The organism is Limnobacter sp. G6BE5S (assembly GCF_058448965.1).
Window position 1 is genome coordinate 1 of record NZ_JBZFLM010000004.1, and the last position, 56,768, is coordinate 56,768.

Consider the following 56,768-nt stretch of genomic DNA (forward strand, 5'->3'; position numbering starts at 1 on the left):
TCGTCAGCCAAGTTGCGGCATTGGCCGCTTAACCCGCAGTGCTGGATCTTTATTAAAAATCCACAAAAACTGTCCGATTAAACGAAGCCTGCTCTATCAAGCATTACCTCAAACGAGCCTCAAGATGGGCGTAACATTTCACTACTATCATGACTAACAACTGGTCGGGTTCTGAGGTCGAAGCAGCAGTTGCTGACTATTTCTACATGCTTCGTCTTGAGTTGACGGGGAATAAATACAACAAAACCGGGCATCGGCGCGCCTTGATGGAGCAGCTAAATAATCGCTCCAATGGCTCAATTGAATTAAAGCATCAGAACATCAGTGCCGTCTTGATCGAGATGGGTATTCCATACATCGACGGCTACAAGCCCCGGTCCAACTATCAGCGCTCACTGTTGCCTGCGGTGGTGGCTGATTACCTCAAGGCTAATCCAGAGCTTCAGCGCCTGTTTGCTGCAGATTCGGAGGTAACGCCCGCTATTCCAAGCGTGGAAGACTTCTTGGCGGCCTGGGACGAGCCACCCAAACCGGAAGATCGAAAAACACCTACCATTTCAGAGCCGCGAGCCATCTACAACCCCGGTGGTGCTAACTACTTGGAGCGCGAGGCTAGAAACCAATCTCTCGGGGAAGCAGGCGAGCAGTTCGTTCTTAATTTTGAGCGTGCTCGCCTGATCAAGGCCGGTAAGGATTCACTTGCTGACCGTATCGAGCAAATCTCGATCACAGTTGGACCATCTGCTGGTTTTGACATCAAGTCTTTCGAGGAAAACGGCACAGATCGGTACATCGAAGCAAAAACTACGAAGTATGGAAAAAACACGCCATTCTTCGTTACGCCAAATGAACTTCAGTTTTCGCGAGACAATGCATCGAGGTACTACCTGTACCGCTTGTTCAAGTTCCGCAACGGTCCACGCCTCTTTGGATTGAGTGGATATATTGAAGATCGGTGCATACTCGAACCGTCTGAGTTTATTGCGAGGCTGGGGTGGAATTAAACAAGGCGGTAACTGAGACGTTTCCCTTGTGCCCCATTTTTTATTCCCGAGAACAGGTATTCCATAAAACGCTCCTCAGATTACGCGTTGGAACCAGCTATGATTGACGAGGCAAAATTCAATCGCTTTTCTATCGCACTCAGGGATTTTGAGAGGGCAGAGGCGTTTATCAAGGAAGCAAGAAATCATCAGTACGGCGGCCTGGTGCATGAAGCATTGGTGTTATCGGCAATAGTCTGTTACTACCGGCCGTTCACCAATAATGAAAGAAATCCGAACTCCGCCGCTGCGAGCAGGTTAGAGCTATCGGACTTTTCACCCCTATCGCGAGATCAGCTCGACATTCATGAGACATGTAAGGAGCTCAGGAACAAAGCGCTGGCTCATGCTGAAATAACTCATCATCCAACGAAGTTAGATCGAGAGAATGGAGTAATTTCTAGCCCTGTCTTCAGCCTCGTAGGTAAAGCACCTCTACTCGAGGAGATGTCAGAACTGATCGGAAAGTTGATAAGGCAGTGCCATGACAAAAGGGCAGACTATGTGAATTCAGTACGTAACACCCCCTAATAATTTGCTGTAATGAATGGCAATGAGGGGCTCCGCTGAGCTCAAACATTAAAACCAATAGGAAGTAGCTTTTGTCACTAGATGCAGCAAAGAGAGAAATAGAGTCAGCAAAGCGTGCTTTAAGCAATATGAAGACTGCGACATCATTCGAAGTCTTCGATGAGGAGTGGCGTGATTTTTTAAACTGTTTGGAAAAGGCATGGAACAAAACTGAAAGAGGGTGTCAGCCCGTAAGGAACGAGTTTCAACCATGGCAAGGGAGGTTTTCTTGTCTAAGAAAAAAAGACATGTTACTTCGTTATTTAAAGCAAGCTCGTGATGCTGATAACCACTCTATTCAAGAAGTAGCGAAGGTAAAGTCGGGTTACAGGACTATGAACTTCTTAAATCCAAAGGGTGGTTTTATAAAGCACATGGAAATGCGTGGTGGTGCGGTTATCAGCTACGAGGGAGATCCAATGGTCGTTACAGACCATCCCCCCACTGTCGAGGTCGTGCGTGTAAAAAATTCGGGCCACTGGTATAACCCCCCGACGTCACATCTAGATCAACCAGTTACTTCTCATCACCCTGTCGCAATTGCTGAGCTAGGGTTAAAGTTCTACGAGAAATTTGTTAATGAAGCAGAGGAAAAATTTTGGAAGCAAAAGCCTTAACCAGTGCAGTAACCAGCACACTCAATACGTTACGCCTGCTACGCAAAAGTTAGAGTTTCTCACTACTCAGCACAAACACCCCCCAACCCACCAATAAAAAAACCGAACCCCAGTCACCCAAGGTTCGGTTTTTCTAAACTACATCAACCCCAAAACACTCACTTCAAAGGCTTGTAACGCACTCGCTTCGGGCGCGCACCTTCTTCACCCAGTCGCTTGATTTTGTCAGCTTCGTATTCCTGGAAGTTGCCATCAAAGAACACCCACTGTGAATCGCCTTCACAGGAAAGAATGTGCGTGGCAATGCGGTCCAGGAACCAGCGGTCGTGCGATGTCACCAGCACAGTGCCCGCAAATTCCAGCAGCGCGTCTTCCAGCGAACGCAGTGTTTCAACGTCCAGGTCGTTCGAGGGTTCGTCCAGCAGCAACACGTTGCCGCCGGAAATCAGTGTTTTGGCCAAGTGCAAGCGTCCACGTTCACCGCCCGACAAATTGCCGATCAACTTTTGCTGATCGCCACCCTTGAAGTTAAAGCGGCCCAGGTAGGCACGTGAGGGCATTTCGAACTTGCCCACTGTCAGCACATCGGAACCTTCAGCCACGCCGTCGAACACAGTTTTGTCGTTGGGCAAAGAGTCACGGGTTTGGTCCACCACGGCCATGCGAACGGTAGAACCAATCTTGATGGTGCCGCTGGTAGGCTGTTCAGTGCCTGCCAGCATTTTGAACAGCGTGGATTTACCCGCACCGTTGGGGCCAATTACACCAACAATTGCGCCGGGTGGTACTTTAAAGCTGAGGTTATCGATCAGCAAGCGATCGCCAAAGGCTTTGCTCACGTTCTCAAACTCAAATACTTCGTTGCCCAAACGCTCTGCCACGGGAATGAAAATTTCCTGTGTTTCATTGCGTTTTTGGTATTCATGGCTCGACAATTCTTCAAAGCGTGCAATACGCGCTTTGGATTTGGCCTGGCGACCCTTTGGGTTTTGGCGAACCCATTCCAGTTCTTTTTTCAGCGCTTTTTGGCGCGCGCTTTCGCTGCTTTCTTCCTGCTTCAGGCGATCCTGTTTCTGGTCAAGCCATGAACTGTAGTTGCCTTTCCATGGAATGCCAGATCCACGGTCCAGTTCCAGAATCCATTCGGCAGCGTTGTCCAAAAAGTAGCGATCGTGGGTTACAGCGACCACGGTGCCAGGGAATTTGTGAAGGAACTGTTCCAGCCAATGCACCGATTCCGCATCCAGGTGGTTGGTGGGTTCGTCGAGCAGCAACATGTCGGGTTTGCTCATCAGCAGGCGACACAGGGCCACGCGGCGCTTTTCACCGCCCGACAAGTTGGCTACGTTGGCTTCCCAAGGTGGCAGGCGCAGTGAATCGGCTGCAATTTCCATCAGGTGCTCTGCATCGTTGCCTGCGGCTGAAATAACCGCTTCCCACTTGGCCTGTTCTTCAGCCAGTTTGTCAAAGTCAGCGTCAGGGTCTGCATAGGCAGCGTAAATTTCTTCCAGCTTTTGCTGAGCCATGCCCAGTTCACCCAAGCCTTCTTCAACTGCTTGGCGCACCGTGTGCTCGGGGTTCAGTTCCGGTTCCTGGCTCAAGTACCCAATGTTCAAATTGGGCATGGGCACTGCTTCGCCTTCAATGTCTTTGTCCACACCCGCCATAATTTTAAGCAGGGTGGATTTGCCAGAGCCGTTCAAGCCCAGCACACCAATTTTTGCGCCGGGGAAAAAGCTCAGCGAAATGTTTTTCAAGATCTGGCGCTTGGGGGGAACAATTTTCCCCACGCGGTTCATGCTGTAGACGTACTGGGCCATTCGGTTTCCAATTCAATAGGTTTAACGTTGCCGCAATTTTAAATCATCGCAGGCAGTTGGGGGGTTAAAGCTTGGCGTTCTTTGCTGGCCTCACCCAGCAAGGCCATGCCCAGCAGTGCGCCATCCTTGCCCTTGAACAAGGCTTTCACGCCATTCTCATCGGCTGTAATTTCCCATTCACCTTCATGCTCGGGCAGGGGTGGGTTGACCACAGCGGGGCAATCGGGCGTTTTAATGCTCACCGGCATGGCGGGGAATTTGATGTCGGTCGGCTTGCCAGCCAGGGTTTGTGCCATGGCACGGGCGGCTTGCATCACCGGCATAATGTAGGGCAACACAAACTTGCCCAGGTATTCGGCGCAATCGCCAAGCGCGTAAATGTGTTCGTTGCTGGTTTGGCCAAGGCTGTTCACCACCACACCACGCGCCACATTCAATCCTGTTTTGGCAGCCAAATCGATACGTGGCTTCAATCCCACTGCAGACAGCACCAAATCGGCCTGTGTGGTTTCACCGGTGGAATCGGTCAATGTGTAGCTTGCGCCCGATTTTGCAATGTTGCTGACCGTGCGGCCCAGCTTCCAGCTCACGCCTTTTTCCGCCAGCTTGTTTTGCATGAATGTGCTGGCTTGCTCGGGCAGCAGTCGCGCCAAGGGGCGATCAGCCAGATCAAACACGGTGGTGTGAATGTTGGCCTTCAGCAAATCATTGGCGAATTCACAACCAATCAAACCGGCACCCAACACGGCTACTTCTTGCTTGCCGTCCAACAGTTTTCTGAATTCAGCGTAATCATTCAGATCGTTCACGCTGATAACGTCGGCGGCTCCATCGCCTTCAATGGGCAGTTTGAGGGTGTCTGCGCCCAAGGCCAATACCAGGTTGTCATAGCTGAATTCGCCCGCACTGCTGCTTAACTTGCGCGCAGCGGCATCCACTGAGTTCACCGTGGTGTTGGCCACCAGTTCAACTTTTTGTTGCTCAGCAAATTTTGCAGCGGGCGTCATCACCAGGGTTTCTGCCGTTTTTCCGCTGGCCAATGCATTGCTCAACATGGGTTTGGAATAAAAGTCGCCGCTGTCGGCTGTGATCAGGCGAATTTCTGCTTCCGGGTCGGCTTTGCGAAGTTCTCGAACCAAAGTCCAAGCGGCCACGCCGCTGCCAATGATGGTGGTGTTCATAGTTTTAATCCTGTGTGTTGCACGTGAATTGCAATAGTCAATATCTATAATTGATTTTTATTGATCACGAATTGCTATCGTAAACATTGGGTACTGGCATTGTAAGCGCAATCCAAATGTATACGGGTGTTTACCAAACAGAGTGGCATTGGTTAAGATGCGCGTAGACATTCGATTTTCAAGCCTGCATCTAGAGTAGGCTTGCTGCATTCCTTTATTATCAAACGACTTTCACACAATACACATCAAAGGGAGACAACTTTGAGTACATTTGATCGCATCGGCACTTCTCGTTTTATCAAAACTGCGGCCTTGGCGCTTTCCGTCACTGTTCTGGCCGCTTGCGGATCAATTACAGGCGTCAAAGACATCCCCGAATATCTTGATTCTGACTTTGAACATGTCGGCCCACGCGAATTCATCACCAACATTGATTTGGCCCGAATCAAGCTGGGCATGTCGCCGCTTCAAGTGCAAAACCGATTGGGCATGCCCATGCTAAGTGAAAAGGATCAAGATGATCGCTGGGACTACATCTTGAAAAAAGGGCAGGGCGCCAATGAAGAGTTCGTGCCTTACGCAGTTTATTTTAAAGACCAGAAAGTGGTTCGTCTTGCGCCATTGACGCCTCCGCCTCCCCCGGTGGCTGAGGCTTCAGCCGAAGCACCGGTAGTGGATGCTTCTGCAGTTGTTGCACCTGAAGCCAGCGCTGGCGAAGTGATGGCACCTGAGCCCAGCCTGGCTGTTGGTGCCGATGTGGGCGATGCTGCAACGATCAACGACATGTTAAGCAATTGGGCAGCCGCATGGTCTTCCAAAGACGTTCAAGGTTATTTGGGTTTCTACGCGGACACCTTTGAGCATGGTAAAAAGTCTCGCAGTGCTTGGGAAAGTCAGCGCCGCGCGCGTTTGTCTGACAAGGAATCAATTTCGGTAACTGTGTCCGATGTTCAAATTGATGTGCAGTCCGAAGCCTTGGCCACGGTCAAGTTTAAGCAGGACTATTCATCCAACCGTTACAAGGACTCGGGCATTAAAGTGCTGACTTTGTCCAAAGCCAGCGGCACCTGGAAAATTCAACGCGAAGAATTCCAGAAATAAATTGCGTTGTTCCATTTGATGAGATCCCCTCGAGGCGACTTGCTCCGAGGGGATTTTTTATGATGGTACCGATCAGTGTCACTCACTGTAATTGAGTTTGTTCACTCTCATTGATTTCCCGTAAGGTCATCGACTTTCAACTGTTGCTGACACCCGAGAAACTTTTATGAACAAACGCGATTTTATCAAGCTGACCGCTTTGGCTGCCGGCATGTCTTCTTTGGCTCCCACAGCTTTGGCGCTCGACTTTGGCAAAATGCTGAATGCAGGTGCCGGTCTGGCCAAGTCGGCCAGTATTTCCGATGATGAGCTGAACGCATATTTCGACCAAATGACTGTTCAGTACGACAAGCAGAACAAAATTGCGGATGAAAAATCCGCGTATGGAAAACGTCTTCAAACGCTGGTCAAAGGTCTTGAAACTGAAGACGGATTGAAGCTGAATTTCAAGGTCTATGAAACACCGGAAGTCAATGCCTTTGCAATGGCCAATGGCACGATTCGAGTTTACAGTGGCTTGCTGGATTTGATGACTGACGATGAGGTGCGTTACGTGATTGGCCATGAAATTGGTCACGTGAAAGCGGGGCACACCAAGGCACGAATTCAAACTGCGATACGAACCAGTGCACTCCGGGAAGCTGCCTCAGCCACCGGTGGCAATGTGTCCGCCTTGGCCGATTCTCAGTTGGGTGATTTGTTCGAGAAAGTCATTCGTGCCCAGCACTCGCAGGGCAACGAAAATGAAGCAGATGACTACGCCATGGCGTTTATGAAACGCCGCAGCTACAACTCCAAGGCCACGGTAAGCGCTTTGGAAAAGTTGGCAAAGATATCTGAAGGATCCAGCGCCGGTTGGTTGTCAACTCACCCGGCGCCAGCTGCACGCGCTGAGCGTATGAAGAATCAATTGGCTTGAATTACTGTTCAAAAATTTGAATTTTTCCGCACCCGTCGAGACGCTCTACCAAATCACTGCCCATCAATTTCGATGGCGTGTAGGCACCACCAGCCACATTCTTTTCCATCAAAATAAAGCTGGCCACTGCCAATGATCCCATCACCGTCAGCGAATAACCGTTGGCGGTTTTAACGCGCGCGACTACCTTCTTGCCTTCGGCATTGGTGGCTTCACCCCAAACATACGCAGGCATTTTTGCACGTTGTTCCTCATTCGGGCCTTCAACCTTTGCAGCTTGTTTTTTCAGAATTCCCTGTACAAGCGACATGCCAAGAATTGGGCGTGCCAGGTTAGCGGCGCGCATCATGCGCACTGATTTTGGCGAGGAGGGAATGTACACCTCGATGTTACGAATGCCGGTGCTATGGAATGCGGTAGATACATCGCCCCAAGGAATCGTGACTGCAAACTTGGTGCCATTGCCAAAATTGATTTCTCGGGTGCTGTAGCCCAAGCCCACGGCCTTGATTTCACCGCCTTCACGCACGCGGCCACCCAGTTTCATGGCCTCCACGGTGGTTTTGGCGGTACCTGCTGACAAACCACTTCTGGAATCAAAACCCAAGGCCAAATGTGTGGCATCGGGCAGTGTTTCATGTAGGCGGGCAGCAACGCAATCTGTTGGAATCACATCAAAACCCACGCCGGGGCACAACACAATTTTCTGTTTGCGCGCCTTGCCGCTTAGCGACTGGGCCAGTTCGAACACTGAAATTTCACCGGTAATGTCAAGGTAGTGTGTTTTGGTCTGAAGGCAAGCCATCATCATGGGCTCGGCGGTTTCTGAAAACGGACCCGCGCAGTGCAGCACCAGGTCGACTTCATTCAAGCCTTCCAGAATTTCAGCCTCGTCACTCAGCGAGAAAACCCGGCTGGGCAAACTCAATTGATTGGCCAGGGCTGTTACCGCCGCTTCATTGCGGCCTGCCAAAATGGGGCGCATGCCGCGTTTGGCGGCTTCACATGCAATCATTTCACCGGTGTAACCATTGGCACCGTAAATCATCCAGGGCATTGCGTCTCCTAAAGCGCTTTGGAGCCCTCAGTGGGGCTCCCTTGTTGTTGTGTTCAAGATTCCAGTTTGGCTTTTACGCGATCAAGGAAGGTACCAACCTGCGCGTCAAATTCCGATTTCACAATACCTTCTGCAATTCCTTTCATCAGGCGAGGCACTGGCATTTCGAACTCACCAGTCGAGCGGAACGAAATTGTACATGCCTTGGGGCTGTCTTCTTTAATGACCCAGCCGCCCGATACGGTGGCATTGCCTTCGCCTGGAACAGGGTTCCAGTCAATTTTGGATGCGCCATCGTTGGTGTACTTCACAGCATACTTAACCTGGTGCGAAATACCTGCTGCGCCAATCTTCGCCATTTCCCAGCGCCACACGGCATCGCCAAGATCCACAATTTTGTCCAGCTTGGGAAACAGGGAAACGGTGTCCGCAACATCCGCCAACTGGTCAAACGCCTTTTTGGCACTGCAAGCCACTTTGAACGATTTTTCGATTTTTACATTCACGTTAACTGCCATATTTCCCTCGCTTTTTATTGTGGATGTTGTACTGCATGGGTTGAAGTGTATCGGTTAATTGGCGCGCTTGTTAGCCCGATGAGGCAACTGGGTGGCGCTTCATTGGGGGCTTGTGAAATCTGGTGAATTACCGGGTTCAACTAAAAACAACTGTGTTGCGCTGCACCGTTTTTCTGGTCTTCTGGAACTGTTGCCTATGCTTGCTCTTGTTTGTTTTTTAAAAAACTTATGTTGCATTGCAATGTAAATCATTGATTTTTTTCGAACTAAGTCTCTAGAAAAGTCGCTGTTTTTTTGGTGCAATGAGGTTGACAGTTGTTCACTGAAAGCGCATGTTACGCCTAAGTAACTTAGAAGTAACTTTGATGACATTCAAGGGGTATAAACATGTCAAATTCACTTTTCGCCGTTTTCTCAGCCGTTGTGCTGATCGGCCTCGTCTACAGCGGTGCAAACCTGCTGACCTTCACCGCCGCCATTGGCGCGTCTGCGCTGGGCTTCTACGCCTTGGGCGGCTTGGGTGAACTCGGTCTGATCGTGTTCGCTGCCATTTACCTTCCCATCGCAGTGGTACTGAACGTATCCAGCTTGCGCCGTGGTGTTTTGACTGCGCCTATTTTCAAGGCCTTCAGTAAGGCACTGCCTGCCATGAGCCCAACTGAAAAAGACGCGCTCGAAGCGGGTGACACCTGGTGGGAAGCCGAAATGTTCGGTGGCAAGCCAGATTGGTCCAAGCTGATGAACGTCAAGTACACCGAGCTGACCGCCGATGAAAAGTCTTACCTGGACAACGAGACAGAAGAGCTGTGCAAAATGCTCGACGACTGGAAGATCACTTTCGAGTTGAAAGACCTGCCTCAAGAAGTCTGGGATTTCATGGGCAAGAATAAATTCTTTGCCATGTTGATTGCCAAAGAACACGGCGGTTTGGGATTCTCCCCCTACGCGCAAAGCTGCGTAGTGGCGAAAATTGCCACCCGCTCATTGACCGCATCGGTCACCGTGATGGTTCCCAACTCTTTGGGCCCAGGCGAGTTGATCATGCACTACGGCACGCAAGAGCAAAAAGACTACTGGTTGCCACGTTTGGTGGATGGCCGTGAAATTCCCTGTTTTGGTTTGACTGGCCCTGAAGTAGGCTCCGACGCATCTGCAATTCCCGATACAGGCGTTGTTGTCAAGCGCGTGGTCGACGGCAAAGAAGAGCTGGGTATCGTGTTGAACTTCAGCAAGCGCTACATCACCTTGGCACCAGTGGCCACGGTGGTTGGTTTGGCATTCAAGCTGAAAGATCCACAAGGCCTGCTGGGCGACAAATCCAAAGTCGATTACGGCATTACCTGCGCCTTGTTGCCAGCTGACACGCCGAATGTACAAATTGGTCGTCGTCATTTCCCCGGTGCTGTTTTCATGAACGGCCCCATCATTGGTAACGACGTCTACATTCCATTGAACGCCATCATTGGTGGCCGTGAAATGGCCGGCAAAGGCTGGAGAATGCTGGTTGAGTGTTTGTCAGCAGGCCGTGGCATTTCCTTGCCCGCCTTGTCGGCAGCCTCTGGTTGGGGCATGTACCTGGCCACTGGTGCGTATGCACGCATTCGTCGCCAGTTCAAAATGCCAATTGGCCGCTTTGAAGGTGTTCAGGAAGCAACCGGTAAAATCGGTGGCCTGACCTACAAGCTGGAAGCCTCTCGCGTGTTGACCGCAACAGCCTGTGCAGAATGTGCACCTTCTGTGGTTACCGCCATGATGAAATACCACATGACTGAAATGATGCGCGAGATCATCCTGCGCTCCATGGACGTGCACGGTGGCCGCACTGTTATTCTTGGCCCACGCAACTACCTGGGTCAGGCTTATCAGGCCATGCCAGTGGCTATCACAGTTGAAGGCGCGAACATCATGACGCGTAACCTCATCGTGTTTGGTCAGGGCGCAATTCGCTGTCATCCTTGGGTATTGAAGGAAATGCAGGCAGCCCAGAACCCCAACAAAGAAGAAGGTCTGCGTGATTTCGACACAGCATTCTTCGGTCACTTGGGCCATATTTTCAACCGCGCCATGCGTGCCCTGGTACTTGGTTTGAGTGGCAACCGTTTGGCAAAAAGCCCGGTCAGTGGTCCCATGGCCGACTATGCCAAAGCCATTGAGCGTCGTTCCGCTGCACTGGCATTCACAGCCGACGTGGCCATGGGTGTATTGGGGGGCGAACTGAAGCGTCGCGAGCGCTTGTCGGCCCGTTTGGGCGACGTGCTAAGCCACCTTTACATGGCCACAGCCGTGCTGAAGTATTTTGAAACCAACGGTCGCTTGGCTGACGAGTTGCCGCATGCACAGTGGGCGATTGAAGACTCATTGTTCGAAATCGACAAAGCGTTCACCGAGTTCAACCGCAACTTCCCCAACAAGGCCATTGGCAAGCTGCTGAGCTTTGTGGCCTACCCCTTGGGTATGGGCAAATCCAAAGGCCCAAGTGACAAAACCAATGCTGAAGTTGCCGAGTTGCTGATGACACGCAATGCATTTGCAGAACGTCTGCTCGACAAAGTATTCGTCGGCGAAGGTTTGTCAGACCCAACTGGTCGCATTCTTGAAGCTGCTGACAAGCTGTTGTCCATTGAGCCTGGTTACAGCAACTTCCTGAAAGCTGTGTCTTCGGGCAAAGTGATCGGTGAAGGTCTGGAAGATCAACTGAAAGACGCTGTGGCCAAGAACCTGATTAGTCCTGATTTGGCCCAAGGCATTCGTGAATACGAGCCAATTCGTTTCGACGCGATCCTGACCGATGACTTCAGCAAAGACTATTTGCGCACCAATGGTCAAATTCCTGACGAAATCATTGAAGCCAAGCCAGTGACCGAGTACAAAGCAGCTGCTTGATTTTAAAGGCAAGTTTTTTGCAACATTTCTGTTGTAGTAAAAACGCCAAAGAAAGCCCCTCGCGTGAGGGGCTTTTTTTATTTCTCGCACGGAATATTTTGCGCTATGCTCAATGCATGGCAATTCAATTGATTCGTGACAAACGATTTGGTGCTTTCTTCTGGACGCAGTTTCTCGGTGCGTTCAACGACAATCTTTTGAAGTTTGCCGTCACGCTTGCCGTCACTTACAACGATGCACTTCGCGGCAGTTTTTCACCCGGTTTGTTGATCAACCTGATCGCTGCTTTGTTCATCCTTCCATTCGTATTATTTTCGGCCACCAGTGGGCAGCTTGCCGACAAATTCGACAAAACCAAAGTCATGCGTTTGGCCAAGTGGTTAGAACCCCCCATTGTTTTGATCACCGCAGCTGGCTTTCTTCTGAACTCGGTTGAACTGCTCATACTCGGTGTGTTTTTACTGGGCACACAGTCTGCATTTTTTGGCCCCGCAAAATACGCTTATTTGCCCGAACAACTCAAGTCCAGCGAACTGGTCATGGCCAATGCCTTGGTAGAGTCCGCCACCTTCATGGCTATTTTGCTCGGCACCATTGCAGCGGGCAGCTTGATGAGTCAAGACGCAGGCAATCTTGCCGTTTACATCGTCTGTGGATTTGGTTTTGTGGTGGCTTTGATGGGGGTTTATCAAGCCAGGCAAATGCCACTAACGCCTTCGCACTCACCCGACTTGAAAGTGAACTGGAACCTGTTCACAGAGACCTGGCGCAACGTGCGTTTCGCCACCAATTTGCCCAAGGTGTGGCCAGCCTTGTTGGGCATTTCATGGCTTTGGTTTGTGGGTGCTACTTATTTGACCCAGTTTCCGCTGTTGTCGAAAACCCTGCTCAACGCAAGTCCGGGTGTGGCCACAGTGTTGCTGTTTGCATTCACGGTGGGCCTGGGTATTGGCGCATTCCTCTGCGAGAAGTGGTCGCGCAAACGCATTGAAATGGGTTTGGTGTTGTGGGGGCTGGTCGTGATGATTGTTGCTGGCGGCCTGTTGCACTGGGTATTGGTGGCTTATCAAACCAATCCCGATCAGCAAACCGTGGTGGCTTTCTTTGGTCAATTGCACAATTTGTCTGTGCTGGGCCTTTTTGTGCTGATCAGCATTGGCGTGGGTTTATACAGCGTGCCCTTGTACGCCACCATGCAGGCCTTTGCACCCAAGGAAAGCCGCTCGCGCGTGGTGTCGGCCAATAACATTATCAATTCCTTCTTTATGGTGGTGTCTGCAGGGTTTGCAATTGCAATTTTGTTGGCAATGAAAGGTGAGGTGCTTTGGGTATTCACCGCGGTCACTGCAATCAATGTGGTGGTTTTGGGTTTGTGGTTGTTCAAGCAGCCCTATGTGGTGCTGCGTGCCCAGTTGCTTTTGAAAGTGCCGGGTCGGCAGTTGCCACGCATTGAAAATATGGACCATGTGGGCGATTCAGGTGGCAGCCTGATCGTGTTTCCAACCTTGCTTCACGAAAACTATTTGCAGCGCATGGCCGGCTTGCCCATAGAAATGACTGTGGTGCTCTCCGGGCGCCTGAAGCCTTCCCGATTTGTGAACCGATTGCGCAAACATGGCTTCGTACTTGAATTCAGCAAGTTGTCTGAAATTGATACCCAGAAGGAATTAATCAAGGCGATTGCGTTACATATACAACAAGGCAAGTCAATTGCCATCGACAAACCCATGTTTGAGTTGCTGCGCAAGCAGTATCGCCTTGATGACATGCCCGGCGTGTTGGCCAAAAAGGGTGTGGTCATGAATGTGCTCGAGTTTCTGGAAGAGCAGGGGCAACAAAAATTTGAAAAAAGTGCAATTTCTCAAACGGTCTGGCGTCTAAATAAAAGGGAAGCTCTAACCGCTTCAGGGGTTTAATGCCCCAATCGATAGGGAGATAGTGGGAACGGCATGGTTAACCTGAAAGTGTTGCAAGCACCAAAACAGCACAAAAATGTAAATAAATAAGCTGGCTTGTTTTTTGCAACTTTTTCGGAAGATGAGATTGATTGCTTTGGGCGCGAAATAGGTTCACGGCCGAAGTAAAAGGCAAAGAAGCGTTGTGCAGGAGGACATCATGAACACAGAGCTTGAACCGCGTGATTTGAATTCCAGCGAATCTGACATTTTTGGTCAGTTTCAGTCCCGTTTTGCAGCTTTGCAGCAAACCGAGATGAGCCTCGAAGAATACCTCGACCTGTGCAAAGCCGACCCGCTCACCTACGCCAGCGCTGCCGAACGCATGTTGCACGCCATCGGCGAACCCGAAGTGATCAACACCCGCCACGATCCACGTCTGTCCCGAGTTTTTGCAAACCGTGTGGTGCGCCGTTATCCCTCGTTCAAAGAGTTTTACGGCATGGAAGAAGTGATTGAAAACATCGTCGCTTATTTCCGCCATGCCGCACAGGGGCTCGAAGAACGCAAGCAGGTGCTTTATCTGCTTGGCCCTGTCGGCAGTGCCAAATCCTCTCTGGCTGAGCGTCTGAAAGCGCTGATGGAGCAGCAGCCCATTTACGCGCTCAAGGGCTCACCCATTAATGAGTCGCCACTGGGCTTGTTTGATCCAGTTCAGTTTGGCGCTTCACTGGAAGACAAATACGGCATTCCACGTCGTTACCTAACCGGTATTGCCAGCCCCTGGGCCACCAAACGCCTTGACGAATTCGGAGGCGACCTGCGCAAGTTCCGGGTGGTCCGCCTGATGCCTTCGACTTTGAACCAGATCGCGATCAGCAAGACCGAGCCCGGTGATGAAAACAACCAGGACATTTCTGCCTTGGTGGGCAAGGTCGACATTCGCATGTTGAACCAGTTCAGCCAAGACGATCCCGATGCTTACAGCTTCAGTGGTGGTTTGTGTTTGGCCAACCAGGGTTTGCTTGAATTTGTGGAAATGTTCAAGGCACCCATCAAGATGCTGCACCCCTTGCTCACCGCCACGCAGGAACGCAACTTCAAAGGCACGGAAGGCTTTGGCTCCATTCCCTTTGACGGCATTATTTTGGCTCACAGCAACGAATCTGAATGGCAGCAATTCCGTAACAACAAAACCAACGAAGCGTTTCTTGATCGTGTCTACATCGTGAAGGTGCCGTATTGCCTGCGTGTATCCGAAGAAGTGAAGATTTACGAGAAATTGCTGGAACATTCTTCCCTGAACAAGGCAGCCTGCGCACCGGGAACCCTGAACATGATGGCGCAGTTCAGTGTGTTGACTCGCCTGAAAGAGCCTGCCAACAGCAACCTGTTCAGCAAGATGCGCGTGTACGACGGTGAGAACCTGAAAGACGTCGATCCGCATGCCAAACCAATTCAGGAATACCGTGATCAGTCCGGGCCCGACGAGGGCATGAATGGATCATCCACGCGTTGGGCTTACAAAGTGTTGTCCAAGGTGTTCAACTTTGACCACCATGAAGTGGCTGCCAACCCAGTACACCTGTTGTATGTGCTGGAGCAGCAAGTCATTAAAGACAACCTGCCCGAGGAACAAACCCGCAAGTACCTTGATTTCATCAAGAGCTACTTGACACCCAAGTACGCAGAATTCGTGGCCAAGGAAATTCAAACAGCCTATCTGGAGAGTTACAGCGAGTACGGGCAAAACCTGTTCGAGCGTTATATTCAGTTTGCTGACAAGTGGATTCAGAACGAAGAATTCCGCGACCCGGCCACGGGACAAATTTTTGATCGTGACTCATTGAACGAAGAGCTGAACCGCATTGAAAAACCTGCGGGTATTGCCAATCCCAAAGACTTCCGCAATGAGGTGGTCAACTTTGTGTTGCGTGCACAGGCCAGCAATTCCGGCACCATGCCCGCATGGACGAGTTACGAAAAGTTGCGCGAAGTGATCGAGCGAAGCATGTTCTCGAAAACTGAAGACTTGCTGCCCGTGATTTCTTTCGATCACAAAGGATCCAAAGAAAGTCAGGAAAAGCATGAAAACTTCGTGGACCGTATGGTGGCCAAAGGTTATACCGAGAAACAGGTTCGCCTGTTGGTAGAGTGGCATTTGCGCGTGAAAAAGGCGTCTTGATCACGCAAAAAGCATAAAGGAGTTTGCCATGGGCGATTCAACCATTATTGATCGCAGGCTCAACGGCAAAAACAGAAGCTTGCCCAATCGCGAGCGCTTTATTCGGCGTTATAAAACACAGCTGAAAAAGGCGGTCGCTGACGTGGCTGGTGAGTCATCCATCTCCGATGTCAGCGGAGACGGACGTGTGAAAGTGCGGATTCCCACTCGGGAAGTGTCCGAGCCCACTTTCATTTTCGGTCAGGGTGGCGATGTGGAGCATGTGGTGCCAGGCAATCGCGACTTTGTGCCAGGCGATCGAATTCCAAGGCCCAGTGGCGGTGGTGAAGGGCAGGGTGGCGGAAAACCTGGCAAGGGCGAGGGCGAAGATGGTTTCACCTTCGTGTTGTCTCGTGAAGAGTTCTTGAATCTTTACTTCGATGACCTGGAGTTGCCTGAACTGTTGAAGCGTGAAATTTCCTCGGTAAAGCGTATGAAAAGCCGCAACGCTGGTTATTCACGCACGGGCGCACCCACCTCGCTTTCTGTGTTGCGCACCATGAAGGCCTCACTCATGCGCCGAGTCGCGCTTGAGCCTCGCGACGAAGAGGATGAAGAGGAAGACGAAGAAAAGGGACAGCTCGATTTGCTGGAGGATCCCAAGAAAAAACCTTATGTGCCCTTTCTCGACGAAGTCGACTTGCGTTATCGCAATCGCGTAACGTATCCCGAGCCGTCAACCAATGCCGTCATTTTCTGTCTCATGGACGTGTCTGCCTCCATGGATGAGGCCAAGAAAGATTTGGCCAAACGCTTTTATACCTTGTTGTATCTGTTCCTTACTCGCAAATATGAAGAGGTGAAGCTGGTTTTCATTCGCCACACCGATGAAGCCGAAGAGGTCAGCGAAGAAGACTTTTTCTACGGCAAAAAAAGTGGTGGCACCGAAATCATGCCTGCCATGGAATTAATGCATCACATCATCGAAACCCGCTATCCCGGCAGCGCATGGAATGTGTACGTGGCGCAAGCCTCTGACGGTGACGCCACCTCGCGCGACGCGCGGGCCAGCGCGGAGTATCTCTCTTCCAAAATCATGCCGCATGTGCGTTACTACGCATACGTGGAAACCATGCCTACACCCATGTTCGGCATGGCCCGTGCGTCCGATTTGTGGGAAAGTTTTGAACGTCTGGAAGACAGCTTTGCCGGGCACTTTGCCATGCGCAAGTTGTTCAACCGCCGCGACATTTACCCTGTGTTTCGTGGCTTGTTTGAGAAGAAAGAAGTCGCCTTTGGGCGCTAGGAGTAGCAACAATGGCCCAACAACTTGACTTGGCCGGCAATGAGTGGACATTTGATCTGCTGCGCGACATTGACACGCAGCTGCACGACATTGCTGCCAACCAATACAAGCTCGACACCTTTCCCAATCAGATCGAAGTGATCAGCGCCGAGCAAATGCTGGATGCCTATTCCAGTGGCGCCATGCCGGTGATGTATCCACACTGGAGCTATGGTAAATCTTTCTCGGTGAATGAGCATCTCTATGAAACAGGTCAGCAAAACCTGGCCTACGAGGTGGTGATTAACTCCAACCCCTGCATTTCCTACCTCATGGAAGAGAACACCATGACCATGCAGACCTTGGTCATTGCGCATGCCTGTTATGGGCACAATTCTTTCTTCAAGGGGAACTACCTGTTCAGGCAGTGGACCCAGGCCGACGCCATTATCGATTACCTGGTGTTTGCCAAAAAGTATGTGATGGAATGCGAAGAAAAGTACGGCATCGATGCGGTAGAGGAAGTACTGGATGCAGCACATGCCATCCAGCATTTCGGCGTAGATCGTTACAAGCGTCGATTTGAGTCAGAGGCCTCGCTGAAAGTAAAACGTGATGACCTTGCTGAAGAAAAGCGTCGGCAGTATGACGAAATCATGGCCAAAGTATCGCCTGTCGAAGCCGCTCAAATTGAACGCCGACAAGACAACTACCCAAGAGAGCCCGTTGAGAATATTTTGTACTTTATCGAGAAGGAAGCCCCCAAACTTCGCGATTGGGAACGTGAACTGGTGCGCATTGTCCGCAAGATGTCCCAGTACTTTTACCCACAGGGGCAGACCAAAGTCATGAACGAAGGGTGGGCCAGCTTCTGGCATTACACCCTGCTGAATACCCTTTACGACGAGAAGTTGGTGTCCGATGGATTCATGCTGGAGTTCCTGACCTCGCACACCAATGTGGTATTTCAACCCGATTCCCGCGATGGGCGTTTTCGTGCCTTGAACCCCTATGCATTGGGTTTCGCCATGTTTAGCGACATTCGCCGCATGTGCGAAAAACCCACCGAAGAGGACAAGCGCTGGTTTCCTGAATTGGCCGGCAGCGGCAACTGGTTAAAGGCGGTTGACTTTGCCATGCGCAATTTCAAGGATGAGTCGTTCATTCGTCAGTTTTTATCACCCAAGGTGATTCGTGATTTCCGTTTGTTTACCATCGCAGATCACAAAACTGAAAGTGACTTGTTTATCGACTGTATTCACAACGATGAAGGCTACAAACGAATCCGCACCCTGTTGGCCAACCAGTATTCACGCGAAAGCATGGTGCCCGACATCCAGGTGACTTCCTATGCACGCATGACAGATCGGTCATTAACGCTGACCCACATGAGCCGCCGAGGAAGACCACTGAACATTGATGAGGCCGAGAAAACACTGGCCCAAGTGGAGCGTTTGTGGGGATTTCCTGTGCTTCTGGAAACCTCGGATGCGCATTGAAACCCAAGTCAAGCATCAGGCAAAGCTTGATCTCTCTGGCTCTGTTGCGCCGTTTGAGCTTGAGCTGCCAGACATGCCTGCTTCTGTATGGGCCAGTCCCGACCTGTTGCGGTCGCGGTTTCATCTTGAAGCGGCACGTTTTTTTGAGTGCGAGTCAGTTCTGGCGGTTACAGGCATAGACAGCGGCATCTCCGCGCTTGCACGCTTGTTTCAAACTTGGTACGGGTCGATGCGGGTGGTCTTGGCCGAGCCCAGTTTCGATCAGTGGGACAAACGCTTTCGCAGAGCAAATCATGTTGTGCTCGATTGGCCCGTGGAACTGGTGCTCGAAGGCGAAATTCCAGAGTGCGATGTGGTGGTGTTGGGGCGCCCGGTTAACCCAAGCTGCCAAATGATCACGATTGCCCAAATCAAGCCACTTGCACGAAAGCTTCGGGAACAGGGCGGTTGGCTTATCCTGGACGAAGCCTATCTGGACTGGACCGGAGAAGAGTCCTATGCCTCCTTTATCGAAGCCGAACCCGCCATTGTGCTTCGCTCCGTGGCACCTTTTTCTGGTTTGGCAGGTGCAAACCTGGCATTTGTGTGTGGCCCCAAGGCCGTGTGTACAGCGCTGCTCAACGAGGTCGGTACTCAAGCGGTGTCATCGCCGCAATGGTGGCTGGCGCTGCAATATTTTGCTGCCGAAGGCTGGAGAGCAGCGCAGTTGATTCGACTCGATGCAGTGTGCAAAAGGCTGGAGTCGCTTTGGCGAGTTCGATTGGACGAGCAGGTTCAAATTCGCAAAGGTGGCTACTACATCAGTTTTACCCACCCGAAAAATGAACAGTGGGCGACCGACCTGGAACACATGGGAATTCTGGTGCGAACCTACCCCACAGAGGACTGTATTTTGCGTTGTGGCGTACCGCGGTCGGAGGACGATTGGCATCGCCTCGAGAACGCGGTCAATTCGCTTGGTGACTAGTTGTGGCGCATTACTTCTTCAATGCCGCGTTCCCGTGGCTTGGTTGAAACCAACAGTGTTTTTGCCAAGCGGTCTTGGGGAAATTGCCCGTTTTTGTCGAAAAACGAATAAATGAATGCAATGCCTGTCAGGTTGAAAAACCAGCAAAGCACGTAGCGCAGCATGGCTTGCGCCAGCCCAACTCGTTCGCCGTTTTCTTTGACCAAACGAATGTGCCATGTTTTCATAGCCAGGGTTTGGCCGCCATGGCGCCAAAACCACACAAAATACAAGCCCAGCACTGCGAAAAACCACCACTGGCGAGCATCCCGCAGGTACAGCGCATGCCGGCTTTGGGTGAGGGTGTCGAAAAAGTAGCCTGCAATGAACAAAACGCCGAACAACAGCATGCTTTCATACAGCATGCTGGCAAGTCGGCGTTTTCGGCTGGGGCTGATCAGCCCGTTGTTGAGTAGTCGTTCCATTTCGTCATTTTATCGCTGACGCGCATTGGAAATGGAGCGGGGGTTTTAATTCAGCGAGGGTTTGTTGCTTTTTCCCTTGAATTCATCGCGCTGTTTTTTGTCCAGGCTTTGATAGCTGTTCCAGCTTGAGTTTCGCTCACCTTGGCGTTTTTCCTTCAAGGCCTTGTAGTTTTCACGAGCAGCCGCTTTTTCTCTGGGGCTCAGTTCGCTCCAGCTGCTTACCCGTTCACGCATAATGGCCTGGCGCTCGGCTGGTTCACTTTCGTATTTTCGACCTACTTTCAGCCAGCGTTCTTGCTGTGCGTTGGTCATTGAGTTCCAGTCGTTCTGCAGGGGAGAGAGCAATTCCTGTTGTTTGGCCGACAATTTCGACCAGTCGGTCGCAGCCAAAGCCTGACCACTTTGCAGACTCAGCACCAAAAGCAAGCCCAAAGTCATCAATCCGGAATAGAGTCTAATCATGATCGTACCCCTCAATCCTTAAAATGCTAGATCGACGTAGTGAAGTCGGCGGGTAGTGAATCCATCCATTGTTCAATTCCGTCTTCAGCCGGAATTGCATTTTTTTTCTGCAATTCAGTGGCGTAATTGATGAATCCAGGATCCAGGTAGGCGTCTGGCGGAAGGTCATCGGACAAAATAGCGGCGTCCAGATCGGCTGTTTCCGAAATACGAGCATCTGAGTTTTCCAGGCCAAACTGCGCCACACCGAACGCGGCACCCGCAATAAATAGTGCGCTGACCGCCATGGACAGGGCTGGGCGATTAAACCACTCGGAAAACTGTTGAAATAAACCACCGATTGGGCCGGCACCGGTCTGTTTGGATTTGACTGCACTGCCGTGTTTTTCGGCGTGCAGTTGCACCGATTGGGCGATTGCAAGATTCAAGCGTTCTTGGATATGGGGCGGAACTTGACATGCCGACTCATCAAGTAGCCTTTTTACTACATTTGCGGTTAGCCGATCTTCATTCATTCCCGAAACCCCTGTTGCCTCAATACCAGTGCCAATGCCTTTGTCGCTCTGGAGCAATGTGTTTTCACACTGCCTTCCGAGCATCCCATGATCTCTGCAGTTTCTGCCAAGTCCATCTCTTCCCAATAACGCAAGATGAATGCCTGGCGTTGACGCTCCGGCAAATTTGCGATGGCTTCTTCGATGGCGGCCATATTTTGTGACTGTTCAATTTCGTCCTGGGCGCTCGCGTTCTGAGATTCATCCTGTGCGAGAAGGTTCTCAAGCACGTCGTAATCTTCTTCATCTTTCTTCTGAAAGCTTGAAAACAGGGTCGTCCAGGTATTTCTGACCTTCTGGCGTCGGTGGTAGTCCAAGACCGTGTTCTGCAAAATGCGGGTAAACAGCATTGGCAGTTCTTCTTTGGGCTTGTCGCCATACTTGTCGGAAAGCTTCATCATGCTTTCCTGCACCAGGTCCATCGCGCTTTCTTGGTTTTTAACGGCAAAAAACGCCTGGCGATAAGCCCGGTGCGACACCTCTTTCAAAAAGTCCTCTAATTCTCGCGTGCTTGCCATAAATGTGTGTGTCGAGGTGGTGTCAGAGGGGTTTGGGGGTCGAGGCGAGAATGATTCGCAATATTTAACAATACGGCATGATATCAAAGCCGCAGGCTTTTTTCTTGACCCACGGCGGGCTTCGCACTAAGATCTCGTTCTACCCTGTTTTTGTCTCTAGTTAATCAACATACCCTTGTTGTTTTAGCGAAAGACGCGCTAGGGCGCTGAACTTGTAGTTCAGAAGCCCATGGCCAACCTGCCCGACATAATCGGGTTGTGATCGCCAGCGCTTTGCGACATGTCCATACCCACAAGGTTGTTCATTTTCAAAAAGCCTGTGCCCCACGGCAATGCGATCCAGGAAGGCATCCGACCAATGTCCCGTGGATTTTGTCAGGATTTTTTTAAAATGGAATATACCGGCGCGGAAATCGTTGTCAAATGTCTGGAAGAAGAGGGCGTCAAGCACGTTTTCGGTTACCCAGGCGGAGCAGTACTCTACATCTACGATGCCATCTTCAAGCAAGACGGCTTCGAACATATTCTGGTACGTCACGAACAAGCTGCAGTTCATGCAGCCGATGCCTATTCGCGCTCAAGCGACAAGGTGGGTGTTTGTCTCGTTACTTCAGGCCCCGGCCTCACCAATGCTGTAACCGGCATTGCCACTGCCTACATGGATTCAATTCCCATGGTGATTTTGTCTGGTCAGGTGCCCACGCACGCGATCGGTCAGGATGCATTCCAGGAATGTGACACCGTGGGTATTACACGCCCTTGCGTTAAGCACAACTTCCTTGTGAAAGATGTGAAAGACCTCGCGCGTGTCATGAAAGAAGCGTTTTACATCGCCCGTACAGGTCGCCCAGGCCCAGTACTGGTGGATATCCCCAAAGACATCACCATTCACAAAACCGCTTTTGATTACTCTGAGCCCGTGAAAATGCGCTCGTACAACCCCGTGGTCAAGGGCCACCAGGGTCAAATCAAAAAAGCCGTGCAAATGATTCTGGAAGCCGAGCGCCCCATGATCTATTCCGGCGGTGGCGTTATTTTGGGCGATGCATCTGCTGAACTGACACGTTTGGTTGAATGGGTCGGTGCACCTTGTACCAACACCCTGATGGGTTTGGGCGCATTCAAGGCCAGCGACAAGAAGTTCATGGGCATGCCAGGCATGCACGGCACTTATGAAGCCAACCTTGCCATGCAAAACTGCGACGTGTTGATCGCCGTGGGTGCCCGTTTCGACGATCGAGTCATTGGTAACCCAAAAGATTTCGCGTCCATCCCCCGCAAAATCATTCACATCGATATCGATCCGTCCTCAATCTCCAAGCGCGTCAAGGTGGATGTGCCTATCGTGGGCAACATCAAAGACGTGCTGGTTGACCTGATCCAATTGCTTGAAGAAAGTGGCAAGCGCGTTGATCAAGGCAAGCTGCAGGGCTGGTGGGAACAGGTTGAGAAATGGCGTGGCCGCAAGTGTTTGGACTACGCAAAGTCCGACGAGTTGATCAAGCCACAGTTCGTGGTTGAAAAGCTGTGGGAAGTCACCAATGGTGATGCCTTTGTGACATCCGACGTGGGTCAGCACCAAATGTGGGCTGCTCAGTACTATCGCTTCGACAAGCCGCGCCGCTGGATCAACTCGGGTGGTTTGGGCACCATGGGCGTGGGCTTGCCTTACGCCATGGGTGTTCAAATGGCCAACCCCGATGCGCAAGTGGCCTGTATTACGGGTGAAGCGTCTATTCAGATGAACATTCAGGAATTGTCCACCTGCTTCCAATACCATTTCACACCGAAAATCGTGAACTTGAACAACCGGTATCTGGGCATGGTTCGCCAGTGGCAACAGCTTGATTATGGCTCACGCTACTCGGAAAGCTACATGGATGCGCTGCCTGACTTCGTCAAGTTGGTGGAGGCGTATGGCCACATCGGTATGCAGATCACCAAGCCATCCGATGTCGAGCCCGCCCTGCGTGAGGCGTTTGGCAAGTACAAAGACCGTTTGGTGTTCATGGACTTCATCACCGACCGCACCGAGAACGTGTGGCCCATGGTGAAGGCTGGCAAGGGCTTGTCCGAAATGCTGCTGGGTTCGGAAGAACTTTAACAAGGAGATGGCAAATATGAGACACATTATTTCCGTTCTCCTCGAGAACGAACCAGGTGCGTTGTCCCGCGTGGTGGGGTTATTTTCTGCCCGCGGATACAACATTGAAACCCTGACCGTTGCCCCCACAGAAGACGAAACCATGTCACGCATGACCATTGTCACTGTCGGTTCCGATGACATCATCGAGCAGATCACCAAACACCTTAACCGCTTGATTGAAGTGGTTAAAGTGGTTGATCTAAGTGATGGTGCGCATATTGAACGTGAGCTGATGCTGGTAAAATTGCGTGCAGTTGGCAAAGAGCGTGAAGAATTGAAGCGCACTGCGGATATTTTCCGTGGCCGCATCATTGATGTCACCGAGAAAAGCTACACGATTGAGTTGACTGGCAACAAATCCAAGCTGGATGCATTCTTGGACTCGATCGATCGCACCGCCATTCTGGAAACAGTCCGTACGGGCAGTTCCGGCATTGGCCGCGGCGAACGAATTCTGCGCGTCTGAAAGATGAATTTAAATACCTGAATCAAAAGGAAAATGACATGAAAGTTTATTACGACAAAGACGCGGATCTTTCCCTGATCCAGAAGAAGAAAGTATCCATCATTGGTTACGGTTCACAAGGTCACGCCCACGCACAAAACCTGCGCGATTCTGGCGTAGAAGTAGTTGTTGGTTTGCGTAAAGGCGGTGCATCCTGGTCCAAAGCTGAAGGTGCTGGCTTGAAAGTGAAAGAAGTGGCCGACGCGGTAAAAGAAGCCGACGTGGTCATGATTTTGCTGCCCGATGAAAACATTCCCGACGTGTACAACAAGGAAGTTGCTCCAAACATCAAGCCTGGTGCAGCTTTGGCTTTCGCCCACGGCTTCAACGTGCATTACAACCAGGTTGTACCCCGCGCCGACATCGACGTCATCATGATCGCCCCCAAAGGTCCAGGCCACACCGTGCGCTCTGAATACCTGAAAGGTGGTGGCGTGCCTTCACTGATCGCGATTTATCAAGACACCACCGGCAATGCTCACGATATCGCTTTGGCCTATGCCGCAGCAAACGGCGGTACAAAAGGTGGCGTAATCGAGACCAACTTCCGTGAAGAAACCGAAACAGACTTGTTCGGTGAGCAAGCTGTGTTGTGTGGCGGTGCAGTTGAACTGGTGAAGGCTGGTTTCGAAACTTTGGTTGAAGCAGGTTACGCACCTGAAATGGCTTATTTCGAATGCCTGCATGAACTGAAGCTAATTGTTGACCTGATGTACGAAGGCGGCATTGCCAACATGAACTACTCCATTTCCAACAATGCGGAATATGGTGAGTATGTAACTGGCAACCGCGTGATTGCAGACCAGGCCCGTGCTGCCATGAAAGAATGTTTGAACAACATTCAGAACGGTGAATACGCCAAGCGTTTCATTCTGGAAGGCAAAACCAACTACCCGGAAATGACGGCGCGTCGCCGCTTGAATGCACAGCACCCCATCGAAATCGTGGGTGCGCAGCTGCGCGGCATGATGCCCTGGATCAGCAAAAACAAGTTGGTTGATCAGTCCAAGAACTAATCTGCCGCTTGACTGCTTTACGGAAAACCCACAGTCTGAAAGTGCTGTGGGTTTTTTGTTTTCTGGCCAAATGGGGGTTCACTTCGGATTCTTATTGAGCAATTCGCACAAAACTTACCGCACTTGGTCATTTTGGCTTATAAAATCTGCACTATAACCATTCACAACAAAGAGCTATGAACTACCCACATCCCATCATTGCCCGCGAGGGCTGGCCTTTTCTTGCAATCGTTGCTGTTTTGGCGCTTGCCCTTCAGTCTTTTGGCCTCACGTTTCTATCGGTCGTGGCGTGGATTCTGTTCATCTTTGTCCTGCAGTTTTTCCGTGATCCTCCCCGTTACATTCCCGCACAGAAAAATGCGGTTGTGTCGCCAGCAGATGGTCGCATCGTTGCTGTTGAGCGCGTAGAAGATCCTTACGCCCAGCGTGAAGCCTTGAAAATTTCCGTGTTCATGAATGTATTCAATGTGCACTCCAACCGAATTCCAATTGGTGGTGAAATCAAGTCAGTGGATTATTTCCCCGGTTTGTTTGTGAATGCAGACCTGGACAAGGCGAGTACCCAAAATGAGCGCAACGCAATTGTGATTCACACTGAAAGTGGCGCTACCGTAACTGCTGTTCAGGTTGCCGGCTTGATCGCGCGTCGAATTCTTTGTTACGTCAAACCCACAGAGGCTGTTGAGAAAGGACAGCGTTACGGATTTATTCGTTTCGGTTCCCGTGTCGATGTTTATTTGCCAACTGATTCAGTGCCCAAAGTGGCAATTGGCGACAAGGTTTCAGCTTCGTCAACCGTGTTGGCCGAGTTGGTGTCCTGATTATGCGATTCAAGCGGAATAAAAACCGTTTTGGAGCACCGCGCGCGTTTTCAAACGCGGCTTCGCGCCCGGCAGGCAAGCCCCACAAGGGCGTTTATTTGTTGCCCAACCTGTTTACCACGGCGGCTCTGTTTAGCGGTTTTTATGGCATTGTCATGGCCATGGGTCAACAATTCACCGCTGCAGCGGTTGCCATTTTCGCTGCCTTGGTACTTGACAGCCTGGATGGTCGAGTTGCCCGAATGACCAACACCCAAAGTGCATTTGGTGCCGAATACGACAGCTTGGCAGACATGGTGTCGTTTGGTGCAGCCCCAGCACTGATTATTTATGAGTGGTCGCTCAGCGGCATGGGCAAACTGGGTTGGGTTGCCGCTTTTGTTTATCTGGCAGGTGCCGCTTTGCGCCTGGCCCGTTTCAACACCAATGCGGCAGTCGTCGACAAAGCCTGGTTCCAAGGTTTGCCCAGCCCTGCCGCAGCGGCACTGGTCACCGGTTTTGTGTGGGTGATGGACGACGCCAAAATGGCAGGTGCCGAGTTGGATTGGTTGGCCTGGGGTATCACCTTCTACGCAGGTATTACCATGGTGTCCAACGTGCCTTTCTTCAGCGGCAAAGACTTCCATTTCCGCCGCAGTGTGCCTTTCTTGGTGCTGGCCTTGATTCCCCTCGTGTTTGCGCTCGTGTCCCAAGACCCGCCCAAGGTGTTGTTCGGCGTATTTGTGTTGTACGGTCTTTCTGGCTATGTCGTTTACCTGGTCCGGAAGGTGAAGGGGCAGGGCCTTAAGGGCATGGATATCGAAAGAGACGAACACTTTTAATTCGTGTCATTCAGGCCGGATACGCTGTATTCGGCCCTTCACGGGTTCCCCGCAATACCGCTTCACGCCTGCATTGTTGTATCCTTAGAACATAATCAGGAGAACAGCATGTCAGACCGCCTCATCATATTCGACACTACTTTGCGCGACGGCGAACAAAGCCCTGGCGCCTCGATGACCCGTGAAGAAAAAATCCGTATTGCCAAGCAACTTGAGAAGTTGAAAGTTGACGTGATCGAGGCCGGTTTTGCCGCCTCCAGCAACGGCGATTTCGAGGCGATCAAGTCCATTGCCTCGGTCATCAAAGAATCCACAGTGTGTTCTTTGGCCCGCGCCAATGACAAAGACATCATGCGTGCTGGCGACGCATTGGCTCCAGCTGAGCGCCGCCGCATTCACACCTTTATTGCCACTTCGCCTTTGCACATGGAAGTGAAGTTGCGCATGACGCCTGATCAGGTTTTGGAGCAGGCCGTCAAGGCTGTAAAGCTGGCCCTGCAGTACACCGATGATGTTGAGTTTTCGGCTGAAGATGGCTACCGCTCTGAATTGCCATTTCTGGCCAAAGTCTGCGAGGCCGTGATCAAGGCGGGTGCAAAAACCATCAATATTCCCGACACGGTTGGTTATGCAGTGCCTTCCTTGTATGGCGAATTCATGCGCGATCTTCGCACCATGACCCCAAATAGCGACAAAGCCGTCTGGTCTGTTCATTGCCACAACGACTTGGGCATGGCAGTGGCCAATTCTTTGGCCGGCGTGGCCATTGGTGGTGCGCGCCAGGTGGAGTGCACAATCAATGGTTTGGGTGAGCGGGCGGGCAATTGCTCCCTAGAGGAAATTGTCATGGCAGTTAAAACCCGCCGAGACTTCTTCAATATGGATGTGGGCATCGACACCACGCAAATCGTCTCGGCCAGCCGATTGGTCAGCAATATCACCGGCTTTGTGGTTCAGCCCAACAAAGCGATTGTGGGAGCCAATGCATTTGCGCATGCTTCCGGCATTCATCAGGATGGCGTACTGAAAGCCCGCCAAACCTATGAAATCATGACTGCTGAGGATGTCGGCTGGTCTGCCAACAAAATTGTGCTGGGCAAGCTGTCTGGTCGCAATGCCTTCAAGCAGCGTCTTGAGGCGCTGGGTATTGAAATGGAAAGCGAACAGGCTTTGAACGATACTTTCCAGCGATTCAAGGATTTGGCCGATCGCAAAGCCGAAATTTTTGATGAAGACATTCATGCCTTGGTGTCGGGTGATGGCGCTGGTGGCGAATCTGAACATTATCGCTATGTGTCTTTGGTCCAGCACTCCGAAACCGGAGAACGCCCCAAGGCAAGGGTGGTGTTCTCAATTGAAGGTCGGGAGGTCATTTCTGAAAGCCAGGGCAACGGACCAGTGGACGCCACAGTGAAGGCCATCGAGGCTGAAGTGCAAAGCGGTGCTGAACTCTTGCTCTTCTCTGTCAATGGCATTACTTCCGGTACCACTGAATCTCAGGGCGAAGTCACCATGCGCTTGCAAAAGGGTGGTCGAATAGTCAATGGTGTGGGGGCAGATCCCGATATTGTGGTCGCATCGGCCAAAGCCTATTTGTCAGCTTTGAACAAATTGCAGTCAAAACACGAAAAGTTGAATCCACAGGTTTGATTTTTACCGGTTTTCCCCTACAATAGCGGGTTCAGGTGACCACCTTTTAAAACGGGTGGTCTTTTTACACGGAACAGCGGTCTGAACAGTGGCTGCTAGTTCACGCAAGTGGAGTAATAAAGATGTCAGAAATCAATAAAGCGGCAATTCTCGCCGAATATCAACGCGCCAAGGGCGACACAGGTTCTCCCGAGGTTCAAGTAGCATTGTTGACAGCCCGAATCAACTCGTTGACCGATCACTTCAAGGCCAACGCCAAAGACCATCACTCACGCCGCGGTTTGCTGCGCATGGTGTCTCGTCGTCGTAAGCTGCTTGATTACCTCAAGCGCAAAAACGCAGATGCTTACCGCAACCTGATCAGCAGCTTGGGTCTACGCAAGTAATTGGTCGCTGCTACAAGCCGTTGATTTGACTCAAATGCCTGCAACCCCGGTTGTGGGCATTTGTGTTTTAAAACTGACGGGCTCTCGCATCCGGGTATTGGCCCGGCGAGATTACTAAAAGGAAAAGACAAAGTGTTTGAAATTCATAAAGAAACCTTCCAGTATGGTCAACACACAGTGACCCTGGAAACCGGTGAAATCGCCCGCCAGGCGGGTGGCTCTGTCATCGTAACCGTAGACGACACCGTCGTATTGGCCACTGTTGTAGCCGCCAAGTCTGCCAAACCCGGTCAAGACTTTTTCCCCTTGACCGTTGATTACGTTGAAAAATTCTATGCCGCTGGCCGTATTCCCGGCGGTTTCTTCAAGCGCGAAGGCAAGGGCACTGAACAAGAAACCCTGAACGCACGCTTGATTGATCGCCCATTGCGCCCCATGTTCCCTGAAGGCTTCTTCAATGAAGTGCAGGTTGTGCTCACGGTCATGTCGATTAACCCTGAGATCAATCCAGACATTCCGGCCATGCTGGGTGCGTCTGCTGCATTGTCCATCGCTGGCATTCCATTCAATGGCCCAGTGGGCGGTGCGCGTGTTGGTTACATCAACGATCAGTACGTATTGAACCCCACAGCCACACAGTTGAAAGACAGCAAGATGGACCTGATTGTTGCAGGTACCGAAGCTGCTGTGCTGATGGTTGAATCTGAAGCGCATGAGTTGTCTGAAGAAATCATGTTGGGCGGCATCATGTTCGGTCACGAACAAATGCAAACCGCAATCAATGCCATTCACGCGCTGACCGCCAAAGCCGGTAAGCCGGAATGGGACTGGAAAGCTGCACCTGTGAACGAGCCTTTGGTGGCTGCAGTGACAGAACTGGCTGGCGAAAAGCTGGCTGCCGCTTACAAAATGACTGAAAAGCAGGCCCGTAGCCAGCGCCTGAAAGAAATTTCAGCAGAAGTGGCTGCCGAACTGCCTTCCAAGCTGACTGAAGAGCAACGCGCTGATGTTTCCAATGCTGACGTTAGCGACATCATGTTTGGTCTTGAAGCGAAAATTGTTCGCGGTCAAATCCTGAATGGCGAGCCACGCATTGATGGTCGCGACACACGCACTGTTCGTCCAATTACTGTTCGCACTGGCGTGCTGCCACGCGCGCACGGTTCGGCCCTGTTCACACGCGGTGAAACACAGGCTTTGGTTGTGACCACCTTGGGTACCGGCCGCGATGAACAAATGATTGATGCAGTGGCCGGTGAATACCGTGACCGCTTCATGTTTCATTACAACATGCCCCCGTACGCCACCGGCGAATGTGGCCGCATGGGCGCGCCCAAGCGTCGTGAAATTGGTCATGGCCGCTTGGCACGTCGCGCAGTAGAAATGATGTTGCCCGCACCTGAAGACTTCCAGTACACCATGCGCGTGGTGTCTGAAATCACCGAATCCAATGGCTCAAGTTCCATGGCTTCCGTGTGTGGCGGCGCATTGTCCCTGATGGACGCAGGTGTTCCATTGAAGCAGTTGGTGGCTGGTATTGCCATGGGCTTGATCAAGGAAGACAACAAGTTCGCTGTTCTTACAGACATTTTGGGTGATGAAGATCACTTGGGCGACATGGACTTCAAGGTGGCTGGCTCTGAAAACGGTGTGACTGCGCTGCAGATGGACATCAAGATTCAAGGCATTACCAAAGAAATCATGCAAGTTGCATTGGCACAAGCTCGCGAAGGCCGCATGCATATCCTGGGCATCATGAAAGAGGCCACAGGTGGCAATGTGGGTGAGTTGTCTGCCTACGCGCCACGCATGATCACCATGAAGATCAATCCTGAGAAAATTCGTGACGTAATTGGCAAGGGTGGTGCAACCATTCGCGGCATTACCGAGCAAACAGGCGCAAGTATCGACATCAAGGAAGATGGTTCAATCACCATCGCCTCTGTTGATGGTGACGCAGGCGAGCGCGCCAAGAAGCTGATCGAAGACATCACGGCTGAAGTGGAAGTGGGTGCCGTGTACGAAGGCACCGTGCTGAAGCTACTCGATTTCGGCGCCATCGTCAGCGTATTGCCAGGCAAGGATGGTCTGTTGCACATCTCGCAAATTGCCAACGAACGTGTGAACACCGTTGGCGATTTCCTGAAAGAAGGCCAGGTTGTGAAGGTTAAAGTGCTTGAGGCCGATGAAAAAGGTCGCCTGCGCTTGTCCATGAAAGCCCTGTTGGCTCCCGAGGCTCCTGCTGAGCAGGCCGCCGAAGGTCCCAGCGAAGGTTAATGAGTACAGCAGCCCCGCAACTGCCTGTCAGTATGAGGGCAGTGGGAGTGAAGGCCCCCGGTGGTGTCGATCAGCTTGAGTTGATTGAATTACCGGTTCCTTCGCCCATGCCAGGTGAGGTGCTAATTCAGGTCAAGGCCGCCGGGGTGAATCGCCCCGATGTGTTGCAACGCCTGGGTTTGTACCCGCCACCCGCCGATGCCAATCCCAATTTGGGGCTGGAAGTGTCGGGTGTGGTTGTGGCTGTGGGGCAGGGCGTACCTGAAAGCCATTTGGGCGAACCCGTCATGGCTTTGTGCAATGGCGGTGGTTATGCGGAGTATGCATGCGTGCCCGCAAGGCAGTGCATGCAAATTCCCAAAGGTTTAAGTTTCACCGAGGCGGCCAGTTTGCCCGAGGTGTACATGACCGTTTGGCAAAACCTGTTTTTGAAAGGTGCTGCCAGGGCTGGTCAAACAGTATTGATTCATGGGGGCAGTAGTGGCATTGGCACCGCTGCCATCCAGTTGTGCAAGAAACATGGATTGCGCACTTTTGTAACTGTGGGCAGTCAGGAAAAAGCAGATTTTTGCACCGCTTTGGGGGCTGAAAGGGCCTACCTGTACAAAACCCAGGATTGGGAGCAGCAGGTGTTGCAGGATACACAGCAACAGGGTGTCGACTTGATTCTCGACATGGTGGCTGGCGATTATCTGAACAAAGATTTGAACTGCGCGAAACCGCAGGGCATGGTGATCGTGATTGCATTGCTGGGCGGACGTTTCGCCAATATTGACGCTGCAAAACTGATGACCAAACAAGTGGTTTTGACTGGAACTACCTTGCGGCCTCGTTCCGCTGAATTCAAGGCGGATTTGGCGCGGCAGGTCGAGCGGGAATTAATAGAGGGTTTTTCTGCGCAAGTGCTGAAATCGCTGGTGCAAGCCACTTTCACACTTGCTGATGTTGCCAAGGCTCACCAGTTGATGGAGTCAGGTAACGCCTTGGGAAAAATTGTGCTCAATATCGAGAATCAAGAAAAGGAATCAGAAAGAGCATGAGTGAAACATCCAAACACAATTCAAGAAAGAAATTGGTGGCTGGTAACTGGAAAATGAACGGTGACTTCGACTCGAATGAGGCGCTTGTTCTTGGGTTCCTGCCCGAAGTAGACGATCAGGTTGACGTGTCTGTATTTTGCCCGTTTCCTTATCTGGCCCAACTAGGAAAGTTGCTGGAAGATCAAGCAGTTATCTTCGGCGCGCAGGATGTGTCAGCAAAATCCAGTGGAGCCTACACCGGCGAGGTGTCAGTCGAAATGCTGAAGGAATTCGGGGTCAAGCAGGTGTTGGTGGGCCACTCAGAACGTCGCCAGTACCACGCAGAAACCAGCGCAACTGTTGCACAAAAAGCGGTCGCGGCCCTTCAAGGTGACATCACGCCGATTGTGTGTGTGGGTGAAACGCTGGCAGAGCGCGAAGCCGGGCAGGTAGAGGCTGTGATCGCCTCCCAATTGGATCCGGTTGTTGAGCATTGCTCGAAATTTGTTGAAAACGGCGCCTGGAATCTGGTGATTGCCTATGAGCCGGTTTGGGCCATTGGCACTGGCGTTACGGCCAGTCCGGAGCAAGCGCAAGAGGTGCACGCCATGATTCGTGCCCGACTGAATGCCATGTTGGGGCCAGAAGTAGCCCAGAGCACCCGAATTTTGTACGGCGGAAGTGTAAAGCCGGGCAATGCAAGCGAGATTTTTTCAAAAGTTGACATTGATGGTGGCCTAATTGGTGGTGCAGCTTTGTCTTCTGATGATTTCTCTGGAATAATACGCGCCGCGAGAGGTTAAATAATTTATGAGCATATTCAATTCATTCTTGGTGATCATGCAGATCATCTCTGCAATCGCCGTTATCGTTCTGGTTTTGTTGCAGCACGGCAAGGGCGCAGACATGGGCGCAGCCTTCGGCAGCGGCTCATCTGGCAGCCTGTTTGGTGCAACTGGATCGGCGAATTTCTTGAGCCGGGCCACAGGCTTTTGTGCTACAATCTTTCTGCTTTGCACACTGGGTTTGGCCTTTTATTCAAGGGCTGGCGTTGAAGCGGAATCCGGTGGTGTAATGGAGGCCATTCAGGCTTCTCCAGTAGAGGGAACGGCAACCCCTACGGAGACCAAACCGGCTGAACCAAAAACGCCCGTGCAGGATATTCCAAAGTAATTTATTGCAAAGCAATTTATTGCGCTGCAATGATATGCCGACGTGGTGGAATTGGTAGACACGCTATCTTGAGGGGGTAGTGGCCACAGGCTGTACGAGTTCGAGTCTCGTCGTCGGCACCAAGGTTTAAATCAAAGCCGGTCTTGTACATAACGACCGGCTTTTTTTCGGGCTAATCGAAGGCTATTAGGGTTTACACGGGAGTCACAGTGAATTTAGAGTCTTATTTTCCAGTGTTAATGTTCATCCTTGTGGGGATCAGTGTCGGCGGTGGTGCCATGCTAGTTGGTCGTATCCTTGCCCCCCACCGCCCAGACGGGCAAAAACTTTCCCCCTACGAATGTGGTTTCGAGGCGTTTGAAGACGCCCGCATGCAATTCGACGTGCGTTACTACCTTGTTGCCATTCTTTTTATTCTGTTCGATCTCGAAATCGCGTTTCTCTTCCCCTGGGCTGTGGCTTACAGGGAAATTGGTCCTGTTGGTTTCTGGGCCATGATGATTTTCCTGGGTGTTCTGGTGGTGGGTTTCATTTACGAATGGACCCGCGGTGCGCTGGATTGGGAATAAATTGGCCAATAAGCGGGCTATTTACGGGCAAATAATCGCCCCACTTTCGTGAAGGTAGTAAGCAAATGGGTATTGACGGTGTTTTAAACGAAGGTTTTATCACCACCACGGCTGATAAATTGATCAACTGGGGCCGTACTGGCTCGCTTTGGCCGATGACCTTTGGCTTGGCTTGTTGTGCGGTGGAAATGATGCATGCGGGTGCCAGTCGCTACGACCTGGATCGTTTTGGCATTATTTTTCGACCGAGTCCACGTCAATCCGACCTCATGATTGTGGCGGGCACGCTGTGTAACAAAATGGCGCCAGCCTTGCGCAAAGTGTACGACCAAATGGCTGAGCCACGTTGGGTGCTGTCCATGGGTTCGTGTGCCAATGGTGGTGGTTATTATCACTACTCTTATTCGGTTGTTCGCGGTTGCGATCGCATCGTGCCAGTTGATGTGTACGTGCCGGGCTGCCCTCCCACAGCGGAAGCGCTCATGTATGGTCTGCTGCAATTGCAGAACAAGATCAAAACCACTTCCACCATTGCGCGATAAGGGGTTCTATTTATGACACAGAACCAGACTTTAAGCCTTGAAAAGTTGAGCGCTGATCTGCTCGCTGCGCTCGGTGATCGCATCGTTGAATGCAAGCTTGCTTTCGGTGAAGTCAATTTGACGGTGAAGGCCGATTCTTATTTCGAGTCTTGCACCATTCTTCGCGATGACGAAACCCTGCAGTTTGAGCAATTAATTGACTTGTGTGGTCTTGATCGCAGTGAATATGGCAATGAATTGAACGAATCCCAGCGTTTCTGGGTGGTGTGTCAGTTGTTGTCTGTATCGAAAAACCTGCGCGTGCGCCTGAAGGTGTGTTGCCCCGATGACGATTTGCCCACCGTGGCCTCTGTGATCGACGTGTGGTCTTCGGCCAATTGGTACGAGCGCGAAGCCTTCGACTTGTATGGCATCGTATTCGAAGGTCACCCCGACTTGCGCCGCATTTTGACTGACTATGGTTTTGTGGGGCATCCGTTCCGCAAAGACTTTCCTTTGTCTGGCCATGTCGAAATGCGCTACGACCCTGAATTAGGTCGTGTGGTGTACCAACCCGTCACCATTGAGCCGCGTGAAATTACACCCCGCATCATTCGCGAACCTCAATACGGTGGAGCGAAATAATCATGGCTGAAATTAAAAATTACACTCTGAACTTTGGTCCTCAGCACCCGGCAGCACACGGTGTGTTGCGCCTGGTGCTCGAGCTGGATGGCGAAGTCGTCCAGCGCGCAGACCCGCACATTGGCCTGTTGCACCGTGGCACTGAAAAGCTGGCAGAGCACAAAACTTTTATTCAATCATTGCCTTACATGGACCGCCTTGATTACGTGTCCATGATGTGCAATGAGCATGCTTACTGCATGGCCATTGAAAAGCTGTTGAACATCGAAGTGCCTGTTCGCGCGCAATACATTCGCGTCATGTTCGATGAAATCACCCGTATCCTGAATCACCTGCTGTGGTTGGGTGCGCACGGCCTTGATGTGGGCGCCATGGCAGTATTTCTGTATGCCTTCCGTGAACGTGAAGACCTGATGGACTGCTACGAAGCGGTTTCCGGGGCACGTTTACACGCAGCCTATTACCGCCCGGGTGGCGTGTATCGCGATTTGCCTGATCGCATGCCCCAGTACAAGCCGTCCAAGGTGCGTTCTGCCAAGAAAGTGGATGAGTTGAACAAGAACCGACAAGGTTCCGTGCTCGATTTTATTGACGATTTCACCCAGCGGTTTCCGAAGTATGTGGACGAATACGAAACCCTGTTGACCGACAACCGCATCTGGAAACAGCGTTTGGTCGGCGTGGGTGTGGTTACGCCTGAACGTGCCTTGTCCATGGGCTTTACCGGCCCCATGCTGCGTGGCTCGGGTATCGCCTGGGACTTGCGCAAAAAGCAACCTTATGAAGTGTACGACCGCATGGATTTTGATATTCCAGTGGGCAAAAACGGCGATTGCTACGACCGTTACCTGGTGCGCGTTGAAGAAATGCGCCAGTCGAACAAAATCATCAAGCAGTGTGTTGCGTGGTTGCGTGCCAACCCTGGCCCAGTCATGAGCGACAACCACAAGGTAACGCCGCCCAAGCGCGTGGACATGAAAACCAATATGGAAGAATTGATCCACCACTTCAAGTTGTTCACAGAGGGCATGCATGTGCCTGAGGGTGAGTCATACGCAGCGGTTGAACATCCGAAGGGTGAGTTTGGTATTTACCTGGTCGCTGACGGTGCAAACAAGCCATATCGCTTGAAGATTCGTGCCCCTGGTTTTGCGCACCTGCAAGGTTTGGACGAAATGTCTCGCGGCCACATGTTGGCCGACGTGGTGACCATTATTGGTACCCAAGACATTGTGTTCGGTGAAATTGATCGCTAAGGATTGAATTGAATCATGAAGTTGAGCGAAAACACCTATCGTTTGATAGACAAAGAACTGACCAAGTATCCTGCTGACCAGAAGATTTCAGCGGTCATGGCGGGCTTGCGTATTGCGCAAGTGGAATTGGGTTGGTTGCCTACCGATGCCATTGAGGCTGTTGCCGAATACCTGGAAATCCAACCGATCGCAGCCTACGAAGTGGCCACGTTCTACAACATGTACGACACCAAGAAAGTTGGTAAGTCGAAAATTGTTGTGTGCACGAACCTTCCCTGTGCATTGTCGGGTGGTACGGATGCAGCTGAGTACTTGAAGAAGAAACTGGGTATTGATTACAACGAAACCACCAAAGACGGCTTGTTCACCCTGAAAGAAGGTGAGTGCATGGGCGCCTGCGGCGATTCCCCAGTCATGTTGGTGAACAACCACCGCATGTGCAGTTTCATGAGCACCGAGAAAATCGATGCGTTGGTAGAGGAGTTGAAGTCATGACTTGTTTGCACGGACGACACATTAACCCGGTAATTCTGGCTGGTCTTGATGGCAGTAACTGGGATCTGAAAGGTTACGAGGCGCGTGGCGGGTACAAGGCCCTGCGCAAAATTCTGACTGAAGGCATTTCTCAGGAAGACGTCATTGCTGAGGTCAAAAAATCGGCCTTGCGTGGTCGCGGAGGCGCAGGCTTCCCCACGGGTTTGAAGTGGAGCTTCATGCCTCGCCAGTTTCCGGGCCAAAAGTATTTGGCATGTAATTCGGATGAAGGCGAACCCGGTACATTCAAAGACCGCGACATTTTGCGCTACAACCCGCATTCCGTGATTGAAGGCATGGCCATTGCCGCCTACGCCATGGGCATTACCGTGGGTTACAACTACATCCACGGCGAGATCTGGGAAACATACGAACGCTTTGAAGAAGCGCTGGAGCAGGCTCGTGCGGCTGGTTACCTTGGTGACAACATCATGGGGTCAACCTTCAGCTTCCAACTGCATGCGCACCAGGGTTATGGCGCGTACATTTGCGGTGAAGAAACCGCATTGATCGAATCGATTGAAGGCAAGAAAGGCCAGCCCCGCTTCAAGCCGCCATTCCCGGCGTCTTATGGCATTTATGGCAAGCCCACCACGATCAATAACACTGAAACATTTGCGGCCGTGCCGTTCATTATTCAAAACGGTGGTGACTGGTTCCTGGAACTGGGCAAGCCCAACAACGGTGGTACGAAAATTTTCTCGATTTCCGGCGACGTTGAAAAACCCGGCAACTACGAGATTCCCTTGGGTACTCCATTTGCAACCCTGCTTGAAATGGCGGGTGGCATGAAGGGTGGCCGTAAAATCAAGGCCGTGATCCCCGGTGGTTCTTCCATGCCTGTACTGCCAGGCGATGTGATGATGGCCACCGACATGGACTACGACTCCATTGCAAAAGCTGGCTCCATGTTGGGTTCTGGCGCGGTAATCGTCATGGACGAAACACGCTGCATGGTGAAAAGTCTGTTGCGTTTGTCTTATTTTTATTACGAAGAAAGCTGTGGTCAATGCACACCGTGTCGTGAAGGCACTGGCTGGTTGTATCGAATCATCAACCGCATCGAACACGGAGAAGGTCGTCCCGAGGATCTGGACATGCTGAACTCAATTGCCGACAACATTCAGGGCCGCACCATTTGCGCGCTGGGTGATGCTGCAGCCATGCCGGTTCGCGCTTTCCTGAAACATTTCCATGAAGAATTTGAGCATCACATCACACACAAGTCGTGCATTGTGCCGGCTTACGTTTGATTCCCTGCGGGTAGATACAAATGGTTGAACTAGAGATTGATGGTGTAAAAGTTGAGGTGTCCGAGGGCAGCATGCTCATGGACGCCGCTGAGAAAGCAGGCAGCTATGTGCCTCACTTTTGCTATCACAAAAAATTGTCGATTGCGGCAAACTGCCGCATGTGCCTGGTCGATGTAGAAAAAGCGCCCAAGCCCTTGCCCGCGTGCGCCACGCCTGTGTCGCCCGGCATGATCGTTCGCACCAAGAGCGAAAAAGCCGTGAACGCACAGAAAAGCGTGATGGAGTTTTTGCTGATCAACCACCCACTGGATTGCCCAATTTGTGACCAGGGCGGTGAGTGCCAGCTGCAAGACATCGCGGTGGGCTATGGTGGTGTGTCATCCCGCTATCAGGAAGAAAAGCGTGTGGTGTTTTTCAAAGACATCGGCCCGCTGGTTTCCGCACAGGAAATGAGCCGCTGTATTCACTGTACGCGTTGCGTGCGCTTTGGCCAGGAAGTGGCCGGCGTCATGGAACTGGGCATGGCCAATCGCGGTGAGCACTCAGAGATTCTGAGTTTCGTAGGTAACTCGGTCGATTCCGAATTGTCGGGCAACATGATTGATTTGTGCCCTGTGGGCGCGCTCACATCGAAGCCTTTCCGCTACAACGCCCGCACATGGGAAATGGCACGCCGCAAGTCGATTTCCGCGCACGACAGCCTGGGCTCGAACGTGGTGGTACAGGTGAAGGCCGACAAAGTCATGCGCATTGTTCCTCAAGAAAACGACAATGTGAACGAGTGCTGGATTTCAGATCGGGACCGCTTTAGCTACGAAGGTTTGCAGGCAGCCGATCGCTTGAAAGAACCCATGATCAAGAAAAATGGTCAATGGGTGACAACCGATTGGCAAACCGCCTTGAACGTGGCGTTTGAAGGTTTGAAGAAAGCCCGTCGCGAGTCGACTGACCTGAACAACATTGCCATGCTGGTATCCCCGAACAGCACATTTGAGGAAATGGCTTTGGCCAAGGCCTTGATGAGCGGCATCGGTTCATCCAGCGTTGACGCAGGCCTGCGTCACAGTGCCAACTTGAATTTGTCCGGCGCCACACCTTGGTTGGGTGGCTCCATTCAACAATTGGCCGACGCGGAGTCCATCGTGATCGTGGGTACTGATCCGCGAAACGATCAACCCTTGTTGACTCAGCGTGTTCGACAGGCTGCAAAGCAGGGCGCCCGTGTGGTGCTCGTGAATGCGGGTGGATTGGACCCGTTGATGCCCAAAGCCGTGTGGCTGAAAACTGCTCCTTCCAAATGGGCTGAAACATTGAGCCACGATGCTGTGGCCAACGCACTGAGTGCGCCCGAAGGTGCCAAGTTTGTATTGATTGGCCAGCAGGTGTTGATGAGCCCGTTTGCCGGTCAGGTGTTGGCCAAAGCGGCCGAATTGGCGAAGTCCACTGGTTCGACATTGGGCTTCCTGGGCGATGGTGCCAACTGGGTTGGATCATTTGTGGCTGGTGTTCAGGCCAGCGCCAACGGTGGCAAAAACGCGCAAGCCATGTTGGAAGGCAAGGCCAAGGCGGCGATCGTTTTTGGCGCAGAGCCAGACCTGGACAGCGTCGAGGGCCAGAAAATTATGCGCGGCCTGATTGACGCCGAATTTGTCGTACAAGCCTGTGCGTTCGTGGGCAATGCAAAGCAGTACGCTGATGTGTTGTTGCCGATCGCGCCAAGCACCGAAACTTCCGGTACTTACATCAATATTGCAGGCACTGCACAAACCTTCAAGGCTGCGGTTCGTCCTTTGGGTGAAACACGCCCGGGCTGGAAAGTGTTGCGTGTATTGGGCAATTTGTTGGGTCTCGATGGTTTTGAGTTCAATAGCTCTGAAGAGGTATTGAAAGCATACTTGCCTGCTGATCTTTCCGCCGTGTTGAGCAATGCGATTCCGGAGCAAGCAGTGGCTGGCGTCGCACTGAACGGTAAACTTGAGTTGGCGGCATTTGCGCCAATTTATGACACCGACGCACTTGTTCGTCGCGCCGAATCACTGCGTGAGACAAAAGCAGCCAAACCTGCTCTTGCGCAAATCAGTGTGCAAACTGCAGAGACTCTAGGCGTTAAAAGCGGGGACAAAATCCAATTGACTGACTCCGAGGGCGGCACCTTGTGTGCAGCAGTTCTAGTGAATAAAACCATTGCTGAAAATACGGTGCTGGTGCCTGTGGGTCGAGCTGACACGCAAAGCCTGCGCAATGTGTTTGGTGGCGTTGCTGTTGAAGCAGTGGTGGCCAGCGAGGTGCAGGCATGAGCTCACCGGTTGAAATGATCACCACTTTCGGTTCGGGTTTGCTCGGTTCGGCTTGGGTACCTGTCTGGACATTGATCAAGATCTTGTGCATCACCTTGCCTTTGCTTGGCTTGGTTGCGTACCTGACTTACTGGGAACGCAAGATGATTGGTCGCATGCACATTCGCATGGGCCCAAGTTATGTGGGGCCCATGGGTTTGCTTCAGCCAATCGCTGACGCGGTCAAGATGATGTTCAAGGAAATCATCGTGCCAATGAACGCCAACAAAGGCCTGTTCATTATTGCGCCGATCATGACCATCATGCCTGCTCTGGCGGCATGGGCCGTAATTCCATTCGGCCCTGAAACTGTGTTGGCCAACGTAAATGCTGGCTTGTTGTACCTCATGGCGATTACTTCGCTTGAAGTGTATGGCGTGATCATTGCGGGCTGGGCATCGAACTCCAAGTACGCCTTCCTGGCTGCCATGCGTGCTTCTGCGCAAATGGTGTCTTATGAATTGGCGATTGGTTTCGTATTGGTTACCGTGTTGTTGGTGGCTGGTAGCTTGAATATGACCGACATCGTGATGACACAAACCACGGGTCAATTTGCCGATATGGGCCTGAATTTCCTGTCCTGGAATTGGTTGCCTTTGCTGCCCTTGCTGGTGATTTACATGATCTCAGCAGTTGCAGAGACCAACCGACACCCCTTTGACGTGGTGGAAGGCGAGTCAGAAATCGTGGCTGGCCACATGGTTGAATACTCTGGCATGACCTTTGCGGTATTTTTCCTGGCCGAGTACGCCAACATGATTTTGTTGTCTTGCCTGGCTGCAATCATGTTCTTCGGTGGTTGGGACGCGCCGGTTGCATTCCTTGAATTCATACCGGGCTGGATCTGGCTGGGCCTTAAAACCTTCCTGCTGGTTTCCATGTTTATCTGGTTCCGCGCATCGTTCCCGCGTTATCGCTATGACCAAATCATGCGTTTGGGCTGGAAAGTGTTTATTCCGCTGACCTTGGTGTGGTTGGTAGTGGTTGCTGCCTGGATGCAGACCCCCTGGAACATCTGGAATTAATTGAGAGCGAACCATGTTTCAAGTTGTTAAAGAGTTTTTGAACAGTTTGTTGTTGCGCGAAATGCTCAAGGGCATGGCGCTCACAATGAGCTACATGTTCACCCAGCCAATTACTGTGTTGTACCCCATGGAGAAAACGCCGATATCGCCGCGTTTTCGTGGTTTGCATGCGCTGCGCCGCTATGAAAATGGCGAAGAGCGTTGCATTGCCTGCAAGCTGTGTGAAGCAGTGTGCCCAGCCTTGGCAATTACAATTGAATCGGAACAGCGCGAAGACGGCACACGTCGGACGAGCCGTTACGACATTGATTTGACCAAGTGTATTTTCTGCGGTTTCTGTGAAGAATCGTGCCCAGTGGACTCAATCGTTGAGACCCACATTCACGAATATCACGGTGAGAAGCGCGGCGATCTGTATTTCACCAAGGAAATGCTGCTGGCTGTGGGCGACCGCTACGAGGCTGAAATTGCAGCAAACCGTGAAGCCGATGCGGCCTACCGTTAACTTGATACAAAACTTAGAAGACTAAATGCAATGGATGCAATAACCGGTTTCTTTTATGTGTTCGCCGCCATTCTGGTGTTTGCCGCGGTGCGCGTGATAACCGCCAGCAATGCTGTACATGCGGCTTTGTACCTGGTGCTCTCGTTTTTTTCGGCCTCTGCCTTGTGGATGCTGTTGGAAGCAGAGTTCCTGGCCATTTCACTGGTGCTTGTGTATGTGGGTGCAGTGATGGTGTTGTTCCTCTTCGTCGTCATGATGGTGGATGTGAACATGGACAAGGTACGCGCCGGTTTTTGGAAAAACTTGCCAGTGGCAGCAATCGTCGGTTCGCTGATTGCTTTCCAAATGTCGGTGGTGTTGTTGCGTGGCTTTTGGGACCCCAATCTTGAAACGCCAGAGCAGGCGGCCAACAATACGCAGGCACTGGGTAAATTGCTGTACACCGAGTATTTGTATCCGTTTGAAGTGGCTGCCTTGATTTTGCTTGTGGCGATGGTTGCGGCGATTGCCCTGACTTTGCGCAAGCGCAAGGACACGAAAGGCCAGGTGCCTTCAGACCAGGTTCGCGTGAAGTCCACAGACCGCGTCAAACTGGTGAGCATGCCTGCCGATCTGGACCGCAAACAAACCAAAAGCGACACCAACAGCGGTCGCCAAGCCTAACCGGGAATAGACAACAATGATTTCACTATCTCATTACCTCGTGCTGGGCGCGATTTTGTTCTCGATCAGCGTGATAGGTATTTTCTTGAACCGCAAGAACCTGATCGTGATTCTGATGGCCATTGAACTGATGCTTCTGGCTGTGAACATGAATTTCGTCGCGTTTTCTCACTTCTTGGGCGATTTGTCCGGGCAGTTGTTCGTTTTCTTCATTCTCACAGTGGCCGCTGCCGAGTCTGCAATTGGTTTGGCAATTCTGGTGGTCCTTTTCCGTAACATGAATTCAATCAACGTCGAAGACCTCGACCAGCTGAAGGGGTAAGCGCGAATGAATCCCTTGTATTTGATCGTTCCGTTCGCACCGCTGGTCGGTTCCATACTTGCCGGCTTCTTCGGCAAGCAAATCGGCCGCACAGGCGCACACACAGTCACCATCGCTGGCGTTGCCATTTCCCTGATCGCATCTATCCTGGTGTTTATGGATGTAATGGAAGGCAACACTTTCAACGGCACGCTCTATGAATGGGCTGTTGTGGGTACTTTGGTGTTTGAAGTTGGCTTTCTGATTGACACCTTGACCGCCACCATGATGTTGGTGGTGACCAGCGTTTCATTGATGGTGCACATTTACACCATTGGTTACATGGAAGAGGATGACGGCTATCAGCGATTCTTCTCTTACATTTCGCTGTTTACTTTCTCAATGTTGATGCTCGTGATGAGCAACAACTTCCTGCAACTGTTCTTCGGTTGGGAAGCGGTTGGCTTGGTCTCTTATCTGTTGATTGGTTTTTGGTACACCAAACCGACTGCCATTTACGCAAACCTGAAAGCATTTCTTGTAAACCGCGTGGGTGACTTTGGCTTTATTCTTGGCATCGGCCTGATCATGGCCTCGGCTGGTTCCATGAATTACGCGGAGGTGTTTGCGCAGGCTGACGGCCTGGCAGCCCAAACCATGCCTGGTACCGATTGGCCTTTGTTGGCAGTTGCCTGTATTTGTTTGTTCATTGGTGCGATGGGCAAATCAGCCCAGTTCCCGCTGCATGTCTGGCTGCCCGATTCCATGGAAGGCCCAACACCGATCTCTGCCTTGATTCACGCGGCCACCATGGTGACCGCCGGTATTTTCATGGTTAGTCGCATGTCGCCGCTGTTTGAACTCAGTGACATCGCCCTGAACTTCGTCTTGGTGATTGGATCAATCACTGCGCTGTTCATGGGTTTTCTGGGCATTATTCAAAACGATATCAAACGGGTGGTGGCCTATTCAACGCTGTCGCAGTTGGGTTACATGACGGTGGCTTTGGGTGTATCGGCTTACCCGGTTGCTATTTTCCACCTGATGACTCACGCTTTCTTCAAAGCCTTGTTGTTCCTTGGGGCAGGTTCTGTGATCATCGGCATGCACCATAACCAAGACATTCGCCACATGGGCGGTCTGTGGAAGTACATGCCCATTACCTGGCTAACTTCCTTGCTAGGCTCGCTGGCCTTGATTGGGACACCTTTCTTCTCAGGTTTCTACTCCAAAGACAGTATTATTGAAGCCGTGCACTTCAGTAATTTGCCAGCAGCAGGGTTTGCGTACTTTGCCGTGGTTGCCGGTGTGTTCATCACTGCGTTTTACAGTTTCCGCATGTATTTCCTGGTGTTCCATGGCAAAGAGCGTTTCCATGATGTTCAGCATCATGATGATCATGGCCATGATGACCACGCGCATCACGGACCCGTTCAACCGCACGAGTCACGCTGGGTAGTTACCTTGCCGTTGATTTTGCTGGCAATTCCATCAGTCATCATTGGTTACATTGCTGTTGAGCCCATGCTGCACGGTACATTCTTCGACGGCGTGCTCACCATTAATCCCGAACATGGCGCAATGGCTGGCTTGAGCAGTATTTTCCATGGCGCAGCTGCCATGGGTGTGCATTCCCTGCAAACAGCGCCATTCTGGTTGGCATTGGCGGGTGTGGTTTCCGCTGCGGTTTGTTACCTGTGGGTGCCTGCCATTCCGGCAGCGTTCATGAGGGTCTTGAAGCCCGTGCACACCTTGCTCGACAACAAGTACTACATGGACAAATTCAATGAGGTAGTGTTTGCCGGCGGCGCCCGTGGTTTGGGCGAGGCATTGTGGAAGTTTGGTGATCGCATGCTGATCGACGGTTTGTTGGTCAATGGCAGCGCCAAACTGGTGGGTTTGATCTCGGGTGTGGTTCGATTCGCGCAAAGTGGTTTCATTTATCACTATGCGTTCGCGATGATTCTTGGCGTATTGGCCATGATCATCACTTTCATCACACTCAAATAACAAAGGCGGAACTTCGGTTCTTACGATTGGAAAATATCAATGTCTAACAATATTCCTTATCTGAGTTTGGCGATCTGGCTGCCAATCGCCTTTGGTGTTTTGATCATGGCTCTGGGCAATGACAAAAACGCAGGTGCAGTCCGGGGAGCGTCCCTGATTGCTGCGCTGATCAGCTTTGTCGTTACTTTGCCTTTGTACTTTGGTTTTGACACCAGCACAGCCCAATTGCAGTTTGTTGAAAACCTGCCCTGGATTGAGGCCTTTGGTGCCTCCTATGGTTTGGGTGTGGATGGCCTGTCAGTCTGGTTTGTTATCTTGACCGCCTTGATCACCATTTTTGTGGTGGTTGCTGCCTGGGAAGTGATTACCGAAAAAGTGGCACAGTACATGGCCGCATTCCTGATCCTCTCGGGGTTGATGGTGGGTGTGTTCTCGGCCACCGACGGCTTGCTGTTCTATGTTTTCTTTGAGGCGACCTTGATCCCGATGTACATCATCGTGGGTGTGTGGGGTGGTCCCAACCGCATCTACGCTGCGTTCAAGTTTTTCCTGTATACGCTGTTGGGTTCTTTGCTTACGCTGGTCGCACTCATCTACCTGCAGTTTCAGTCGGGCACTTTTGAAATTGCAGCGTGGCACAAACTGCCGCTGGGCATGACTGAGCAAATATTGATTTTCCTGGCTTTCCTCATGGCGTTTGCTGTGAAGGTACCCATGTGGCCAGTTCACACCTGGTTGCCCGACGCGCACGTGGAAGCACCCACGGGTGGCTCGGTGGTTCTGGCTGCAATTATGTTGAAACTGGGCGCGTATGGCTTCTTGCGTTTCAGCATGCCGATTGCGCCTGATGCAAGCCATGAGTTGGCTGGTTTCATGATTACCTTGTCGCTGACTGCGGTGGTGTATATCGGTGTGGTGGCACTGGTTCAGAAGGACATGAAAAAGCTGGTGGCGTATTCATCGATTGCCCACATGGGTTTCGTCACTTTGGGCTTCTTCATGTTCCAGGATTTGGCGGTGCAGGGTGCGATCATTCAAATGATCTCCCATGGCTTTGTGTCGGGCGCCATGTTCCTGTGTATCGGCGTGCTTTATGATCGCGTGCACAGTCGCGAGATTTCCGCCTATGGCGGTGTGGTCAATACCATGCCGAAGTTTGCCGCCTTCTTCCTCTTGTTCGCCATGGCCAACGCGGGTCTGCCTGCAACCAGTGGTTTTGTGGGGGAATTCATGGTGATCCTGGGCGCAGTGAAGTACAACTTCTGGATCGGTTTGCTGGCTGCAACTACCCTGATTTTCGGTGCTGCTTATTCGCTGTGGATGTACAAGCGCGTGGTGTTTGGTGAAGTGGCCAATGACGACGTGAAAAAATTGACCGATGTGAACACCCGTGAATTCCTGATGCTGGGTGCACTGGCAATTTTGGTGATGGCCATGGGCCTGTACCCCAAACCCTTTACTGATGTGTTGCAGGTGTCTGTCGATGCCTTGTTGCAACATGTGGCTCAGTCCAAGCTTTAATTGAGGAATGTTCGTGGATCAGATGAATCTCTCACTCGCTATTCCTGAAATTGCTCTGGCGCTTTTCGCCTGTGCGTTTCTGATTGCTGACAGCGTGACCAAAGGCCGCATTTTGCCAATGCTGCACAACATTGTGGTGTTGTTCTGTATCGGCCTTGGCGTGTATTGCCTGGCGCAAGTACCCACCGCGGGCACCGAGCTGGCTTTCTCCAATATGTACATTGCCGACAGCATGGCCCTGATCTTAAAAGGCTTTTCTGCCTTGGCAATCGCATTTACCTTAATTGTGGGTGCGAACTATGCCAAAGACCGCGATATGTTTAAAGGTGAGTTGCACGCATTGGTGCTGTTTGCTTTGCTCGGTCAGATGATCATGATTTCTGCCAACAACCTGTTGTTGGTGTACTTGGGTGTCGAGTTGCTGTCTCTCAGCCTGTATGCCGCTGTGGCCATGCAACGCGACAATGTGCGCGCAACCGAAGCATCGATGAAGTATTTCGTTCTTGGTGCGTTGGCTTCAGGTTTCCTGTTGTATGGCATGTCGATGATTTACGGTGCAACAGGTTCGCTGAATCACTCTGACATTGCATTTGCTGCGACCGCGGCGGTGTCGGGTCAAAAATCAATTATTTTCGTATTCGGTATTGTGTTCCTGGTGGCTGGCCTTGCCTTCAAGTTGGGCGTGGTGCCGTTCCACATGTGGGTTCCCGACGTGTATCAGGGTTCGCCTTCAATTTCCACCTTGCTGATTAGCGGTGCACCCAAACTGGCTGCATTTGCCATGTTGATGCGCTTGCTCGTTGATGGTTTGTTTGTGATGGCTTTCGATTGGCAAAACATGCTGATGGTGTTGGCGATTGCTTCGCTGGCCATTGGTAACCTGACCGCCATTGCCCAAACCAGCCTGAAGCGCATGCTGGCTTATTCAACGATTGCACAAATGGGTTTCATGCTGTTGGGTTTCTTGTCGGGCGTAACAGGGCAAGATACCGGTAACGCGGCACAGGCTTATTCTTCGGCCATGTTCTACAGCATTACTTATGTGTTGACCACTCTGGGTACCTTCGGTGTGATCATGGTGATGTCACGAAAAGGCTTTGAAGTGGAACACATCAGCGACTTGAAGGGCTTGAACAAACGCGCACCTTGGTTGGCTTTGATCATGCTGTTGTTGATGTTCTCCTTGGCTGGTATTCCACCCATGGTGGGCTTTGCTGCCAAATTGTTGGTTCTGAAAGCCTTGTTGGCCACCGGCCAGGTGTGGTTGGCGGTTTATGCAGTCATGTTCAGTTTGGTGGGTGCTTTCTATTACATTCGTATTGTGAAAACCATGTATTTCGAAGCGCCTGCGGATGAAACTGAAATCGTGATGGGCAACGATGCACGTGCAGTATTGGGCCTGAACGGTTTGGCTGTGATCGCGCTGGGTTTGTTACCCGCGCCGTTGATGGCATATTGCATGACAGCCATTCAGCAAACGCTGGCTGGTTAACTGAATATTTTAGAACTTTCAAGGGGTAGGTTTTGACGCAGACGATTGGGCATTGGTTGTTGTTTGGCTTGGCCTTGCTGTTTGCGAACCTGCCTTTTGTGAGCAACCGCATCATGGGCGTTTTGCCTGTGACTAAAAAAGGCGGTTGGACCCGTGTACTCGAAGTAATCGCCGGTTACTTTATCGTGGGTCTGATCGGCTTTGCCATTGAAGCAAGCCTGAGTCAGGTTACTCCTCAACGGTGGGAATTTTATGCGTTAACAGCATGTCTCTTTCTGGTGTTCGCTTTTCCAGGCTTCGTTTACCGCTTTTTGTGGCGTGCGCCCAAAGGCTGATCTTTGCTGCGGCACGTTCTGTGTACTCCATCAACGGCATTCTTGCGTTCAAAGTAAATGTCCTTTCAGGAATCTATGCCATGAAACGCTTGCTGCTTGTTCTCGCCGCTTCCTGTGCGGTTCTGCTGGTTGCTTGTACCAATTCACCGGAAACAACTCGCAAACTGCAATTTCTCGCCAAAACCGATTGTGAACTGGTTTACAAGTCTGCCGGCGCCCAGGTGATCGAGAATTTCTGTGAAACAGAGTGGAAACCGGTCACGGTGTATATTGCCGATCAAAAATATTCAGTGGACTGGATTGACGAAAAAACCAGTCGAGCCCTGTTTGAAAAAGGGTGCGGCAAGGTTGCGGGGTGCTATTACGAATTGACGCTCGACGGGGTGACCGTAAATGGTCGATTCGCCTATGTAACTCATCTGCTTGAAGGCGAATACACCTTTGAGATCGATGCAAATGAAAACTCAAAGCGATTAGACGAAACCTCAAGCGATCTGAAAACCTGAAAAAAAACGCCGACTGAAAAGTCGGCGTTTTGAACTTGCTTACATGTTCGGGTAATTGGGTCCACCACCACCTTCCGGTGTCACCCACACAATATTTTGTGTGGGGTCTTTGATGTCACAGGTTTTGCAGTGTACGCAGTTTTGTGCGTTGATCTGCAACTGGTCTTTGCCATCTTCCTTTTTCACATATTCATACACACCTGCCGGGCAGTAGCGCTGCTCGGGGCCTGCGTAGGTGGTCAAGTTGGTTGCAACCGGTACCTCTGCATTTCTCAATGTCAGGTGTGCAGGCTGGTTCTCTTCGTGGTTGGTGTTGGAGATGAACACCGAACTCAAGCGATCAAACGTAATCTTCCCATCGGGTTTTGGATAGTTGATCGGCTGAAATTCAGAAGCAGGGCGCAGGCATTCATGGTCTGCGTGCTTGTGGTGCAAAGTCCAGGGCACCTTGCCATTGAACAGTTTTTGTTCAATACCCACCATCATGGTGCCGGTGTACAAACCTTTGCTCATCCATTGTTTAAAGTTGCGAGCGCGGTACAGTTCGTCGAACAGCCAGGAGTCGTGGAAAGCTTTTGGATAGGCTTCGAGCTCGTCGCCAGCACGATCTTGAGCCAAGGCATCAGCAATCGCTTCGGCACACAGCATGCCGCTCTTGATGGCCGCATGTGATCCCTTGATTCGGGACGCATTCAGAAAGCCTGCATCGCAACCCACCAAGGCACCACCCGGGAATACCAGTTTCGGCAGGCTCATCAGGCCGCCTGCAGCAATTGCGCGAGCGCCGTAGGAAAGGCGTTTGCCACCTTCAAAATACTTGCGAATTTCGGGGTGGGTTTTGTAGCGCTGGAATTCTTCAAAAGGCGACAAGTAGGGGTTTTCGTAGGCCAAGCCCACCACAAAGCCCACTGCAACCTGGTTGTTTTCCAGGTGATACAGGAATGAGCCGCCATAGGTGCTTGAATCGAGCGGCCAGCCACCAGAGTGAATGACCAAGCCTGGCTTGTGTTTGGCTGGATCAATTTCCCACAGTTCTTTTAGCCCGATGCCGTATACCTGTGGGTCGCGACCTTCGTTCAGGTTGAATTTTTCGATGACGCGTTTGCCCAAGTGGCCGCGTACGCCTTCGGCGAACACGGTGTACTTGGCATGCAGTTCCATGCCTGGCTGGTAAGCGTGGGTATGCTCACCATCCTTACCAATGCCCATGTCGCCGGTTTGTACGCCTTTCACGGCACCTTTTTCGTCGTACAGAATTTCTGCACCTGCAAAGCCCGGAAATACTTCAACACCCAAAGCTTCGGCTTGCTCACCCAGCCAGCGGACCACGTTGGCCAAGCTGATGACATAGTTGCCATGGTTCTGGAAACATTCGGGCAAAAGCGCATTGGGTACTTTTTTTGCGGACGTTTCAGTTAAAAACAAAAACTGGTCTTCAGTGACTTCTGTGTTCAGTGGCGCGCCGCGTTCTTTCCAGTCAGGGAAAAGTTCAGTGATTGCGCGGGGGTCCATCACGGCGCCTGACAAAATATGGGCGCCAACCTCAGAGCCTTTCTCCAGTACGCACACATTGATTTCCTGGCCTTTTTCTGCGGCCACTTGTTTCAGGCGAATGGCAGTTGAAAGGCCGGCAGGGCCTCCACCAACTACCAATACATCGTATTCCATCATGTCTCTTTCGACAGCCGACATTGGGTGCGTCTCCTTAAAATTTGTCGCGATTGCTACAGCGAGGTGCAGCTTTGATTTTAAGCCGAAAGCTTATTGCATATCGGGAAAAAATAGTTGACTTTGATCTCTAGTCTGAGAAACTTGCTTTTGTGCAATGCAGCAAGAAGATTGCGTGCGCCAAGAAGTTAAACTAATGGCACAAATTCAAAGCATGAGGAATAGAAATGGGGATGAATAAAGTATCGGCCAGTGCCACAGAGGCTTTGGCGGACAAGATCAAGGACGGAATGACGCTTGCCGTGGGTGGTTTTGGCCTGTGCGGCATTCCAGAGGCTTTAATTGAGGCAGTTCGTGCATCGGGTGCAAAAGATTTGACTGTGATCTCGAACAATGCGGGTGTGGATGGCTTTGGCTTGGGCCGATTGCTGGAAACCAGGCAGGTACGCAAGATGATTTCGTCGTATGTGGGTGAGAACAAAGAGTTCGAGCGCCAGTATCTCAGCGGTGAACTGGAACTGGAATTCACGCCACAAGGTACCTTGGCCGAAAAACTGCGCGCAGGTGGTGCCGGTATTCCCGCTTTTTTCACGAAAACCGGTTTTGGAACCGTGATTGCCGATGGCAAGGAGACACGGGTGATCGACGGCGAAAACTATGTGCTGGAGCACAGCCTGAAAGCCGATATTTCGCTGGTGAAGGCCTGGAAGGCGGATACCTCTGGCAATCTGATTTATCGCCTCACTGCGCGCAATTTCAATCCAGAGTGTGCGGCAGCCTCGAAATTTACGGTGGTGGAAGTGGAAGAAATTGTGGAAGTGGGTGCGCTTGATCCCAACTTTATTCACACCCCAGGTATTTATGTGCAGCGTGTTGTATTGAACGCCAATCCTGAAAAGCGGATTGAGAAACGTACACTGGCGACCCCGGCACAATAAGGAGAACAAAAAATGGCGTGGAATCACGATGAAATGGCAGCACGCGCTGCGCGCGAATTGCAAGACGGTTTTTATGTGAATCTGGGCATCGGTTTGCCCACTTTGGTCAGTAACCACATTCCTGATGGCATGGATGTGATGTTGCAAAGTGAAAATGGTTTGTTGGGCATTGGGCCATTTCCTACCGAGGAGCAGGTGGATGCCGATTTGATCAATGCAGGCAAGCAAACCGTGACCACTCTGAATGGGTCAGCTTTCTTCTCAAGTTCAGAGTCGTTTGCGATGATTCGCGGCGGGCATATCAATCTGGCTATTTTGGGGGCCATGCAGATCAGTCAGAATGGCGATTTGGCCAATTGGATGATCCCCGGCAAACTGGTGAAAGGCATGGGCGGTGCCATGGACTTGGTGGCGGGTGTGTCGCGTGTAATCGTATTGATGGAGCATGTGGCTCGCAAGAAAGATGGCACGACTGATTTGAAGATTTTGCCTGAATGCACCTTGCCATTGACAGGTAAAGGCGTGGTCAACCGCATTATTACGGACTTGGCGGTGATGGACGTCACCGCGCATGGACTCGAAGTGCTGGAAATAGCGCCAGGCGTATCTAGAGAAGAACTCCAAGAAAAAACAGGGTGTGAACTGAAGTTTAGTTAAGATCACTGGCATGGACCAAGCGCGCTCAGGTTATAATTCTGCTTTCAAACAGCGCACAATTCGCTCAATTGTGCGCCCTACTGAGCGCCGAACAGAGCGCCGCCTGGCACTATGACCAAATATGTATTCGTTACTGGCGGGGTTGTCTCGTCCCTTGGCAAAGGTATTGCCGCAGCATCTTTGGCCGCGATTCTCGAAAGTCGTGGCCTGAAAGTCACCATGCTCAAACTGGATCCGTACATCAACGTGGATCCGGGTACCATGAGCCCATTCCAGCACGGTGAAGTGTTCGTGACCGAAGACGGCGCGGAAACTGACCTTGATTTGGGCCATTACGAGCGTTTCATCTCGACCAAGATGAAAAAGTCCAACAACTTCACAACAGGCCAGATTTACGAATCTGTGCTGCGCAAAGAGCGCCGTGGTGAGTACCTGGGCAAAACGGTTCAGGTGATTCCCCACATTACCAATGAAATTCAAGCTTTCATTGAAAAAGGCGCGCGCGCGGCCTGGGGTGGTGAAACCGATGTGGCCATTGTAGAAATTGGTGGCACCGTGGGTGACATTGAGTCTTTGCCGTTCCTTGAAGCTGTGCGTCAAATGAGCTTGCGCTTGGGGCGCAACAGTGCGTGTTTTGTGCACCTTACATTGGTGCCATTCATTGCCTCTGCAGGCGAATTGAAAACCAAGCCCACGCAGCACAGTGTTCAGAAACTGCGTGAAATCGGTATATTCCCAGACGCACTATTGTGCCGCGCGGATCGCCGTATTCCCGATGATGAACGTGCCAAGATTTCCATGTTCTCGAACGTGCAACTGGAAGCGGTTATTTCTGTTTGGGATGCCGACACAATTTACAAAATCCCGGCCATGCTGGAAGCTCAGAAACTCGATGACATTGTGCTCGAGAAACTGAACATTGAGGTGCCTCGCGCCGATTTGTCCAAATGGGCTGAAATTGTGTACGCGCAGGAAAACCCTGAGCAAAACATCACCATTGGTATGGTGGGCAAGTACGTCGATTTGACTGAGTCGTACAAATCCCTGATTGAAGCCCTCAATCACGCTGGCTTGCACACGCGAACCAAGGTGAACATCAACTACATTGACTCAGAAGAAATTGAGACCAACGGTACCGAAAGTTTGAAAAAACTGGACGCGATCCTTGTGCCTGGCGGTTTTGGCAAGCGTGGCACAGAAGGCAAAATCAAGGCCATTCAATACGCCCGTGAAAACAAGGTTCCTTACTTGGGTATTTGTTTGGGTATGCAATTGGCAGTTATTGAATTTGCGCGTCATTGCGCAGGTTTGCCCAAAGCCAATTCAACTGAGTTTGACAGCCTGGCAGAAACTCCGGTTGTGGCCCTGATCACCGAGTGGAAAGACAGCACTGGCAAGGTTGAGTTGCGCAGTGATCAAAGCGATTTGGGCGGCACCATGCGCCTGGGCTCGCAGCGTTGCCCGATCAAGCCGGGTACTTTGGCTGAATCGATTTACGGCCCCGAAGTGAACGAGCGCCACCGCCACCGCTATGAAGTGAACAACAATTTTGTGCCGCAGCTTGAGGAAGCTGGCCTGCGCATATCGGCCCGTACGCCCACCGAGAACTTGCCCGAGATCATGGAATTACCTGATCACCCCTGGTTCTTTGGTGTGCAGTTTCACCCCGAGTTCACCAGCACCCCACGGGACAGCCACCCCTTGTTTTTGGCGTACGTGAAGGCCGGTTTGGCCCACAAATTAGCCAAAGCGTTATAAGCTGGACCCAACAGGAGGACACCTCATGAAACTATGCAATTTTGAAGTGGGTTTGGACAAACCTTTTTTCCTGATCGCGGGCCCATGTGTCATTGAAAGTGAACAAATGGCCATGGACACTGCGGGTCAACTCAAGGAAATCTGCGAGTCGTTGGGCGTGCCTTTTATTTACAAAAGCTCGTACGACAAAGCCAACCGCAGTTCAGGCAAAAGCTTTCGTGGTTTGGGCATGGACAAGGGGTTGGACATTCTGGCCAACGTGAAGAAAGCCTTGAATGTAAACGTGTTGACTGATGTTCATGCCATTGAGGAAATTGCGGCAGTAGCCAGCGTGGTGGATGTGTTGCAAACCCCCGCGTTTTTGTGCCGCCAAACCGATTTTATTGAAGCAGTGGCCACGTGCGGTAAACCAGTCAATATCAAGAAGGGGCAGTTTCTGGCCCCCGGCGACATGGTCAATGTAGTGGACAAGGCGCGCGCGGCTGCCATTGAGGCAGGCGGCGATGGCAAAAATATCATGGTGTGTGAACGCGGCGTCAGCTTCGGGTACAACAACCTGGTTTCAGACATGCGAAGCCTGGCCATTATGCGCAACACAAATTGCCCAGTCGTATTTGATGCCACACACAGTGTGCAGCTGCCAGGTGGGCAGGGCACAGCAAGCGGTGGTCAGCGTGAATTCGTACCCGTGTTGGCCCGCGCGGCGGTGGCAGTGGGTGTGGCAGGGTTGTTCATGGAAAGTCATCCTGACCCGGCCAAGGCCATGTCAGATGGCCCCAACGCCTGGCCTTTGCCCCGCATGAAAGCCTTGTTGGCTACTTTGCAGGAACTGGACCGTTTGGTGAAGTCTGGCCCACTGGCCGAAACAGACCTGATGAAATAAACAGGCCGAGTATTCAAAACAGAATTTAATCCATCCAAGAGGAAACTATGAGCGCAATTGTTGACGTGATTGGTCGTGAGGTTATTGATTCTCGCGGCAATCCCACCGTGGAATGTGACGTGCTGCTGGAAAGTGGTGCAATGGGCCGTGCGGCCGTGCCCTCTGGTGCGTCTACAGGTACCCGTGAAGCCGTTGAACTGCGCGACGGTGACAAATCCCGTTATTTGGGCAAGGGTGTATTGCGCGCGGTTGAAAACATCAACACAGAGATTTCTGAAGCAATTCTGGGTCTCGATGCACAAGAGCAAGTGTTTCTGGATCAAAACCTGATCGATCTGGACGGTACAGAGAACAAATCACGCTTGGGCGCCAATGCCACTTTGGCAGTGTCCATGGCAGTGGCCCGCGCAGCAGCCGAAGAAACCGGCTTGCCTTTGTATCGCTATTTTGGCGGCATGGGCGGCATGAGCCTGCCAGTGCCCATGATGAACGTGATCAACGGTGGTGCACACGCCAATAACAACCTTGACTTGCAAGAGTTCATGATTTTGCCAGTGGGTGCGCCTTCTTTCCGTGAGGCCATTCGCTATGGTGCTGAAGTGTTCCATGCCTTGAAAAAGATCATTCACGACAAGGGCATGTCCACTGCCGTTGGCGACGAGGGCGGTTTTGCACCTTCAGTGGCCAATCACGAGGCTGCCATTCAAATGATCATTCAGGCCATTGAAACTGCAGGCTTTGAGCCTGGCACGCAAGTGGCTTTGGGTCTGGACTGTGCTGCCTCTGAATTTTACAAAGGCGGCAAGTACAAGTTGGCCGGTGAGGGCATGGAGCTGAGTTCGCAGGAATTCGCGCACCTGTTGGAAAGCTGGTGCAACAAGTACCCAATCATTTCCATCGAAGACGGCATGGCCGAGGACGATTGGGACGGTTGGGCTTATTTGTCAAAAACCATGGGCCGCAAAGTACAGTTGGTGGGCGACGACCTGTTTGTAACCAACACCAAGATTTTGGCCGAAGGCATTGAAAAGAACATTGCAAACTCCATTCTGATCAAGATCAATCAGATTGGTACATTGACTGAAACCTTTGCAGCCATCGAGATGGCCAAGCGTGCGCGTTACACCGCAGTGATCTCACATCGCTCGGGCGAGACAGAAGACAGCACGATTGCCGACATTGCTGTGGGTACGAATGCAATGCAAATCAAGACCGGTTCAATGAGCCGTTCGGACCGTGTTGCAAAATACAACCAGCTGTTGCGTATTGAAGAAGACTTGGGTGACATTGCCTACTACCCAGGCCGTTCAGCCTTCTACAACCTGGATTAATCGGTATTAATCAAAGGTGGCCCCGCACAGCGGGGCCTTCTTGTATATGAACCCCAGGCTGATCTCACTCGTCCTTTTTGCTTTGCTGATTTTGCTTCAATACCCCTTGTGGTTCGGCAAAGGGGGGATGCTGCGCGTTAGCGATCTGCAAGGCCAGCTTGAGCAGCAAAAACAGGTGAATGAAGCATTGCGTTTGCGCAATCAACAACTTGAAGGCGATGTGCGCAGTTTGAGTGAGGGTGTTGAGGCGATCGAAGAACGTGCCAGAAACGACTTCGGCATGATTAAAAAAGACGAAGTATTTATTCAGTTGATTGAGCCCCGCGGACAGCCTGCGGCCGCACCGCCTGGTGCAGCTGCAAAACCTGCGAATTAATGCAGAGTGGGCGGCAAGGGAGGCTGATCCCCGTCGTTTTGAGCCTCGTCGGTGAACAATGCATTGCAATCGTCTCGGGTAAAAGAATAGTTTGCATTGCAGAAATCACATTGAATTTCCACTGTCGGGTTTTCCGATAAGGCGTCGTCAAGCTCGGCCTGCCCCAGAGTCAGCAACATTTTCCCAACTTTTTCGCGTGAGCAGGTGCATTCAAAGTGCGCTTGGCGCTCTGCCAGACCATCTGGGTCTTCTTCCCAAAAAAGCCGCTTTGCCAACTCGTCGGTTTCGATTGTCAGGTGTTCTTCCGTTTGCAGTGTGTTAATCAAGGCTTTTAAGCGGTCCCAGCCATCGGCA

General features: G+C 51.6%; 55 protein-coding genes and 1 tRNA gene (1 of these 56 running past the window's edge). 45 read left to right on the forward strand and 11 right to left on the reverse strand.

Translation table 11 applies throughout. The features are described from left to right. Positions 1–149 precede the first annotated feature (149 nt). The 3 genes from ACVL1J_RS07925 to ACVL1J_RS07935 all read left to right on the forward strand — a co-directional run bounded on the left by ACVL1J_RS07925 (position 150) and on the right by ACVL1J_RS07935 (position 2,230). Complete coding sequence (locus tag ACVL1J_RS07925) at positions 150–1,004, forward strand: protein NO VEIN domain-containing protein (protein ID WP_394672575.1); 855 nt, start codon at positions 150–152, stop codon at positions 1,002–1,004. 99 nt (positions 1,005–1,103) lie between these two features. Next, a complete protein-coding gene (locus ACVL1J_RS07930; RefSeq protein ID WP_394672574.1) occupies positions 1,104–1,574 on the forward strand; it encodes a hypothetical protein in 471 nt (156 codons plus the stop codon). Between the two features lie 71 nt (positions 1,575–1,645). Next, a complete protein-coding gene (locus ACVL1J_RS07935; RefSeq protein ID WP_491665269.1) occupies positions 1,646–2,230 on the forward strand; it encodes a hypothetical protein in 585 nt (194 codons plus the stop codon). A 158-nt stretch (positions 2,231–2,388) separates the two neighbouring features. On the opposite strand, the gene ettA is transcribed toward ACVL1J_RS07935, so the two are convergent. Together ettA and ACVL1J_RS07945 are read right to left on the reverse strand one after the other, a co-directional pair. After that, a complete protein-coding gene (gene ettA / locus ACVL1J_RS07940) occupies positions 2,389–4,050 on the reverse strand; it encodes an energy-dependent translational throttle protein EttA (protein WP_341237011.1) in 1,662 nt (553 codons plus the stop codon). A gap of 38 nt (positions 4,051–4,088) precedes the next feature. Continuing rightward, on the reverse strand, positions 4,089–5,231 hold the full coding sequence (locus ACVL1J_RS07945; protein ID WP_341237010.1) for an NAD(P)/FAD-dependent oxidoreductase: 1,143 nt from the start codon (positions 5,229–5,231) through the stop codon (positions 4,089–4,091). 261 nt (positions 5,232–5,492) lie between these two features. Here ACVL1J_RS07945 and ACVL1J_RS07950 point away from each other — a divergent pair, with 261 nt between their 5' ends. Both ACVL1J_RS07950 and ACVL1J_RS07955 read left to right on the forward strand, forming a co-directional pair. Continuing rightward, positions 5,493–6,332: a L,D-transpeptidase Cds6 family protein gene (locus ACVL1J_RS07950; protein WP_341237009.1), complete on the forward strand. Its 840-nt coding sequence runs from the start codon at positions 5,493–5,495 to the stop codon at positions 6,330–6,332. Between the two features lie 166 nt (positions 6,333–6,498). Next, on the forward strand, positions 6,499–7,251 hold the full coding sequence (locus tag ACVL1J_RS07955) for a M48 family metallopeptidase (RefSeq protein ID WP_341237008.1): 753 nt from the start codon (positions 6,499–6,501) through the stop codon (positions 7,249–7,251). Position 7,252: 1 nt separating this feature from the next. On the opposite strand, the gene ACVL1J_RS07960 is transcribed toward ACVL1J_RS07955, so the two are convergent. Continuing rightward, positions 7,253–8,308 (reverse strand): saccharopine dehydrogenase family protein, encoded by a 1,056-nt coding sequence (locus ACVL1J_RS07960; RefSeq protein ID WP_341237007.1) that lies wholly within the window; start codon positions 8,306–8,308, stop codon positions 7,253–7,255. Between the two features lie 53 nt (positions 8,309–8,361). Next, positions 8,362–8,826, reverse strand: coding sequence for an SRPBCC family protein (locus ACVL1J_RS07965; RefSeq protein WP_159571228.1), 465 nt, complete (start codon positions 8,824–8,826; stop codon positions 8,362–8,364). Positions 8,827–9,213: 387 nt separating this feature from the next. Between ACVL1J_RS07965 and ACVL1J_RS07970 the strand changes: the two genes are divergently transcribed. The 6 genes from ACVL1J_RS07970 to ACVL1J_RS07995 all read left to right on the forward strand — a co-directional run bounded on the left by ACVL1J_RS07970 (position 9,214) and on the right by ACVL1J_RS07995 (position 19,519). Next, positions 9,214–11,709, forward strand: coding sequence for an acyl-CoA dehydrogenase (locus ACVL1J_RS07970; protein ID WP_341237006.1), 2,496 nt, complete (start codon positions 9,214–9,216; stop codon positions 11,707–11,709). Positions 11,710–11,825: 116 nt separating this feature from the next. Continuing rightward, positions 11,826–13,625, forward strand: a complete 1,800-nt coding sequence (locus ACVL1J_RS07975; protein WP_341237005.1) for an MFS transporter — start codon at positions 11,826–11,828, stop codon at positions 13,623–13,625. A 199-nt stretch (positions 13,626–13,824) separates the two neighbouring features. Then, complete coding sequence (locus tag ACVL1J_RS07980) at positions 13,825–15,789, forward strand: PrkA family serine protein kinase (protein ID WP_341237004.1); 1,965 nt, start codon at positions 13,825–13,827, stop codon at positions 15,787–15,789. Positions 15,790–15,817: 28 nt separating this feature from the next. Beyond that, positions 15,818–17,074 carry a YeaH/YhbH family protein gene (locus ACVL1J_RS07985; protein ID WP_341237003.1) on the forward strand — a complete coding sequence of 419 codons (1,257 nt, stop codon included), beginning with the start codon at positions 15,818–15,820 and terminating at the stop codon, positions 17,072–17,074. Between the two features lie 11 nt (positions 17,075–17,085). Then, the gene (locus tag ACVL1J_RS07990) at positions 17,086–18,552 is read left to right on the forward strand and encodes a SpoVR family protein (protein WP_159571210.1); all 1,467 of its coding nucleotides are present in this window, start codon (positions 17,086–17,088) and stop codon (positions 18,550–18,552) included. Continuing rightward, on the forward strand, positions 18,542–19,519 hold the full coding sequence (locus tag ACVL1J_RS07995) for an aminotransferase class I/II-fold pyridoxal phosphate-dependent enzyme (protein ID WP_341237002.1): 978 nt from the start codon (positions 18,542–18,544) through the stop codon (positions 19,517–19,519). Before ACVL1J_RS07990 ends, ACVL1J_RS07995 begins: the two co-directional genes overlap by 11 nt. Here ACVL1J_RS07995 and ACVL1J_RS08000 read toward each other — a convergent pair. From ACVL1J_RS08000 to ACVL1J_RS08020, 5 genes are all read right to left on the reverse strand, one after another. Beyond that, entirely contained in the window at positions 19,516–19,983 is a 468-nt protein-coding gene (locus tag ACVL1J_RS08000) for an RDD family protein (RefSeq protein ID WP_341237001.1), read from the reverse strand. The two genes, ACVL1J_RS07995 and ACVL1J_RS08000, sit on opposite strands and share 4 nt — an antisense overlap. Positions 19,984–20,028: 45 nt before the next feature. After that, the gene (locus ACVL1J_RS08005; protein WP_159571201.1) at positions 20,029–20,445 is read right to left on the reverse strand and encodes a DUF3106 domain-containing protein; all 417 of its coding nucleotides are present in this window, start codon (positions 20,443–20,445) and stop codon (positions 20,029–20,031) included. Between the two features lie 26 nt (positions 20,446–20,471). Next, a complete protein-coding gene (locus tag ACVL1J_RS08010; RefSeq protein WP_474562302.1) occupies positions 20,472–21,044 on the reverse strand; it encodes a DUF3619 family protein in 573 nt (190 codons plus the stop codon). Continuing rightward, the gene (locus ACVL1J_RS08015) at positions 20,957–21,517 is read right to left on the reverse strand and encodes an RNA polymerase sigma factor (RefSeq protein WP_341236999.1); all 561 of its coding nucleotides are present in this window, start codon (positions 21,515–21,517) and stop codon (positions 20,957–20,959) included. The genes ACVL1J_RS08010 and ACVL1J_RS08015 overlap by 88 nt, the downstream gene beginning before the upstream one ends. 219 nt (positions 21,518–21,736) lie before the next feature. Then, on the reverse strand, positions 21,737–21,868 hold the full coding sequence (locus ACVL1J_RS08020; protein WP_256366122.1) for a hypothetical protein: 132 nt from the start codon (positions 21,866–21,868) through the stop codon (positions 21,737–21,739). A gap of 40 nt (positions 21,869–21,908) precedes the next feature. On the opposite strand from ACVL1J_RS08020, the gene ACVL1J_RS08025 reads away from it, so the two are divergent. The 28 genes from ACVL1J_RS08025 (at position 21,909) to ACVL1J_RS08160 (ending at position 48,803) form a co-directional block, all read left to right on the forward strand. Beyond that, positions 21,909–23,621, forward strand: coding sequence for an acetolactate synthase 3 catalytic subunit (locus ACVL1J_RS08025; RefSeq protein WP_341236998.1), 1,713 nt, complete (start codon positions 21,909–21,911; stop codon positions 23,619–23,621). A 16-nt stretch (positions 23,622–23,637) separates the two neighbouring features. Continuing rightward, positions 23,638–24,129, forward strand: a complete 492-nt coding sequence (gene ilvN / locus ACVL1J_RS08030; protein WP_159571189.1) for an acetolactate synthase small subunit — start codon at positions 23,638–23,640, stop codon at positions 24,127–24,129. Positions 24,130–24,167: 38 nt separating this feature from the next. Then, positions 24,168–25,184, forward strand: coding sequence for a ketol-acid reductoisomerase (gene ilvC, locus ACVL1J_RS08035; protein WP_491665270.1), 1,017 nt, complete (start codon positions 24,168–24,170; stop codon positions 25,182–25,184). Between the two features lie 176 nt (positions 25,185–25,360). Beyond that, positions 25,361–26,005 carry a phosphatidylserine decarboxylase gene (locus ACVL1J_RS08040; RefSeq protein ID WP_159571184.1) on the forward strand — a complete coding sequence of 215 codons (645 nt, stop codon included), beginning with the start codon at positions 25,361–25,363 and terminating at the stop codon, positions 26,003–26,005. Between the two features lie 2 nt (positions 26,006–26,007). Then, positions 26,008–26,826, forward strand: coding sequence for a CDP-diacylglycerol--serine O-phosphatidyltransferase (gene pssA, locus ACVL1J_RS08045; protein ID WP_159571182.1), 819 nt, complete (start codon positions 26,008–26,010; stop codon positions 26,824–26,826). Between the two features lie 108 nt (positions 26,827–26,934). Next, positions 26,935–28,476, forward strand: coding sequence for a 2-isopropylmalate synthase (locus ACVL1J_RS08050; protein ID WP_159571180.1), 1,542 nt, complete (start codon positions 26,935–26,937; stop codon positions 28,474–28,476). A gap of 122 nt (positions 28,477–28,598) precedes the next feature. Next, positions 28,599–28,862 (forward strand): 30S ribosomal protein S15, encoded by a 264-nt coding sequence (gene rpsO, locus ACVL1J_RS08055; RefSeq protein WP_008251166.1) that lies wholly within the window; start codon positions 28,599–28,601, stop codon positions 28,860–28,862. 132 nt (positions 28,863–28,994) lie between these two features. Beyond that, complete coding sequence (pnp, locus tag ACVL1J_RS08060) at positions 28,995–31,139, forward strand: polyribonucleotide nucleotidyltransferase (RefSeq protein ID WP_491665271.1); 2,145 nt, start codon at positions 28,995–28,997, stop codon at positions 31,137–31,139. Next, positions 31,139–32,179, forward strand: coding sequence for an NAD(P)H-quinone oxidoreductase (locus ACVL1J_RS08065; RefSeq protein WP_159571176.1), 1,041 nt, complete (start codon positions 31,139–31,141; stop codon positions 32,177–32,179). The genes pnp and ACVL1J_RS08065 overlap by 1 nt, the downstream gene beginning before the upstream one ends. Beyond that, entirely contained in the window at positions 32,176–32,961 is a 786-nt protein-coding gene (tpiA, locus tag ACVL1J_RS08070; RefSeq protein WP_159571174.1) for a triose-phosphate isomerase, read from the forward strand. The genes ACVL1J_RS08065 and tpiA overlap by 4 nt, the downstream gene beginning before the upstream one ends. Before the next feature lie 7 nt (positions 32,962–32,968). Next, entirely contained in the window at positions 32,969–33,331 is a 363-nt protein-coding gene (gene secG, locus ACVL1J_RS08075; RefSeq protein WP_159571171.1) for a preprotein translocase subunit SecG, read from the forward strand. 36 nt (positions 33,332–33,367) lie between these two features. Then, positions 33,368–33,453, forward strand: a tRNA-Leu gene (locus ACVL1J_RS08080). 87 nt (positions 33,454–33,540) lie between these two features. Then, positions 33,541–33,900: an NADH-quinone oxidoreductase subunit A gene (locus tag ACVL1J_RS08085; protein WP_159571168.1), complete on the forward strand. Its 360-nt coding sequence runs from the start codon at positions 33,541–33,543 to the stop codon at positions 33,898–33,900. Between the two features lie 65 nt (positions 33,901–33,965). Next, positions 33,966–34,442, forward strand: coding sequence for a NuoB/complex I 20 kDa subunit family protein (locus ACVL1J_RS08090; protein ID WP_008251188.1), 477 nt, complete (start codon positions 33,966–33,968; stop codon positions 34,440–34,442). Between the two features lie 12 nt (positions 34,443–34,454). After that, positions 34,455–35,066: an NADH-quinone oxidoreductase subunit C gene (locus ACVL1J_RS08095; RefSeq protein WP_159571165.1), complete on the forward strand. Its 612-nt coding sequence runs from the start codon at positions 34,455–34,457 to the stop codon at positions 35,064–35,066. Between the two features lie 2 nt (positions 35,067–35,068). Continuing rightward, positions 35,069–36,322, forward strand: coding sequence for an NADH-quinone oxidoreductase subunit D (locus ACVL1J_RS08100; protein WP_159571162.1), 1,254 nt, complete (start codon positions 35,069–35,071; stop codon positions 36,320–36,322). A gap of 15 nt (positions 36,323–36,337) precedes the next feature. Then, on the forward strand, positions 36,338–36,817 hold the full coding sequence (gene nuoE / locus ACVL1J_RS08105) for an NADH-quinone oxidoreductase subunit NuoE (RefSeq protein WP_159571159.1): 480 nt from the start codon (positions 36,338–36,340) through the stop codon (positions 36,815–36,817). Beyond that, positions 36,814–38,109, forward strand: a complete 1,296-nt coding sequence (gene nuoF, locus ACVL1J_RS08110; protein WP_159571156.1) for an NADH-quinone oxidoreductase subunit NuoF — start codon at positions 36,814–36,816, stop codon at positions 38,107–38,109. The genes nuoE and nuoF overlap by 4 nt, the downstream gene beginning before the upstream one ends. Before the next feature lie 20 nt (positions 38,110–38,129). After that, positions 38,130–40,406 carry an NADH-quinone oxidoreductase subunit NuoG gene (nuoG, locus tag ACVL1J_RS08115; RefSeq protein ID WP_341236997.1) on the forward strand — a complete coding sequence of 759 codons (2,277 nt, stop codon included), beginning with the start codon at positions 38,130–38,132 and terminating at the stop codon, positions 40,404–40,406. Between the two features lie 14 nt (positions 40,407–40,420). Continuing rightward, positions 40,421–41,470 (forward strand): NADH-quinone oxidoreductase subunit NuoH, encoded by a 1,050-nt coding sequence (nuoH, locus tag ACVL1J_RS08120; protein WP_394673727.1) that lies wholly within the window; start codon positions 40,421–40,423, stop codon positions 41,468–41,470. Positions 41,471–41,483: 13 nt separating this feature from the next. Beyond that, the gene (nuoI, locus tag ACVL1J_RS08125; RefSeq protein WP_341236995.1) at positions 41,484–41,975 is read left to right on the forward strand and encodes an NADH-quinone oxidoreductase subunit NuoI; all 492 of its coding nucleotides are present in this window, start codon (positions 41,484–41,486) and stop codon (positions 41,973–41,975) included. A gap of 30 nt (positions 41,976–42,005) precedes the next feature. Continuing rightward, positions 42,006–42,638 carry an NADH-quinone oxidoreductase subunit J gene (locus ACVL1J_RS08130; protein ID WP_159571145.1) on the forward strand — a complete coding sequence of 211 codons (633 nt, stop codon included), beginning with the start codon at positions 42,006–42,008 and terminating at the stop codon, positions 42,636–42,638. Positions 42,639–42,654: 16 nt separating this feature from the next. Continuing rightward, positions 42,655–42,960, forward strand: a complete 306-nt coding sequence (nuoK, locus tag ACVL1J_RS08135; protein WP_008251215.1) for an NADH-quinone oxidoreductase subunit NuoK — start codon at positions 42,655–42,657, stop codon at positions 42,958–42,960. A 6-nt stretch (positions 42,961–42,966) separates the two neighbouring features. Continuing rightward, positions 42,967–44,949: an NADH-quinone oxidoreductase subunit L gene (gene nuoL / locus ACVL1J_RS08140; protein ID WP_341236994.1), complete on the forward strand. Its 1,983-nt coding sequence runs from the start codon at positions 42,967–42,969 to the stop codon at positions 44,947–44,949. 39 nt (positions 44,950–44,988) lie between these two features. Continuing rightward, the gene (locus ACVL1J_RS08145) at positions 44,989–46,470 is read left to right on the forward strand and encodes an NADH-quinone oxidoreductase subunit M (protein ID WP_341236993.1); all 1,482 of its coding nucleotides are present in this window, start codon (positions 44,989–44,991) and stop codon (positions 46,468–46,470) included. 22 nt (positions 46,471–46,492) lie between these two features. Then, on the forward strand, positions 46,493–47,962 hold the full coding sequence (gene nuoN / locus ACVL1J_RS08150) for an NADH-quinone oxidoreductase subunit NuoN (protein WP_474562311.1): 1,470 nt from the start codon (positions 46,493–46,495) through the stop codon (positions 47,960–47,962). A gap of 32 nt (positions 47,963–47,994) precedes the next feature. Beyond that, the gene (locus ACVL1J_RS08155; RefSeq protein ID WP_201301484.1) at positions 47,995–48,297 is read left to right on the forward strand and encodes a DUF2818 family protein; all 303 of its coding nucleotides are present in this window, start codon (positions 47,995–47,997) and stop codon (positions 48,295–48,297) included. After that, positions 48,228–48,803, forward strand: coding sequence for a hypothetical protein (locus tag ACVL1J_RS08160; RefSeq protein ID WP_341236992.1), 576 nt, complete (start codon positions 48,228–48,230; stop codon positions 48,801–48,803). The genes ACVL1J_RS08155 and ACVL1J_RS08160 overlap by 70 nt, the downstream gene beginning before the upstream one ends. A 39-nt stretch (positions 48,804–48,842) precedes the next feature. Here ACVL1J_RS08160 and ACVL1J_RS08165 read toward each other — a convergent pair whose 3' ends face one another. Further along, positions 48,843–50,495, reverse strand: coding sequence for an electron transfer flavoprotein-ubiquinone oxidoreductase (locus ACVL1J_RS08165; protein ID WP_341236991.1), 1,653 nt, complete (start codon positions 50,493–50,495; stop codon positions 48,843–48,845). 209 nt (positions 50,496–50,704) lie between these two features. On the opposite strand from ACVL1J_RS08165, the gene ACVL1J_RS08170 reads away from it, so the two are divergent. The 6 genes from ACVL1J_RS08170 (at position 50,705) to ftsB (ending at position 56,414) form a co-directional block, all read left to right on the forward strand. Then, positions 50,705–51,409 (forward strand): CoA transferase subunit A, encoded by a 705-nt coding sequence (locus ACVL1J_RS08170; protein ID WP_159571851.1) that lies wholly within the window; start codon positions 50,705–50,707, stop codon positions 51,407–51,409. Between the two features lie 12 nt (positions 51,410–51,421). After that, positions 51,422–52,066, forward strand: a complete 645-nt coding sequence (locus tag ACVL1J_RS08175) for a 3-oxoacid CoA-transferase subunit B (protein WP_341236990.1) — start codon at positions 51,422–51,424, stop codon at positions 52,064–52,066. Positions 52,067–52,177: 111 nt separating this feature from the next. Beyond that, a complete protein-coding gene (pyrG, locus tag ACVL1J_RS08180; RefSeq protein WP_159571107.1) occupies positions 52,178–53,824 on the forward strand; it encodes a CTP synthase in 1,647 nt (548 codons plus the stop codon). Between the two features lie 25 nt (positions 53,825–53,849). Further along, positions 53,850–54,707, forward strand: a complete 858-nt coding sequence (gene kdsA, locus ACVL1J_RS08185; protein WP_159571104.1) for a 3-deoxy-8-phosphooctulonate synthase — start codon at positions 53,850–53,852, stop codon at positions 54,705–54,707. A gap of 47 nt (positions 54,708–54,754) precedes the next feature. Beyond that, positions 54,755–56,038, forward strand: a complete 1,284-nt coding sequence (gene eno, locus ACVL1J_RS08190; protein ID WP_159571101.1) for a phosphopyruvate hydratase — start codon at positions 54,755–54,757, stop codon at positions 56,036–56,038. 46 nt (positions 56,039–56,084) lie between these two features. Next, positions 56,085–56,414 carry a cell division protein FtsB gene (gene ftsB / locus ACVL1J_RS08195; RefSeq protein WP_394672554.1) on the forward strand — a complete coding sequence of 110 codons (330 nt, stop codon included), beginning with the start codon at positions 56,085–56,087 and terminating at the stop codon, positions 56,412–56,414. Here ftsB and hslO read toward each other — a convergent pair. Further along, on the reverse strand, positions 56,411–56,768 hold the 3' portion of the coding sequence (gene hslO, locus ACVL1J_RS08200; RefSeq protein ID WP_394672553.1) for an Hsp33 family molecular chaperone HslO. Its footprint extends 572 nt past the window's final position; 358 of the gene's 930 nt are visible here — the last part of the coding sequence; its start codon lies beyond the right edge, outside the window; its stop codon occupies positions 56,411–56,413. The genes ftsB and hslO overlap by 4 nt on opposite strands.

Excerpts from the sequence above, each read along its gene's own strand:
- ACVL1J_RS08165 (WP_341236991.1), bottom strand. The coding sequence starts at position 50,495 with ATGTCGGCTGTCGAAAGAGACATGATGGAATACGATGTATTGGTAGTT.
- eno (WP_159571101.1), top strand. The coding sequence starts at position 54,755 with ATGAGCGCAATTGTTGACGTGATTGGTCGTGAGGTTATTGATTCTCGC.
- ACVL1J_RS08095 (WP_159571165.1), top strand. The coding sequence starts at position 34,455 with ATGACACAGAACCAGACTTTAAGCCTTGAAAAGTTGAGCGCTGATCTG.
- ACVL1J_RS08160 (WP_341236992.1), top strand. The coding sequence starts at position 48,228 with ATGTCTCTTTCTGGTGTTCGCTTTTCCAGGCTTCGTTTACCGCTTTTT.
- nuoK (WP_008251215.1), top strand. The coding sequence starts at position 42,655 with ATGATTTCACTATCTCATTACCTCGTGCTGGGCGCGATTTTGTTCTCG.
- ftsB (WP_394672554.1), top strand. The coding sequence starts at position 56,085 with ATGAACCCCAGGCTGATCTCACTCGTCCTTTTTGCTTTGCTGATTTTG.
- nuoN (WP_474562311.1), top strand. The coding sequence starts at position 46,493 with ATGAATCTCTCACTCGCTATTCCTGAAATTGCTCTGGCGCTTTTCGCC.
- nuoG (WP_341236997.1), top strand. The coding sequence starts at position 38,130 with ATGGTTGAACTAGAGATTGATGGTGTAAAAGTTGAGGTGTCCGAGGGC.
- ACVL1J_RS07925 (WP_394672575.1), top strand. The coding sequence starts at position 150 with ATGACTAACAACTGGTCGGGTTCTGAGGTCGAAGCAGCAGTTGCTGAC.
- ACVL1J_RS07985 (WP_341237003.1), top strand. The coding sequence starts at position 15,818 with ATGGGCGATTCAACCATTATTGATCGCAGGCTCAACGGCAAAAACAGA.
- nuoI (WP_341236995.1), top strand. The coding sequence starts at position 41,484 with ATGTTTCAAGTTGTTAAAGAGTTTTTGAACAGTTTGTTGTTGCGCGAA.
- kdsA (WP_159571104.1), top strand. The coding sequence starts at position 53,850 with ATGAAACTATGCAATTTTGAAGTGGGTTTGGACAAACCTTTTTTCCTG.
- ACVL1J_RS08015 (WP_341236999.1), bottom strand. The coding sequence starts at position 21,517 with ATGGCAAGCACGCGAGAATTAGAGGACTTTTTGAAAGAGGTGTCGCAC.
- nuoE (WP_159571159.1), top strand. The coding sequence starts at position 36,338 with ATGAAGTTGAGCGAAAACACCTATCGTTTGATAGACAAAGAACTGACC.
- rpsO (WP_008251166.1), top strand. The coding sequence starts at position 28,599 with ATGTCAGAAATCAATAAAGCGGCAATTCTCGCCGAATATCAACGCGCC.
- ACVL1J_RS07945 (WP_341237010.1), bottom strand. The coding sequence starts at position 5,231 with ATGAACACCACCATCATTGGCAGCGGCGTGGCCGCTTGGACTTTGGTT.
- ACVL1J_RS07970 (WP_341237006.1), top strand. The coding sequence starts at position 9,214 with ATGTCAAATTCACTTTTCGCCGTTTTCTCAGCCGTTGTGCTGATCGGC.
- ACVL1J_RS08065 (WP_159571176.1), top strand. The coding sequence starts at position 31,139 with ATGAGTACAGCAGCCCCGCAACTGCCTGTCAGTATGAGGGCAGTGGGA.
- ACVL1J_RS08025 (WP_341236998.1), top strand. The coding sequence starts at position 21,909 with ATGGAATATACCGGCGCGGAAATCGTTGTCAAATGTCTGGAAGAAGAG.
- ilvC (WP_491665270.1), top strand. The coding sequence starts at position 24,168 with ATGAAAGTTTATTACGACAAAGACGCGGATCTTTCCCTGATCCAGAAG.
- ACVL1J_RS07965 (WP_159571228.1), bottom strand. The coding sequence starts at position 8,826 with ATGGCAGTTAACGTGAATGTAAAAATCGAAAAATCGTTCAAAGTGGCT.
- ACVL1J_RS07980 (WP_341237004.1), top strand. The coding sequence starts at position 13,825 with ATGAACACAGAGCTTGAACCGCGTGATTTGAATTCCAGCGAATCTGAC.
- ACVL1J_RS08100 (WP_159571162.1), top strand. The coding sequence starts at position 35,069 with ATGGCTGAAATTAAAAATTACACTCTGAACTTTGGTCCTCAGCACCCG.
- ACVL1J_RS08005 (WP_159571201.1), bottom strand. The coding sequence starts at position 20,445 with ATGATTAGACTCTATTCCGGATTGATGACTTTGGGCTTGCTTTTGGTG.
- ACVL1J_RS08175 (WP_341236990.1), top strand. The coding sequence starts at position 51,422 with ATGGCGTGGAATCACGATGAAATGGCAGCACGCGCTGCGCGCGAATTG.
- ACVL1J_RS08010 (WP_474562302.1), bottom strand. The coding sequence starts at position 21,044 with ATGCTCGGAAGGCAGTGTGAAAACACATTGCTCCAGAGCGACAAAGGC.
- pssA (WP_159571182.1), top strand. The coding sequence starts at position 26,008 with ATGCGATTCAAGCGGAATAAAAACCGTTTTGGAGCACCGCGCGCGTTT.
- nuoL (WP_341236994.1), top strand. The coding sequence starts at position 42,967 with ATGAATCCCTTGTATTTGATCGTTCCGTTCGCACCGCTGGTCGGTTCC.
- ACVL1J_RS07955 (WP_341237008.1), top strand. The coding sequence starts at position 6,499 with ATGAACAAACGCGATTTTATCAAGCTGACCGCTTTGGCTGCCGGCATG.
- ACVL1J_RS07995 (WP_341237002.1), top strand. The coding sequence starts at position 18,542 with ATGCGCATTGAAACCCAAGTCAAGCATCAGGCAAAGCTTGATCTCTCT.
- ettA (WP_341237011.1), bottom strand. The coding sequence starts at position 4,050 with ATGGCCCAGTACGTCTACAGCATGAACCGCGTGGGGAAAATTGTTCCC.
- ACVL1J_RS08090 (WP_008251188.1), top strand. The coding sequence starts at position 33,966 with ATGGGTATTGACGGTGTTTTAAACGAAGGTTTTATCACCACCACGGCT.
- ilvN (WP_159571189.1), top strand. The coding sequence starts at position 23,638 with ATGAGACACATTATTTCCGTTCTCCTCGAGAACGAACCAGGTGCGTTG.
- ACVL1J_RS08145 (WP_341236993.1), top strand. The coding sequence starts at position 44,989 with ATGTCTAACAATATTCCTTATCTGAGTTTGGCGATCTGGCTGCCAATC.
- ACVL1J_RS08050 (WP_159571180.1), top strand. The coding sequence starts at position 26,935 with ATGTCAGACCGCCTCATCATATTCGACACTACTTTGCGCGACGGCGAA.
- tpiA (WP_159571174.1), top strand. The coding sequence starts at position 32,176 with ATGAGTGAAACATCCAAACACAATTCAAGAAAGAAATTGGTGGCTGGT.
- ACVL1J_RS08170 (WP_159571851.1), top strand. The coding sequence starts at position 50,705 with ATGAATAAAGTATCGGCCAGTGCCACAGAGGCTTTGGCGGACAAGATC.
- ACVL1J_RS07960 (WP_341237007.1), bottom strand. The coding sequence starts at position 8,308 with ATGCCCTGGATGATTTACGGTGCCAATGGTTACACCGGTGAAATGATT.
- ACVL1J_RS08020 (WP_256366122.1), bottom strand. The coding sequence starts at position 21,868 with ATGCCTTCCTGGATCGCATTGCCGTGGGGCACAGGCTTTTTGAAAATG.
- ACVL1J_RS07975 (WP_341237005.1), top strand. The coding sequence starts at position 11,826 with ATGGCAATTCAATTGATTCGTGACAAACGATTTGGTGCTTTCTTCTGG.
- nuoH (WP_394673727.1), top strand. The coding sequence starts at position 40,421 with ATGATCACCACTTTCGGTTCGGGTTTGCTCGGTTCGGCTTGGGTACCT.
- ACVL1J_RS08000 (WP_341237001.1), bottom strand. The coding sequence starts at position 19,983 with ATGGAACGACTACTCAACAACGGGCTGATCAGCCCCAGCCGAAAACGC.
- ACVL1J_RS07990 (WP_159571210.1), top strand. The coding sequence starts at position 17,086 with ATGGCCCAACAACTTGACTTGGCCGGCAATGAGTGGACATTTGATCTG.
- nuoF (WP_159571156.1), top strand. The coding sequence starts at position 36,814 with ATGACTTGTTTGCACGGACGACACATTAACCCGGTAATTCTGGCTGGT.
- ACVL1J_RS07930 (WP_394672574.1), top strand. The coding sequence starts at position 1,104 with ATGATTGACGAGGCAAAATTCAATCGCTTTTCTATCGCACTCAGGGAT.
- pyrG (WP_159571107.1), top strand. The coding sequence starts at position 52,178 with ATGACCAAATATGTATTCGTTACTGGCGGGGTTGTCTCGTCCCTTGGC.
- secG (WP_159571171.1), top strand. The coding sequence starts at position 32,969 with ATGAGCATATTCAATTCATTCTTGGTGATCATGCAGATCATCTCTGCA.
- ACVL1J_RS08130 (WP_159571145.1), top strand. The coding sequence starts at position 42,006 with ATGGATGCAATAACCGGTTTCTTTTATGTGTTCGCCGCCATTCTGGTG.
- ACVL1J_RS08040 (WP_159571184.1), top strand. The coding sequence starts at position 25,361 with ATGAACTACCCACATCCCATCATTGCCCGCGAGGGCTGGCCTTTTCTT.